Raw genomic sequence first — 48,693 nt, forward strand, 5'->3', positions numbered from 1 at the left:
TAGGAGACCCTACACATTTGATTCGTCGAAACTTTGTTCAGTTTTCAAAGATCTACATCAAGCTAATTGCAAGCCTTACGGTTCCAATCGGCTCTTCAACTATAACATTTATTAAATGCTATGTCAACTATTTTTTTGTTTGCGTCGCTGAATCAATCAACAACATTTATTAATATACGCCCGTATCCAGTATACGTCAAGCATATTTTTTTATTTTTTTTTTCAAATAATTGTACCTTAAAAAGGACATTTGTAAAAAGCGAATAATCATTTAAAATAGTAATCATTTATCATTAATTAACCACAATTTTTTCTGCACATCGCCTGTCCATACCTTTATGTTCGGATAATCCCCCTGGTATGCTTATTCAAAAATATTTCTGTCTTCAAATAAATTAAATTTAAGGCAGCTAATTATCTATCCAATGAAACATAAAAAGGACTGAGTCAAAAGATAATTTTTGACTCAGTCCTTTTCTAACTTCGTGTTGTTACGAATTAACGTACCCCAAAACGGTGTTCACTATGTGCCAGTTTTCTCGTGACTTTAGTCAACTACTTTGGCTAAGAAATAGCGTTTTTTGCCCCTGCGCGCAATGACAAATCTACCTTCGAATGCCTTTGCTGGGTCAACTTCAAAATTTAAATCACGGATACGATCTCCATTAATATAGATAGCACCATTCGTTACATCTTCTCTTGCTTGACGTTTAGATTTTTCAATTTTCGTATTTACTAACCATTCAATAATATTCTCTTTAACTATTGATGTCTCGACTGTTGGCATATTTTTAAAACCCTGCTCAATTTCCTCAGCGTTTAAATCTTTAACCTCTCCAGAAAAAAGTGCTCTTGAAATGTGCTCTGCTTGTTCAACAGCATCTTTTCCATGTACAAACGATGTCACTTCCTCAGCCAAACGCTTTTGCGCTTCTCTTTTTTCTGGCTCATTTTTCACTTTCTCAGCAAGCCCATCAATTTCTTCATGATCTAGGAAAGTGAAATATTTCAAATACTTCACAACATCCCTATCATCTTGATTCAGCCAAAACTGATAAAATTCATATGGTGTTGTCTTTTCCGGATCTAACCAAATTGCGCCTCCTTCAGTCTTTCCGAATTTAGTTCCATCAGCCTTAAGCATTAATGGAATTGTTAATGCAAAAGCCTTAGCGTTGTTCCCCTCTATTTTGTGTATCATATCGATGCCCGCTGTGATGTTCCCCCATTGATCGCCGCCACCGATCTGAAGTTGTACATCGTTGTATTTGTAAAGATGATAAAAATCAATAGATTGTAATATCTGATACGTAAACTCGGTAAAGGAAATTCCAACTTCAAGGCGACTGGCAACAACTTCTTTATTAAGCATCGTATTAACATTGAAAAGTTTACCGTAATCTCGTAAAAAACTTAACAGATCTATCTGCGACAACCATTCATGATTATTTACGATTGTAATATTATCTCGTCCAAACAAGTGCTCCATTTGGTCAGTGAGTCTTTGTTCGTTGTGATGCACCTGTTCCATCGATTGTAATACCCGTTCCGCTTTTTTCCCAGACGGATCACCAATTGAACCAGTTCCACCACCAATCAGAATATGCGCACGGTGTCCTGCCATCTGAAATCTTTTAAGCATTATAAAGGGAATTAAGTGTCCAATATGCAAACTATCGCCTGTCGGGTCAACACCACAATAAATTCCAATCGACTTCTCTTCTGTTAACTTTTTCAACCCTTCCTCATCAGAAGTTTGATTAACTGCTCCACGCCATTTTAATTCATCAATAATATTCATGCTGTACCTCCTATTTAATAATAAAACAAAAAGTCCCTAATACTTAAAAAGTATTAGGGACGAATAATCAATTCCGCGTTACCACCCATATTGCCAAAAAATAGCCAGCTCTATTCATCGATATAGAGATGAACCATCTCAGCTCCACAGTGTAATTCGTTCATTAGTATGTCTTGATTTTCAGCACCATCAAGTCTCTTGCACATTGACTAATTCCCTACTGTTCTGTTTCAACGCTGTTTATGGAAAATAATATATGCTATTCTCATCAAAAAGTCAATAGCACTATCGCTCGCTACGCATTTTGCTTTATTTTTTCTTGGCATTCCGGACACAGTCCATAGACCTCATACTGACTGTTAAAAACCTGAAATCCCGTTTCAAGCTGTGCATTTTTTTCATTTTTCTTGTACTCATCATCAAACACATCAACGATCCTATTACAGTTCACACAAATTACATGATAATGTGGAACTTCAAAATAATCATAGCGCATATGTCCGCCGCTATCCGCCGCTATCTCAATAATCAAATTATTGTCAATCAGCAGCTGTAATGTATTATATACGGTTGCTAGGCTGACACTAAAACCATTGCCTCTTACATAATTAAAAATCATCTCAATCGACGGATGATCATGCGATGTCATCAAATAAGACAGTATTACTTGTCTTTGAGGTGTGTTTTTTATCTTATACTCTTTCAACTTATCAGCAGCAGCCAATAGTGTTTTCTGCTCTTGTACCATCACTTACAATCCTCCTATATACTTCACACCGTAATTGATAATCATTCTCGATATAGTATTATACTCTAAAAAATTCAAAACTGTCTATAATAAAAACTCAATTTCATTTAAATGTAATAAAATTTAAAGAATACCAAATGATAATTTTTAAAATTTATGTTCATAAACAATGGTACTATGCCCATTGTTAGATAGAACTCGCATTTGATCTGGAATTTTATCACGCAAAATACCGACATGGCTAATAATACCAAACAATCTATTAGCCCCTTCAATTGTCTGCAAAGCTTCCAATGCGGTTTCCAAAGCTTCTTCATCTAGCGAGCCAAAACCTTCATCAATAAAAAGTGCTTCAATATTTGAACCGCCATTCACATTCTGCAACACCTCTCCCAATGCTAGAGATAGTGCTAAAGCTGCTATAAAACTTTCTCCACCTGATAAAGTATGCACGCTTCTAACTTTGCCGGTATTATCATCGAAAACATTAATTTCAAGTCCTGTATCGGTAGCGTATGCCCCGTTGTTCTTATCTAATTTAAACGCATATCGGCCTTGAGACAGCCTTGCTAGATGACCATTTGCGATTAATAACACCTTAGACAGATAGCTTTTCAAAACATAACGCTCAAGACTTAATTTTAATCTTCCTTTTCCATTCATAACTTCCGCCAATTGGTTCCATGAAGCTAATTTTTTTAATTTCTTTTGCTGACTGTTCCACATGGAAGATACCTGCTCAAAGATGTTTTTATCACTTTGGTAGGTTTGTTTATACTTCGCAACTGTATCAACGAGCGTATCTCTCTTTTCCTTTTCGATTAATAATTTCTTTTTTAATTCTTCAAGTTTAGGATCTTTTAAATTTTTTGTTCGTTCAGTCAGTTGCTCTGTTTTTGTTTTTATAGTTAACAGCTTTTCTTCATAATCCTTTATTCCATCCCGATAATTTACTGCTTTGCTTAATTCTCTTAAACTTTTTTCAATAAAATCACTATCAACTGCAAAATCACAGTTTTGAACTGAAAATTGTACTTTGCTAGACAATTGATTTTTTACTTTTTCTTCATCTCTGAACTGCTGCTGGTAATTTTGAATATTTGTCTCTAAAGCAGTAACAGATAGCGCAGCCTGTTCAACTTCTTCTTGTAGCTCTCTAACTCTGACATCATATTCTGTTACTTCTGTCTGCTGTTTTTCCATACTACTTTGCAAATCTGCTAAAGTTTTAAAATTTGTTGGTAACTGTTCAATCAAACGTTTAATTGTTGTTTTGACTTTGGCATGTGCAACAGTGATTTCATGAATGTTATCCTTAGTCTGCTCTACTATTTTTTGTAATTTTTGATTTTTATTTTGCAAAATTTTGATTTCTCGGGTTGCCTCACCGATTTCAACTTGCTCAACTTCAAGTTTTTGCTTTCTATGCAGTATTTTGTCTCTCTTCTTTTCAAGAAGGTCCGCGAGATCAATAAGAATTTCACCTTTGAATGAACCCACTACTATTTTAGTAACCTTTTCATATTGTTTTCGGTATTTGTTTTTTTCTATACCAGATTGATCCTTTTTAGCCTGATATTCTCCCTTGTATGAGTGATAAATATCAGCTGCCTTTTTTGCATTTTCTTGTGCTTCTTTTACTTTTGATTCCGTAATATCCCTTACCAACTCGACTTTTGCAGGTGCAGGATGTGTCATTGATCCACATACAGGACACGGAGTACCTGCTTTTAAATGTTGACTCAACCGCTGAATCTGCGTTAAAGCAAAATCATTATCTAATTGAGAATAAAGTTTCTGTGCATCTTGATACTCTTGGTAAGCTTTTTCCAAGTTTTTTTCAAATTTAAGCAGTTCTGAATTCTTCTGAATCATTTCTGTATGCATTTTACTCAATGCTGCTAACTGGTCTTGTTCTTCAGCTAGCTTTGCTGTCTCTTGCTGGAGCAGCAATGTCTCTTCATTTAGAACATCCTTTTTTTCTACCTTTTTTTCTTTTTTAGCAAGAGTTTCTTCTATAGATATGCACTTTTTTTGCGAAGTTTCCAATTTCTCTTTTTCTTCACTCAATTTACTTGCTAACTCAGTACATTTTGCTCGCCAAACCTCTGCCCTTTTAAAGAGCTCTGCTTGTCCTTTTCCTTCCATCACAGAAACACGCAGCTTATTCATTTTTTCTGATTTCCGCTGTAATAAAATTTGCTCGCTTTTTTTCTCAATACTTCTGCTTTTACTCTGTTGCAATGCTTTCTTTTTGTCACTTATCATTTTTTCTAAATCTGTGCTTTTCTTTCGTGAATACTCCAAGCTAGAGAACAAATCTTTATTTTTCTCTACCCATTCTAATTTCAGTAATTTTCCCCTTAAAATATTGATGCTTTTTTCTCGGCCTTTGAGGCTCTCGTATTGTTCTTTTAATTCTGTTATTTTAATTAGGTCTTCGTGCAACTGACATTTTTCACGATAATCTGAAGCCATTTTTTCGACGGTTTCACTTTGGTTTATTACATCTTCAGAACCTTTTTGAACCGCGCTCGCTTCATCACTGACACGTTCGTTCAGATCTTTAAGCCATTGGACCACATTCCCATCATTATCAAGTCCTTGAATTTGAGACTGCAACACTTTAATAGTTTGATTCTGTTCTTCATTTGCCTGGATAATCTGTCTCGCACGCTTTTGAATATCCTCTGACCACCGGTGGTAGAAGAATGTTCCAAACAATTCGCGCAATAATCCTTCTTTGTCATTGCTATTTGCAGTAAGAAAGCGTCTAAACTTTCCTTGTGGCAATAAAATAATTTGTGTGAATTGTTCTGCTGTTAGGTGTAAAAGATCTTTCAAAAATACATTGACGACGGACATTTTAGTCAATACTTTCTCTTTTCCATCATTATCTTTAAAAGTTAGTTCAATCTTAGCATTACTTTCATGCATTCCTTTTCCACGTTTCTTTGCTAAAATCTGCTTAGGCTGCCGCACAATACTGTATGTTTTCCCGTGATGTTCAAATTCAAACTCAACACTAGTTGCTTCTGTCGCCTTAGCAAAATCTGAACGCATTTGTTCCGGTTGCCGATCCATCCCAGAAGTTTTACCAAATAACGCAAAACACATCGCATCAAAAAGCGTAGTCTTTCCACTGCCCGTCTTTCCGCTAATTAAGAATAACGGTGTTTCTTCAAATGATTCAAAATCAATTGTTTGCTCCTCATACGGCCCAAAATTCTCCAATTTTAATTTCAATGGTTTCATAAGTCTGCCTCCTTTTCAAGAGTGCCCAGACTTTCTGCAGCCCATTTCTTTTGTTCAGAAGAAAGTTCCTCATCGGTTATTTCATGAAAAAAGTTAGTTAGCAACTCCATAGGGTCCAAATTCAGATTAACATCTTCCTTTTCTGCATCGTTATCCTCTCTACCATATGCACGTTCTAAACTTATAATTCGTGGATAATAGTTCCGTAAGCTGTTCATGACATCAGGAATAATCGCTTTATCCGTTAACTTGATTGCCACATAGGTTTCACGTGGAATTTGCTTAGCCGTTTTCGGCGAGATCAGTTCCTGATACGAATTCGTCAGTACAACAACATCCCGCAGTGGAATCAATGGAATGAATGTACACTTAAAGGGATCCGTATCAACTATCCAGACCCCCTTTTTCAAATTTGCTTCCGAAGCAGAAAACTTGAGCAGCGAACCGCTATATTTTATTTTCTCTTCTTTCAGTGCATCCTTATTATGTAGATGACCCAATGCCACATAATCAAAATCACATAATAATTCTGCCGGCACAGCGTTCAAGCCCCCTACTTCTATTTTTGTCTCAGAATCCGTTTTTGAACTCCCCGCAACAAAAAAATGTGCTACTAAAATGTGCTTTTTTAATGGATTAAATTTCATTTTCATTTCTTTGATTATTCGTTTCAATGCAGTATTCACTTCAACTAATGTCGGATCTTCAAATAAATTACGAGCTTGGTAAGGTTGGAAGTAAGGCAATAAAAAAAACTGTGTATCTTCAAACTCAATTGGCTGCAAAGCTTCTACTAAATTCGTACTTAAATAGTACTGAGTTGCTTTAAACCATTCATGCCCTGTGTTCAGTCTTGTTGCTGAATCATGATTTCCACTAATAGCTAAAATTGGTTTTTTTAACTTTAAATTCAATTCAATAATCATCTGATTCAATTGTTCAACCGCCAGTTCACTTGGCAAAGATCGATCATAAAGATCACCAGCTATTACCACTGCGTCGACTTTTTGTTGCAAAGCAATTTTTTTTACTTGTTCAAAAGCATCGATCTGCTCTTCAGCTAGATCAAAACCGTGCAGTTTCTTTCCAATATGCCAGTCGGCTGTATGTAAAAATCTCATTTATAATCCCCCACATCTTATCAAACATTCGTTCGTGCACAATTATACCACGACACTTTTGTTCTCAAAAAAGCAAGTGTCAGTAAAAAAACATTCTGACACTTGCTTTTTCTAAGCTCATTCACAAGTTAAACTATTCTAAAACTTTCTTGATTTGTCTAACCATTGATAATTCTTCATTAGTCGGCACTAACATTATTGTCGTTTTCGAATCAGTACTTGAAATAATCCCTTCGTTGCCTGCCTCATTTAACTGCGGATCGATTTTTAAACCAAGTGCTGCTAATTTAGCAACTATCTCACTACGTAATTTAGCATTATTTTCTCCAATTCCCCCCGCAAAGACCAAAACATCTAAACCACCAAGTTCAGCAAAGTAACTTCCAACGTACTTAACTATTCTATTAACAAAAATATCAACAGTTAATTTAACACGAGGATTATCCTGATGAGCAGCGTAATCGCGCATATCAGGTGAAATTCCAGAAAGTCCAAGAAGTCCTGATTCAGTATTGAATATTTTTAACGTCTGTTCAACAGTTAAATCAAGTTTCTTCATTAGATACGGAATTATCGAAGGGTCAACATCGCCGGCTCTAGTCCCCATAGTTAATCCAGTCAAAGGAGTAAAACCCATCGATGTATCAAATGCTTTCCCATCTTTCTCAGCAGCAACAGATGCCCCGCTGCCTAAGTGCAATGTTACCATTTTAAAAGAAGACAGTGGTTTCTTTAACAATGCAGCTGCACGTTTTGAAATATAATCATGACTTATACCGTGCTCACCGTATCTTCTAATACCCCATTTTTTTGTGTACTCATATGGAATGCTGTAAATGGCATTCATTTCTGGAAGAGATGTGAAAAATTGACTATCAAAAACTGCATATTGTGGAATCGTAGGTAATGTTTTTTCCATAATTTCAATATATTCGATTTCCGTCGGATTATGCAACGGCGCAAAATCACTTAGTTCTTTCAGTTGATGCAGCTTGTCTTTTGTTATTTTTACAGCGTGTTTAAAGATTTGTCCGCCTGCTACCACACGATGCCCGATACCATCTATTTCAGATAGATGTGCGATAATTTTGAGATTCTTGAGTTTCTCAAAAATCATCGCAGCTGCACGTTCGTAAGAAAGATCATCAATAGTTTCCGAATATTTTTTTGCCCCATATGCAACTTCAAAGATTGAGCCTGGCATATTTATCCGTTCAACAAGACCCTTTGCAATTATTTCTTCATTAGAAGATTCAAACAATTTCCACTTCACAGAAGAACTTCCTGCGTTCACCAACAGTATTTTACCCAATTGACGCACCTCCACTTTCTTTCGCCTTAAATTATATAATATTTCATTCTCTCTTTCAGCAGTCACACTTAAAAAAATTATTTTCCACTCCTCTCATCAGCATTTTGCAAAAAGCATACTAGGAACCGATAAATTTTGATTACTAACGAAAAACTGCGTAAATAATTCGCAGCCAGGTAAGAATGAGTGAATTTTGAGACCTATTAGTGAGAAAACTACAGATTAAAACTAAAATCTACGTTGTATGTTCTTTATATTTCTCTCTAAAAAATTAATTTCATTGTTTTTTTCAAAAATTACGCCATTAATTGTTTCAAAGCAGGCCTTTTTTTGTCATATTTGTCGATATTTACCCTTAAATTTGCTATGTCAAATGTTTTTTTGTACTTTTTTTCTTTTTTTTCGAAAAAAAAAGAACTTTTTTTGCGCTCAAAACACTTTTTTTGTCATATTTATATTTCAAATCAAAAAATTGCCTTGTAGTTGTTATGTCAAGGATTACCTCTATCTCCAATTATTAAATACTTAGTAAGAATATTACGAAATATTACAAATATGAAAAAATATTACGAAAAAGCAAGAAATAGTAATTTGACTGCTACTTTGTTGTTATATTCACCAGTTATACTAATCACTGTTGAATCGATCAAACGTGGTCGAAAGAATTTGTGGTAAATACCACATTGGCAAAAATCACAGGAGTGAATATATAAATATGGATATTAAGAAAATTTTATTGTCAGCTGCAACTGTAACAGGAATTTTAACAGCTGGCACCATCGCTGCAAACGCTGATACAGTTACCGTCAAAGCTGGGGATACAGTTTCTCATATCGCATCAGAAAATAACACGACGGTTTCTGCAATTGAAAAAGCAAACACATTGTCAAACGTTGACTTAATCTTTGTTGGTCAACAACTTGAAGTTGGGGGAAGTTCAAACAGTGCTACACAGACAACTTCTACACAAACTACTTCAAATACTGTAACACCACAAGCACCTGCTGCTAACTCGCAACAGGCTCAAAGCAGTCAAACACAAGCTTCTTCTGCTAGCTCACAACAAACACAAAACAGTCAGGCACAAGCTTCTTCTGCTAGTTCACAACAAACACAAAGCAGTCAAGCACAAGCTTCTTCTGCTAGTTCACAGCAAACACAAAGCAGCCAAGCACAAGCTTCCTCTGCTAGTTCACAACAAGCACAGAGTACACAGCAAACAAGTACGACAACTTCTAGTTCTTCAGAAGAAGCTGCTAAAGCTTGGATTGCTAACCGCGAATCAGGTGGTAGTTACTCAGCAACAAATGGTCAATATTATGGTAAATACCAATTATCAAAATCTTATTTGAATGGTGATTATTCAGCAGCTAACCAAGAAGCCGTAGCTGATCAATATGTTCAAAGCCGTTACGGTTCATGGGCAAATGCTCAAAAACATTCACAAGAAACAGGTTGGTACTAAAATAGGTTTCAACTAAATCAGTTTATTTAAAAAAGCTCCAAGTCGGATAAATATTCGGCTTGGAGCTTTTTTACTTACGCATAAAAAGAAATGACCCAAAATAGAGAAAATTTGAGTGTAACTAATTCATAATAGTTCTAGGTTTAAAACATGATTTACTGTAACTCTATTTAATCGCAAAAATCTCTACAATTACCAACAATTTTCTTAATCCATAAAAAGGCCTGCGGCAAAAAAAGTTGTCACAGGCCTCATTGATTTTAATTTGTAATATCTACTTACTTATCAGTATTAATATAAACCGCTTGTTTCCCCATTTGATTATATGCTTCTTCAAAATCACTCCAACTAACGGCCTGATTTTTCTTACCATATGGATTATTAATATAAATCAGATTATTTTTTCTATCAAATCCCGTAATTACTACACTATGTTCAGAAAATGTTATTTTAATTTTGCCTTGTGGTGTGTCCCAATCTTGAAAATCGTCAACTGCTGCAAAAGATGCAGTTGTAATCGTCCAAACGGGATGCCCTTCTTCCAGTTCTTCAATAACTTTATTAAAACTTTGACCACTAATATCTGTAACATTATCAGAATATTTCTTTGCAAGATCGGTAATCGGCCCGTGGTAAACTCCTAGTCCTGGATCTGATCCTGTAACATCTCCCACAAAGCCTATATTTGGATTGCCATGCTGTCCATTATCATAATTCATCGGGACAGTTTTTATTTTTTCTCCCAGCTCATTTTTCGTAACATTAATGCCATAGTAATTCAGTAACATGGCTAAGGAAGTAACTTCACACCCATTGTACAAAGTAGGATCATCTAATTGATTAAGCAATGGGACATTCATTTTAACATGATTAACCTTTTTTGGTTCTTTGGTTTTATTTGTTTTATTTGACAAACTCCCATCCATAAAACGATCAATTTCATTTACGAACGGTACTTTTTGCAGATTTCCTGTAAATGTCAATCCACCAATGTATGTTCCGGCACCAACCAATACAATAATCACTAAAACAGGACCAAGCATCCCCTTTTGGTGCTTTTTCAATTTTCTAATCCTTCCTTTCAATTAATAGCATACCCTATTAATATGATTTAATGCTCTTCACAATGATAACTATTTTCAATGCTAACAAGTAATATATTAGCACAAAAAAATATTTTATTCATACACCAAGATCAAAAAATTTTACCATCTAAACTTCTTTTTTTAAATGAATAATAAATTATCCATCATCACAAAAAACGATTAATAGCAAAAATCATCTTTTGCTATCAATCGTCTTAACTTACCGCTCTTTATCATATTAATTTAATTATATCTCGCAAATTAAAATCAAGTTTATTTTGATATTTTTAAGGAAGCTAAATATTTTTGACTCTTCTCTTCATCAAATTCTTTTTCTGATTTTCCAATGATTACAGCTGCTAAAGAATTTCCTGCAACATTAACAACCGTTCGACCCATATCTACCAACCGATCAATTCCTGCAATGAATGTCAATCCCTGCATAGGTACACCAATGGAAGACACCGTTGCTAATAAGACCACAAACGATGCTCCAGGAACGCCTGCCATGCCCTTTGAAGTAATCATTAAAACTACAGCTAAAGTTATCTGCTGACCGATAGATAAATGAATTCCGTATGCTTGTGCTAAGAAGAGCGCTGCCAGCGACTGGTAAATTGCAGATCCATCCAAGTTAAACGTATAGCCTGTTGGCACAACAAAAGAAACTATTCCTTGACTAACACCAAAATTATTCATTTTATCAATGATTTTAGGTAAGACTGCTTCGGAGCTCGCTGTTGAGAAGGCCAAAACCATCTCGTCCTTGATAACATGAAGTAAATGCCAAATATTCAATTTAAATAATTTAGCCACCAGACCCATAATAACTACTATAAAAATAGCCATCGTTGCGTATGCGAGCAAAATAAAATATCCTAGAGGAGCTAAAGCATTAATCCCCATTTGAGCAACCGTCGCACCAATTAATGCACACACACCAATTGGTGCAGATTTCATAACCCAATTTGTAACTTTAAACATTACCTCTGAAACTGCTCGAAAAAAATCGAGAATGATAGTACCCTTTTCTCCGATCGCAGCAGTTCCCAAACCAAAAAATACTGAGAAAAAAATAATTGGAAGCATGTCACCTGAACTTAGTGCTTTGAAAATATTTGTCGGGATTATTCCCATAAAAATAGACCAAACACCGCTATTTTTGGCTGTTTTAGCAGTTTCAACGTACTGACTGATACTTTGTCCGTGTAATTGATGCACATTTATGTAATCGCCCGGGTGAAATATGTTGCCTATAATTAATCCAAGTATAATTGCGATAGTTGTCATAAGCTCAAAATAAATTAAAGTTTTACCGCCAACACGTCCTAATTTCTTGATGTCTCCCATGTTTGCAATTCCCACTACCAAACAAGAAACAACGATTGGCAAAACTATCATTTGGATCAAACTAATAAACATCGTTCCAATATTTTGCATGGCTGTAGTTGCAGTTTGATTATCATAGAAAACAACTCCTAGTATAATACCTAAAATTAATCCGATTAAAATCTGCCAACCTAAATTTAGACGCCAAATCTTATAGTGTTTCATCTTCTTCTCCCTTAATCATATTCTAATTGAACAACAAGTGTCAGAACCTATTACTCTAATATTGCAGTATATAATTTTTCGCAACAAGATAATACTATCAAAAAAACTACGTTTATAAAATGTAAAAAAATAATATTTAATTTTTATAACAAACTAATAAATCTCATTCTTCCTAATTAATTAGCTTAAAGGTCTATAACAAACTGCTGGACTTTTAGAACATATCCCTTGTAATATACGCTTTTAAATTAGGCTTAAAGAAAATATACTAATAGTCATTAAATCCTGGACATTAACAGCAGATTATGAAAATATTTGGTTTTAGCAAGAATAATCCTTAAGAAGTATTAATTCGTATAATATAGGATAAAAAAAGAAGCTAGGCCAGAATAACTTTTGCTACGGCTCTCAGCTTCTTTATTTCTTATGAAATTAACTTTAAATAAACTAGATCTTACTCAAACACCATCTGATTAGTATAAAGTTCATAGTAAAATCCTTTTTCTTTTAATAGTTGTTGGTGATTTCCTTCTTCTATAATGTTCCCATCTTTGAGAACAACAATATCATCTGCCTTAATAATTGTTTTTAACCGATGTGCAATAACAAAACTAGTTCTTCCAGCAATAACATTATCCATCGCTTTTTGGATCTTTTCTTCTGTTACCATATCAACATTGGAGGTTGCTTCATCCAAGATCAAAAACGGAGGATTAGTCAAAATCGTTCGTGCAATACTGATAAGTTGTTTTTGTCCCGTTGAAAATAATGAATCAGCATCGCTTATCTTTGTTTCATAGCCTTCAGGTAATGAATTGATAAACTCATGGATATGTGCTTGTTTAGCTGCAGATACCATTTCTTCATGTGAAGCATCAGGTTTTCCAAATTTAATATTCTCAGCAATCGTTCCTGTGAATAAAACCGAATCCTGCAGCACAATTCCTACATTCTTTCTCAATGATCTGAGATTTAACTCATTTATATCATTATCATCAAATATAATTTTACCATCAGTAATGTCGTAAAATCGATTCAACAAATTCATAACCGTCGTTTTTCCTGAACCTGTCGGGCCAACAAGTGCGACCATTCTGCCTTTCTCAACCCGAATGTCCAATCCATGGAGAATTTCTTTATTCTCATCATATCCAAAATGGACATTTTTCAGTTCCACACCTTTTTTTATTCCATCTAATTCTTGTTCAGCAGCATTAATTTTTTCTTCTGGTTGAGAATGCACATTTGACAATCTCTTAGCACCCGTCAGCGCTAATTGCAGCATTGAAAACATTGAGGTAATTTGTGTAATTGGCTGAAAATACTGCTGTGAATACTGAACAAACATTACAATTAATCCAAGACCAACAGCTTTTTCAATATTGTCATTCACTACCATCCACGATCCGAAGGCAATTACAATCGCAAGATTCAAAAGTGACAACCCCTGCATAAGTGGAAACAATAATCCTGAATACAACTGACCTTTGAAAGTTGCTTTACGAACTTTTTCATTTTTTTCTTTAAACCCTGTCAACGATTGTTTTTGCAAACCATTCGTTATAATTATTTTTTCACCATTGATTTGTTCATTGATATAACCATTCAGCTTTCCAATCTCTTCTTGCTGCATATCAATGTTATATCTAGCTTTCCTCACAATAAATAAAGCCACAATAATAACCAGTGGGGTTGATGCAACAGTTGCCAGTGCCATTTTCACATTTAAAGAAAACATAATCCAAATCGTGCCTACATAAAGTGCTGCTTGAGATATAAGTTCAAAAATAGCTTGATTCATCGCATTAAAGATATTATCCAAATCAGATGTAAACAACGATAGAATTTTTCCATCCTGATGCTGATCAAAATACCGGACTGTCATCCTCTGTAGTTTACCAAATAACCCAATCCGCATTTGGTTAGTAGAAAGAGCATTGATCCGTGACGTCCAGAGACTCGAAATTAACATTGTTACCACGTTCATACAATTAAAGAATAGTAGTGCCCACAATGCATTATAAAAATAACCTAAAGACGCTTGCGAACGAGTGGCTGGATTTAAATACTTAGTTAAATATTTGCTCAATTCAGTAATCGCGTCACCCATGTAGGTTGGTGCTTTAACCTGAAACCATGTTGAAATGATTGTTAGAACAATGACCAAGAGCAATCCCTTCCAATATTTTTTTAAATTGACTGCAAAATATTTTAAAGATTTCTTCATGTCGCTCATCTGTCACTCACCTCGCTTATTGTTATCTGCTGAAACTTGTGCATCATATATTTCTTCATAAATTGGAGAAGTTTGTAATAATTCTTTGTGGTTTCCTACCGCAACCAATCTTCCCTTGTCCAAAACCAATATTTTATCCGCTTGAAGAACAGACGCAATTTTTTCAGCAATTATAAAAACTGTTGTTTTTTTCAAATCTCGTTCTAAGGCTTCTTGAACTTTTTTCTCAGATTTTGCATCTAAAGCTGATGTTGAATCATCCAGTATCAAAATCTGCGGTTTTCCGATAAGTCCACGCGCTATTGATAGTCGCTGCTTTTGCCCACCTGACAGATTGGCGGATCGTTCTTCAATTTTATGTTCGAATCCATCTTCATAATGATCGATGAATTCTGCCGCCTGTGAAATCTCAGAAGCCCAGCGTAATTCTTTCTCCGAAGCATCTTTTTTACCTTGTCTGAGATTTTCAGCAATCGTTCCTGAAAAAAGAATTGCACGCTGTAAAACATAACTGACCGCTTTACGCAAAGAAGACTCGTTTACCATCCTCAGATCACTTCCTCCAACATAAACCGTACCTTCGGTAGGATCGTACAATCGCGGTATTAATTGTGCCATAGTTGTCTTCCCTGACCCAGTAGCACCAACAATTCCAACCGTCTCACCCGGTTTTACTTTAAAACTAATGTCGTGTAAGGAAAGGTCATCGGAATTTGGATAAGAAAAAGAAACATTTCTAAATTCGACACTACCATCCAATTTTTCCTTTGGGGCACCCGTTTTATAATCAACATCCGGCTGTGTTTCCAAAACTTCCTTGATTCTTCCTAAAGATATTAATCCACGAGATGCCATCATCATCGTCATTGCCCCGATAATAATAGCAAACATCAGCTGCATCAGATATGAAATAAATGAAGCTATCGCTGCTAAATCACTCGGATGATCTGTCACTCCTATTCCAACAAAATAAATAGCTAGCAGAATCATAAGATTTGAAATGAGTGTGAATGCCGGGATCATAAGTGAAAACAAATACCCTATGCTAAGATGCAGGCCTTGAATACTATCAGACGATGCAGTAAATTTATTTATTTCATTTTTTTCTTGATTAAATGACTTTACAACTCTGATTCCCTGCATTGATTCCTGAGCAATTGTATTCAACCGATCCATCCATTTCTGGAATTTCGAGAAGAAACGACCCATTTTTGAAAAAACGAGTCCTGAAAGTCCTAAAATACAAATAACCATCAAAACTTCAATCCACCAAAGACGCGGAATTGTCATAATGCCAAGGATAAAAGCTCCCACAAACAAAATTGGAATGCGAAAAAGTTGCATAAAAATGGTCATTATTAAGTTCAGCACTTGATTCATGTCGTTTATTAATCTAACAACCAGACTTCCAGACGAAAATTTTTCAATATTTCCAAATGAAAAAGTTTGAATTTTATTGTACAGATCTGCTCGCAAATCTGTGGTAACAGACTGGGCGATCTTTGCAGAAAAATATGTACTGATAATTCCTGCAATAATGCCTATAACTGCCAGTACAATCAGCTGTATCCCATAGTTTCTGACAGCAGCTGTATCATCTGAAATTATTGCTTTCATGATGTTTTGCAGAAGTCTTGGCTGCCATAATGAACTCACTGCCAATACAATAACAGCCCCAACAGCCCCAACTATTGAACTAAAGTTGTTTTTTAAATACGGTTTTAGTATTCCCATAATCAGACTACCTTCCGAAACGCTATCCATGTGTGTATTACTTAGATTTACACACTGCGTTTTTACTTATCCACACCTGCACGAACATTCATAATAATCGAATGATCGCTGTTTTTTCCATTTAAGTTAAAAAAGGTTATCCTAAACTTCCATAAGGTTAAGCAAGACATTATAAAAACAGCCACTGCCTCTTTTAAAGACAATTAGCTGCCTATATTCTTAAAACTATCCTTACTTGCCAACGATACTCTCGTTAGAAAGCGGAACAAACATTCGGTATATATCCTATCTTATAGAATTTTCTTTATTTATTCAATTAATTTGTTGCGCATCTTATCTTAAAGTCTAATTATGCTCGCTCTGAGTAATCAATTAGTAGATGGGTGCACTTTAGTAAACATAATTTATAATATTTAATATAAAAAATAAAATAAGCTAGCAAATTTTTCAAAAAACAACTCATAATTTATTTTTTTATTTAGAAACCATTGTAATTTGGAATATAACACTCTAGAATAATATTCATGTGCTTTATAATTTTTTCACAATTAAAAAGGAGGAACATTTTTTATGGATTCATCATTAGTTATTTCTTGGTGGGCGGCTTTATCTGGCTTAGCAATTGCTATTATATTAATACTTAGAAGACTTAATCCTGTCTATTCCCTTATCTTGGGTGCTATTATCGGATCGCTGCTTGGTGGAGCCAATCTCGTCCAAACATTAGACATTTTGATAAAAGGCTCGCAAAGTGTTATGGGGACAGTTCTTCGTGTTTTGGCAGCCGGAATGCTCGCCGGTGTCATGATGGAATCAGGAGCTGCTGACACATTAGCTAGAGCTATCGTTACAAAATTAGGTGATCGTTTTGCTATTTTATCACTTGCTTTAGCAACCATGGTGATTACTGCTGTTGGCGTTTTCATCCCTGTTGCAGTTTTAATAGTTGCCCCCATTGCCCTTGAAGTTGGTAAGAAAATGCACATTTCAAAACTAGCACTATTGGTCGCATTATCAGGTGGCGGAAAAGCTGGAAACATTATTTCACCGAACCCCAATACAATTGCAGCTGCAAAAGGTTTTAATCTGGAACTAAGTCAGGTCATGATTGCTGACTTTATTCCCGCTCTGTTTGCGCTATTGGCAACGGTCATTATCGCTAGTTTGCTTAAACATAAGGGAGCTGCCATACTTGACGCCGACTTAGAAAATTTGACTTCTGTTCCAACGGACAAGAAATTTCCTTCTCTGAAATCGTCTTTGGTGACACCTGTCCTTGCAATTGTACTCCTTCTTCTAAATCCAATTGGTTCTATTTTTCATATTACATTTTTAACTAAACTGAACCTTGATGCGATGTATGTTTTACCTATTGCAGCAATTGCTGGGGCTCTAGCAATGAAACAAGGAAAACAAATAAAGAGTTATGCTAAGTCAGGTATTGATCGCATGACAGATGTTGTCTTGATCTTGATTGGAGCAGGTACGATCGGAGCAACAATTACCTCATCAAATCTCCCAGCTAAGATAATTGATCTTATCAATATGGGACACATTTCTGGAATTCTGCTAGCACCAATATCTGGTGTCTTGATGGCAGCAGCGTCTGCCTCAACATCAACTGGCGTTATTTTAGCAACAGGTTCTTTCTCTAAAGCCATTCTTGGCTTTGGTGTTACTCCTTTAGCAGCTGCAGCTATGATTCACACCGGCGGAATCGTTATCGATCAATTACCACATGGCAACTATTTCCACGTCACTGCGAATGCAATGCATATGAATATTAAAGAACGTTCACGCGCTATACTATATGAAGCAATCGTTGGGGCTTCGGCTATGATTGCCGCTACTATTATGTATGGTTTCTTACACTTATAATTATGTAAAATACAGGAGGTATAGTTATGAAATTTGTAATCGCACCCGATTCATTCAAGGGGAGTCTAACTGCAAAAGAAGTCGCAGATTCAATTGCTCAGGGTATAACCAAAGTCTTTCCAGGAGCCGAATGCACACTGGTCCCTATGGCGGATGGCGGTGAAGGAACAGTCCAGTCTTTAGTCGATGCCACAAAAGGCAAGCTATTAACAAAAAAAGTCGTTGGCCCTCTCAAAAATAAGGTTACAGCCAAATACGGTCTTCTGGGTAATGGAAAAACTGCCGTCATTGAGATGGCTGAAGCCAGCGGTATAGGTTATATCGATGAAGAAACTCAGAATCCTTTAAAAACAACCACCTATGGAACAGGTGAACTTATCATCGATGCTTTAGATAAGGGAGTCTCAAAAATCATCCTAGGTATTGGCGGAAGTGCCACAAATGATGGTGGAGCAGGAATGGCACAGGCCATCGGTGTTAAGCTCTTAGACAGTAATGATAATGAGCTTTCTTTTGGGGGCGGTGAACTTGGAAAATTGCACCATATCGATATCAGTCATGTAGATAAGCGTCTAAAACACACAGAGATCTTAATTGCATCTGATGTCGTTAACCCCTTGATTGGTTCCAACGGTGCATCGGCTGTTTTTGGTCCACAAAAAGGCGCGACACCTGATATGGTGCAAATTTTAGATTCAAATCTAGAACACTACGCTGCTATTATAAAAAAAGAACTTGGAAAAAATCTGGCAGATTTTCCGGGAGCTGGTGCAGCCGGTGGACTTGGTGCGGGATTATTGGCTTTTACTAACTCTAAGATGTCCAAAGGAATCGATATCGTTGTCGAATACAGCCAGCTAAAAGAAAAAGCTCGAAATGCTGATTTTGTTTTTACTGGCGAGGGTGGGATTGATTTTCAAACTAAATTTGGAAAAACTCCCTATGGCGTCGCACTTGCAACTAAGGAAGTTACTCCGGATGCACCAGTGATCGCACTCGCAGGAAATATCGGGAAAAGAGTTAATGATCTCTATCAAAAAGATGGCATTGATGCAATTTTCGCTACTGTTTCCGGTGCCAAATCCTTGAAACAAGCTTTCGCTGATGGTAGCAAAGATATCGAACAAACTGCTGAAAATATTGCACGTTTAATTGCAGCTATGCCTAAACATTAATTCGCCGTAATATCATTTTACACTGATATTAATTTGCATACACAGTCAATTTATAAATTAGTTACTAACTGATACTGATTCATTAAAATAGGGGTCATGGTTTAAGCTGAGATATATCTCAGCTTTTGCCATAACCCCTATTATTTCATTAAGATACGAATTTAATACTTTCTGGAAATCGACCAGCTTTAGTTATTTTTTCGATATTTGTGTAATTTTTCATCTGTTGTTAACAAATGTTTTTTAGGAGCATAGCTAAGCTTGATGTAATTGCTAATCATTTCTGCTCCTGCAGCAACACAAGCTTTTTGGATAGCCGGTATCAACGCTATCAATTCATCTAAATTACCTTCAATCGTTGTTTCAAATGAACCGACTTCATAAGATAATCCGCTTGTGTCAATCTCAGCGATTGCTGCATCAACAATTTTTAATAATTTTGCAGTATCTTTCTCCTGCGGCAGAACCTGAATTGCCATTGCTGCATTACTCATGCGTTATTTCCTCCTGTATTTTCAAGATTATCTGCTGCTCACAACTTTGTTCCCAGTACTCAGCAAATTAAACTATTTTCATTATACATCTAACACACACACCCGCATGCAGCAATGTTTGTTTTTTTATTATCAATTTAAACTTGTTCCAAAGCTTGTTCTAAGTCTGCAATCAAATCGTCCGCATTCTCAATCCCCACAGATATTCTAATTAAATCAGGTGTAATTCCTGTTTCCTTAAGCTCCTCCTCATTTAACTGCGCATGTGTTGTTGATGCTGGATGAATAATTAACGATTTAGCATCCCCAACATTAGCCAATAGTGAGAATAATTTTAAATGCTCAATTAAACCTTTGCCTGCCTCTTCGCCGCCGACTAAACCTAACGTAAAGATAGAACCAACTCCGTTCGGAAAATCACGTTCAGCCAACTTATGATATGGGCTTTTTTCCAACTCTGGATACTTTATCCATGCAACTTTAGGATGATCATTTAGAAAAGCAATAATTTTTCTCGTATTGGCAACATGACGTTCTACACGCAAGGAAAGGCTCTCTAGACCTTGCAACAATAGAAATGAATTAAATGGGCTGATAGCTGCACCTGTATCGCGGAGACTTTCAGCACGTACTTTTGTCGTAAAGGCTCCCCCCTCAAGGTCAGCGAAAACTAATCCACTGTATTGCTTATTAGGAGTCGTAAAGCCTGGGTACCGCCCGCTCTTCTTATAATCAAATTTTCCATTTTCAACAATCACACCACCCATGGTCGTCCCATGCCCACCGATAAACTTTGTTGCGGATTCAATCACAATATCTGCACCATGTTCAAGCGGTCGATAGAGATATGGTGAAGCAAAAGTATTATCAACAAGGACAAGCAGCCCGTTATCATGTGCTATCTTAGCAACTGCTTCTAGATCTACCAAATTTATGTCTGGGTTGCCAATCGTTTCTAAATAAACAGCCTTGGTGTTTTCATTTATAGCGTCTGCAAAATTAGTTGGATCATCAGAATGAACAAAGTGAGTTTTTATCCCTAATTTAGGCAGAGTAACATTAAACAGATTATAGGTTCCTCCATACAATGTGCTGGCAGCAACTATTTCATCTCCCTGTCCAGCAATATTAGTAATTGCTGCAGTAACAGCGGCTGCACCTGTTGCAAGTGTTACACCACTTGTCCCGTGCTCCAATGCGGCAACACGTGCGTCCACAACTGCAGTCGTTGGATTAGTCAAGCGGCTGTAAATGTTGCCGGGTTCTTTGAGACCAAAACGATCTGCAGCTTGCTTGGCATCTTTGAAAACATATGATGTTGTTTGATAAATAGGGACCGCTCTGGCACCTGTTTCATCAACTGACTGGCCTGCATGTACCTGTAATGTTTCAAAATTTAGTTCTGTCTTGCTCATTTAAAACCCCTCCTTGATTAACTAACAAACAAATACCAACAACATTCTAGAATTAATGAGAAAAAAAGTCCCTGCAATATTCTTCAATATTGCAGGGACGTCATAACGCGGTACCACCCAACTTCACTAAGTCATTGCTGATCTCAGTCTCAACGACACAAATAATGTCTGGGACTATATCGCATCCTAGCGAATCATTGGCTTACACCGCCGATTGTGACTCCGAGCTCATCTTCAACTTATCCTATTCGCTCATTTGCACCTACCAGAGCTCTCTTAAAGAATAGAAATCCATTTACTCTTCTCATCAACATCTAATTTACTATTTATTGTATCCTAACATTGTTTTTTTTTAGTGTCAATTTATTTTTTGATACTAACCAAGAATATCTATCAATTAACCGCTTAATTCGTTTATTCCTAGAATAAAATGCAAACCTTTGCTAGAATTAAAGGTGTACCCATTAATTAACAAAAGGAGTTATTAATGAAAAAAAAACTAATTCATAAAACATATATTCGCACTTTTATTCTTATAATTGCCTTAGAAATAATTGTGATCTCCATCAACTTCTTTTATGCACCGATTAACATTGCTGCGGGCGGTGCAACTGGGATTGCTATTTTACTTGACGCAGCTTTTGGTTTTAACCGAGCATTGTCCGTTTTAATTATTAACGTCGTCATGATTATCTTTGCAGCAATTTTTCTCGATAAACAGGTTGTCCGAAACATAACACTCGGAAGTTTCCTTTTGCCCGTCTTAATGTATATCACACCTAGTTTTAAAATTGTTTCTGATTCCTTACTGGCAGTTATAATCGGCGGTGCAACCTTTGCCGTTGGGATCGCTACTTTATATCGCATCGGCGCCTCAAGTGGTGGTACAACAGTCCCACCGATGATCTTAAAAAAACATTTTCACATTAATGCTCCGCTATCACTTTTAGCTATTGACCTTCTTGTAACATTTTTTAATGTTTTTGTTGCAGGTCTCAATGCCTTTTTTCTTGCAGCATTCTCCTTAGTGATTACTTCGTTTATTATGCGTTATATTGAAGCTGGCCTTGATCATAAATATCAGCTTCATATTATGAGTCAAACAAAACTGGACGAAATTCAGGAAATGATTCTGAAAGAGGATCATAGTCTGACTGTTTTTGATGTCCATGGGGGCTATAGTGCTAATCAAAAAGCAATTTTAATGGTAGTTGTGGATGATCAAAGCTACGGTCCACTCGTCAGAAGAGTCCATATCATTGATCCTGATGCCTTTATCATCACTTCAAATGTTGCAAATGTTCACGGTGGCAGATTCGGTATTTGATTTTTGTCAACATTCACACATAAGCAGATTTAGCTTTTCTCTAAAATAAAGTTTACTAGTGCATTGGCTACTCCATCATTATCATTACTGGTCGTTACAAATGTTGCGACTTTTTTTACTTTAGCAGGGGAATTCCCCATTGCTATCCCAATACCTGCCAACCTCAACATTGGAATGTCATTGAATTGATCACCGATAGCCAGAATTTCCTTTGTATCTATTTGATAATATGCTGCCAATTCCTTAAGCGCAGTCTCTTTTGAGACATTTGTTGCAACTATCTCTAAGTAGTTCTCCTTTGACAGATAAAATGCTATTTCTTCAAATTTAACTTTTTTTAAATAATTATATAATTCCTGAATTTCTTTCGTTTTACCTATCAAAAGTAATTTATGAATCTCCGTTTTTTCATCTTCATACAAACTTTCAAATCTGATTTTAGTCGGTTTTAATTTGGTAATATCACTTTCGAGCTGTATCCAAGTATCATGTTTTTCGATAAACCAAGTATTTTTTGCGTAAATATTAACTGAAATCTGTGAGAATTGCTTTTTGACTATCTCAACTATTCTTCTGACAGCATCATTTTTCATCGGATGACTTTTAAGCTGGCATCCTATGTTATCTTCGTTCATTTTTAAAATAAAAGCCCCATTGTAACTTACAAGCGGGTTAGATTGTATTCTCAACGCTTTAGCGATTGGATACATGCCTTGCGGGGAACGTGCTGAAGCTAAAACAAAAGGAATATTTTGAGTATTGATAAGGCTTACCACCCTTTTCAATTTTGCAGTTATAGTTTGCCTCGTGGTTAAAATTGTCCCATCAACATCGCTGACCACTAATTTCACACTATTTACCATGACCCATCACCCTTCCTCCCAACGCTTATTCAACTACCATAAAAAGCTAAGAGTAATTTTTCCTATTACAAATTACTCTTAGCTTTTTCAATAATCAACTTTAATTTAACCTAAGAACCCGAGCCATTTTCCTAAAATACCTAATCCGAAGATTGCAAAAATTATTAACAGTGGATTAACACCTTTTTTCAGCAACCATGAAACGAAAAGTGTCAATATCAATGCTAGCATACCAGGCATAACCGAATCCAATATGTCTTGCACGGTTTGTGTTTTACCATTGATTTTTGTTGCTACAATCGGAATATTGATCGTTGTCCACTTTGAAACCAGAGCCCCCATAACAAACAATCCAACGATCGAGGCACCTTCCGTTAACTTCTTAATACGACCGCCAGCCATATCCTGTATAATTTCGCTTCCCTTAGTGTACCCATACCGCAGGAAATACCATTTACATGTAAGACGAATTGCATTGATTAGTACAAAGAACAGGAGCGGTCCAATAATACTACCTGTCATTGCAATACCTGCCCCTAAAGCCGCAAGTACTGGACGAGATGTTCCCCAAAACAGTGGATCGCCCACTCCCGCTAAAGGCCCCATTAATCCAATTTTCATGGCCGCAATCGCCGTTTCATCAACTTTTCCAGTGTTGGCTTTTTCCTCTTCCATGGCGGCTGTCACCCCAAATATAGGTGCTGTTAGCCATGGATGAGTGTTAAACCATTCCATATGACGAGCAAGAGCTTCGTTTCGTTCCTTGCCTGGTTTATATAATCTTTTTATTGCTGGAATCATTACAAAACAGAATCCCATATTTTGTGCACGTTCAAAGTTGAAAGAACCTAACAAAAACAATGAACGGAAAAACATACTATTAAGATCTTTGTTAGTCAGTGCAACTTTCTTTTGTCCAGTTTGTATTGTTTGCATTTTAAAATCCCCCTAATCATCCAAATCATCATCTAGATCATCATCAGCAGAACTATTGCTTTGTTGACTAGATCCCGCACTGGCAACTGCAGCTTGAGAGTTGTTATTTTTGCCACTATATTCAAGTTGAAGATATAATAATGCAAGAATCAATCCGAGGCCCCCAAAACCTACTAAGTTAAACTTAGTGAATGCTGCGAATAAAAACCCGAGATAGAAGAATGGTTTCAATTCAGGAACATCCATCATGTTAATAACCATTGCATAACCAACTACAACGATGATGCCCCCACCGATTTGCAAACCACCTGTAATCACAGTTGGAATTGACTTAAGGACTCCTTCAACTGCTGAAGTGCTGAGCGCTAAAACAATTCCCGTTGGAATCATAACACGCAGTGCCTGCAGGCCCAAAGCAATGACATGCATCCACTCAATTGCACGGTAATTTCCCTTTTGAGCAAAATCATCGCCCTTATGAACAAAGAAAACAACGATCGTTCTTACAAAAATTGTCAACGCCTGTCCAGCTGCTGCCAGCGGAACAGCAATTGCAATTCCTTCACCAATACTTGTATGTGTATTAATTACTAATAATGTTGAAATGACGGATGCTAAGGCTGTATCTGGTGCCATTGCTAATCCAACATTCATCCAGCCCAAGGCCATCATTTCGAGTGTCCCGCCTAAAATAATACCTGTTTTAACATCTCCTAGAATAAGTCCAATTAATGTACAAGCAACCAAGGGACGATGAGTTTGAGCCTCATCAAGAACAGAACCCATTCCTGCAATCCCAGCAACAAGTAATATTAAAATAATCTGTATGATATTCACAATAATTCCTCCTTCAGAAAGTTAGATTTTTTGTTTCAAAATTTTTGCGAAATCTTGACTAGAATCTCCTGGCAGCTGCCGCAATTCCAGCTTGACTCCCATAGCACTCAATTTTTTAAATGCTTCCACATCTTCTGGCGCAACACTGACCGATTCGGTGATTTGTGTTTTCTTTGGATCAAACCTCATTCCACCAACATTGACGGTCTTTATATCAACTCCGCTTTCAATTGCTTCAACTATCTCAGCTGGATTTCCAAAAAGAAGCATTGCCGTTGTTTCAGCATATTTTGGATTTTGGAAAACCCGCCCCATTTTTTCCGGTGTAATTGCACTTGCTTTTACATTTGAAGGAGCAACAGATAAAACTAATGTTTTCCGCATAGGATCCTCTGCCACTTCGTCACTAACAACAATAATTCTTTCAGCTGGAAGTAACTTGATCCACTTAGTTAACACTTGTCCATGAATGTATCTGTCATCAATTCGAGCTACTGTAATTTTCATAATAAATCATCCTCCTCATTATCTTCTTGGTTTGCTAATTGCTGAGTCTGTTCTGAGAAAATTTTGAAACTCTCTGGAACAGACTCCTTTAAGTGATCAACAAGTTCCTTCAAAGAACTTGTTTCTGCCATTCCGAGAGCCTCAAGAACCATCGGCAGATTTACACCTGTAACAATGTCGATATTCTCATCTCCATAAGCCAGCTGAATGGCAGCATTGTATGGGCTTCCTCCGAAAAGATCTACCAAGAAAAGGATTCCCTCTTCGGTCGGATAATTTTTCAATGCACTTTCATAATGTTTCTTTATATCCTCCAATCCTTCTCCCTTTTTAAAGGGAACTGCAATAACATTATCGTTTTCACCAAAGATCATATTGACAGCACTTACAATCCCTGTTGAAATCTCTCCATGCCCTGAAATAATAAGTTTTACCATAATCAATCCTCCTTCAAAATCATTTACACTTTATACATAGCAAAAACCATGCCAAGATTTAAAGCCCTTACAAAATTCTGATTTAATAGCATTTTAACTAAAACAAGTCGAACCTGTTCCAAAAAAACTAGAACAGGTTCGACTTGTTTTAATACAACTATCTATCTTTTAATACAGGTTTTTAATAATTTAAAACAGTTTCAGTTATAAAATATAGCTCATCCTCCGGGAGTTTGATTTTAAGCGGTCTTATACTTAAAGCAAGGGTCTCCTTTACCACTGGTAAAGTGTCTTTTACTTCACAGCTTGGTACTTCAGTGTATTTGGCCGTGTTTTTTCTTAAAACACGTTCAAGAGCGAAAGCCGTATGAACGATACATTTTATCTGTCGACTATTGGAAAAATCTTCCTGCATTTTACTCTGCAACTTATTCATCCAGTCAACAAGCATCTGATATACCAAAAACGGATTAAGATAAACCAAGTGCGTGTGTAAAACATCTTCACACATGTTCGACACAACTATATTCTTGTCAATTGTCGATTCTGGAAATTTAACACTAGGATCCATCAGTGCAATCAATTGTTTCTCACCATTTCCGGCGATCAAGTCCTCCAATGAAATATATGGAATTGCCACACTAGGCTGCTTGGTCCCAACTGCTGCAATTATCTCATATTCACTAGTAATTTTTGGAATCTCCTCAGCCATTTTCAAAGCTGAAATAGTAATGATTTTTATTTGTTCCGAAGTTGTTTTAGAAACAATCTCACTGATGATCTGCTTTAACTTTCTTGCCGTCCCGCTGCCAGACATACAAATTGAAACAATAGCTTTCTTCTGTCCAGTCGTGTCTGGCGTAAGTTGACCTATCATTTGTGCCATATCCTGCTTAATCGAAACATAAATTGTACCAAGATCCATATCTAAATAATTTACTTTCCGCAATGCATCCAAAACAAGTGATGTCGTAACATTAGGTAGTGTCCTTAACGGAACACCTGTCATTTTCTCTAATCTGTGGTTGAACATCGCCAATGATCCCATATCGACCAGCAGTAATACACCCTTGCCTTGATTAAGCTTTTTTGTTAATTCAGCAAGACTGTCCAAAATTTCTGTTGGTGAAACGGTCAAAGGCATATTCAATGCTGCAATGTTAGCATCTCCTAAAAGATCTGTTGCAACTTTAACCATCGAAGAAGCAGTGGAATTACCATGGGCCGCCACTAAAATTCCAACTTTTTTACCTTCGGACATTGATTTAATTGAAGTTAGGAGCATCGTCAAATAAATAACTTCCATATCCGGCATTTTAACGGCAAAGGTCCTGCTAATCTCCTTTTGAAAAGTCTGTGCCACCCGATATTCCTGTTCATGTGCATGTTTTATTTTGTTGACTTCGTTCTTCATTAAAAGATCTGTTTTATTACCACGTTTAAAAAAAGCGTCGATATGCATACTTAAATAATAAATAAAACGTCGATCAAAACGACAATGCAATTGCTCTTCTGCAATTTGTTTCAAGTGTTCAACAAACTGAGGAATACGTCTATCCACAAACTTGGATAAATTATCGTCACTAACATTTTGTTTGAAAAAGTTCTTGATATGCAAGTGCATATCAACCATAATATATTGCTGAATGTCGCTTTCTGGTACTCCTTCTGCAGCTAGTGCTTTAACTTTGTTTTCAATTAATTCATAAATATTATCTTTTTCATCGGGTTGAAGCGTTTTGTCCACATAGAAAACTGTATTGGTATCCAAATATTCAGATATGTTAGCTTTTCTGCGTGCCTTGGCCGAATTTGAAAGCCATACTTGACGCAATCCCTCTGGCAGATCACGCAATTGCACACTAACTTCATCTTTCGAATCAATGTTGTTTAAGAAAGCCTGCGCGCAAGTCAGCTGCACCTGTGACTTTAATTGCCCGACATTACCATAATTGATCTCTGTCAATAAAGCAATAAAAACATCGATTCTAACACTCAAATTTTTTTTAATTCGCTCGACTTCTCTCTGAAAAAGAAACTTTGCCAGTTCCACCCGTTCGCTTAATGGTCGTTCCTCAAGCGCTGGAATTGAAATTGTCATCGGAATTCTTCTCAAAAAAGTCTTCAACATTGAAGAATCAGGATCTTCTGTTGTCGCACAAATAATCAAAACATTTGCACGCCGCCGTTTCTGATTCTCACCTAATCTATTAAAAGTCCCATTATCAATAAAATAAAATAACATCTCCTGACCTTCTGGCGGAAGGCGATGAACTTCATCTAGCAGCAAAACTCCACTATCTGCCTGCTCGACTAAGCCTTTTTCATCTTCCGTTGCGCCTGTATAAGCTCCCTTGGCGTGTCCAAAAAGTGTCGACATCAATAATTGCGGATTATTATAATAGTCTGCACAATTGAAAGAAATTAACGGTGCGTCCTCTTTTAAAATTTTTTTATACCTTGCATACTCATATATTTTATTCGCAAAGTAAGTTTTTCCAGCACCTGTTTGACCTAACAACATCATATGTAGACCATGCGGCGGATACATGATTGCTGCCTCAGCCTGAGAAGTTGCTTTTCTTAAACTGCCTTTATACCCAATCATTTTTAGCAAGGGATTTTGGGGTTGGTCACTTTTAGTTTTTGATAAATTATCGACACTAGAAGCCTTTTCCCCCTCTTTTTCACGCTTAGTTGCCACCTGTTTTGAATGAGTTTGAAGTAATTGCTGCAAACTTGAGGTCTCAAAATAATCAAAAGTATGAATAGACAGTTTTTCTTCTACTATTTTCACCGGAAGATAATGAACCGGAAAAGTTTTAATTTTTAAAACTTTCCCCATTCTTACCATTCTATTTAGTTCAAGTGAAACGTTCGAACGCGATAATCCCAGTGACTGTGCCAGTTCAGTTGCTGAATTTCCCTGCTGTTCTAATATTTTATCTTTGTCTGCTTTCTCCCAAATACTCAAAAGATGATTATATACTTTTTCGATCCGTTTCAACCTTTGTCCTCCTTTTTACTTAACCATCTCCAACGTAGTTCGAATTCTTTTGAGATTCTTGATGTGCCATGGTGTTCGATTTAACTTGGGCAAATTCATTTTTAAAATAATTTTATTTCCATCCTTCATTTTCTCATTAGTTTCAATAATCAACTGTGTTGACATCATTTTATCTTTTAAATACATTTTTTGAATTTGGTTTTTATTCAGGGAAAAGCCCTTAGAAAAAGTGTCAAAATTACTCTGGTACTGTGCTGCAAAGAAAAAATCACGACTCACGTAAATACAATTCATCTTCGGAGCTGATTTAACAGTATTTATCGAAAGCAAAACTTTTTTTTCATCATAAAAAATTCCTGGAAACTCACTTAACATGTAATTTTTGAATTTGTTTCTATCAATAAAAATCGACATCACGTACTCCCCCTTTAATATTTTTTATCAGCTTTTGAAACCCATATATCTTTTTTTGCTGATTCGAACAAAACTATAACTAATATGTACTTTATCACAATTAACCGCTTTATTAAAAAAACTGCCAAAAATCTCTCTTGTTTGGGATCATTTCATAAGATTGATTTTCTTTACTCGGTAAAATAAAAAGGCCAGACACTTTTGCCATTTATCTTTGAAATTCATTTCAAAGATAAACACTAATGTCTGTACCTTCAACCACAAATATTCTGTTTTACATAACTCACTGCTATACGGGCTTATTTTTCTTCTTTTTAGAATCCTTAATAACTTTTAGTGCTGTTTTTCGAGTTTTGATATTAGGACTCTTCAAGTACCTATACGCACTGCTTAGATCCATTTCTTTAGCCATTCATCATTCCTCCTTTACCAGCTTGACTTGCGCACACCTGGTATTTGCCCCTTATGAGCCAATTCGCGAAAACGTAAACGCGACATTCCAAATTTGCGCATATAGGCGTGCGGACGTCCGTCAAACTTGTCACGATTATGCATCCGTGTTGGCGAGGCATTACGTGGAAGGAGACTCAAAGCTTGATAATCATGGGCATTCTTCAACTCTAACCTCTTTTGCTTATACTTCATAACAGTTAATTCAATCTTTTTTGCTTTTTCAATTTTTGATTTTTTTGCCATTATTTTACCTCTGTAAACCAAATTTTTTTCTTCAATTTAGGCGAATATTTAAGTAGCTTCAATTTTTCTGGTGTATTACGTGTATTCTTGGAAGTTAAATATAATCGTTCTTTTGTCTGCATATTACCTAACACAATATTTTTACGCATAACTCTCTCCTCTAGTTTACTTTCTTTCCCTTATAAAATCCTTTGGATGAAACATGATGCCCTACAATATATTCACCTAATTCTGGATTCCAATAAACAGCGGGACCTTTGATTTTATGTTGTGAACGCCGCTTATTCTTACGGCTTTTCGATGTTTTTCGTGCTGGAACTGCCACAGTATCTCCTCCTAAAAAGTAATAATTACCATTTATATAGTAAGTTATTTTAGCCTAGATGTAAAGAGTAATAATAACTATTTACACATAAAGAATATAATTTCCCACAATTTCAGGCTACGCATCTAAATTTTTTACACCTCTTAAATTTTTTGAATTCGAGTTTGATTACGGTGAACCTTTTTGAAAAACACCCACCATGAACATTTAAAATAAAATTCAAATAAAAGTAAAAAACTTCTTAACAATCATGAAAACACAGTAATTAGCAATACAAAAATAACAATTTTTATATTCATTAAAAAAACAGAATACCAAAAATCAAAAAAGATTTTTGGTATTCTGCTTTATGTTGCAGAGGACTTAGGTTATAGCCTCTGCTCTTTATAGTATAAAATATTTAAATTGGGTAAAAATTAATTGCAACACATTTATGATTTAATACTTTGCTATCTAATCACTAGGTTATCGTTTAGTAACTAAAATAATACCTTGTAAATTGATGCCGCAACAGTTGCGCCTAAGACAGGTGCAACGATCGGAACCCAGCTGTAATTAAATTGTGAACTGCCTTTATACTTAAATGGTAAAACAGCATGCAGCAATCTTGGACCAATATCACGTGCCGGATTCAATGCTGGTCCTGTAGGACCACCAAATGAGATAACCAAACACATTACTAAGAAACCTAATCCAATGAAGTCAGCACGTGAATCAACTTTATCTGCAGTTATACTTAAAGCGCCAAAAGCCAAAAGAAATGTCCCTATAAATTCATTTACAAAACCATTAAACTTGCTATTAACAGCATCAATTGTTGAAAAAGTTCCTAAAATAGCTTCTGGATTTGTTGTTTTTTCATAATATGGTTTATACGCGATAACTATCATTAATTGACCAAAAATAGCTCCTAAAAGCTGCGCAACAAGATATGGTACTACTTCTCCCCAAGGGAAACTTCCTGTTACAGCAAGGGCAATTGTGAAAGCAGGGTTTATTTGTGCTCCTGAAACAGTCGCAAACATTAAAGCAGGAATCATAACACCTATTCCGTATCCAAAACCAATCAAGACCCAGCCGCCGTGAAAACCTTTCGTTCCTTTTAATTCAACATTAGCAACAGACCCATTGCCAAGCGCAACCATTATCGCTGTTCCAAAGAATTCTGCAAAGCAGCGTGTTAATAATGAATAATCCATTTTTTCCTATCCCACCAATACTTTCTTCTTAGTATTTTCTGAAAGAACTTCATTCATTCTTCCACTTTCAAAACCGCTCAAATCAAGTGTCACAAATTCATATCCCAATTTCAAAAGCTTACTATTAATTTCTTTTCTTGAAAGCATGAAGTCAGCAAAAACAGTATCTGGCACTTCAACACGAGCAACTGTTCCATGAACTCTAACACGAACGGTCGAGAAACCTAATCCACGCAAATAAGCTTCTGCAGCCATAACTTTTTCAATTTTTTCGCTAGTTAATTTTGTGTAATAAGGGAAACGAGAAGAGACAGAACATGAGGCAACCTTATTCCAGTTGTTTAATTCTAATTTCTTTGCTATCTCACGAACATCAGTTTTGTAAATATCTGCAGCTTGTAATACAGATACAGCTTTTTCTTCATCTCTAGCTCTTAACCCAGGACGAAAGTCATTGTTATCATCCATGATCATCCCATCTAAAACAGCATCTGCATTGAAATCAGCTGCTAATTTATTAAGCGCCTTATAGAAAATCTTTTTCATGTGATACCATGATTCTGGCGTATTATTACTGATACTTTCATTAGCTAAATAATCCAATTCAATCCCTTGTACATTAACATCCAATTCTTGTGCTAAAGACATAGCTTTGCTATATTCTTCATCAGAAAAAAGTTCTGAGTTTGCAACAACTGCCAAAACATTTTCTTTACCTAACGTATCGACAGCTTCCTTTAACACAACAGTGGAATCAATTCCGCCTGAAAAACCTACAATTACTTTATGGTAGTCGTTCAAGATACTTTGTAATTTTTCTTCTTTTTCCATAAATGTTGTCATTATGTTATACTCCCTTATTTTCAATTTCTTGTAAAACAGCTAATTTTATTTCTTCAAAACTTTTCCCAGTTTTCTGTGAACACTTTTCGATATCATCGTACTCAACGGAAGATTTGTTTAACCCGCAATAGCTCAATCTTTTTATTCCGAATTTGCCATACGAAGTTTGTACTTGTTCGATTCTTCTCTCCATAATCTCTCGGTGCATAGATTTCATGCGCAAGCCAATTGCTGGAGTATCGCTAAACAAAAACTTAACAAATGTCTCTTGTTGTTCTGCTACAGTCAACAAACAAAGTTTGTAAGCCGGCCGACCTTTTTTCATTATGATAGGTTCTGCCCAAGCATCCTTAGCTCCTAGCTCAAGCGCCCTTTTAATCGTTATTGATAATTGCTGACCCGTGGCATCATCCAAATTTGTTTCCATAAGTAAAACACGATCATTTGTTTCATCGACCTGCTGCTGACTGAGTTTTGAATTATACAAACTGGCACGCAGAGCATTCAGGCTTCCTGTTTCTCTTTTTCCAAAACCGTACCCTGTTCTTTCAAGTACGCCATTAGTTATAGATGTATTGAACTCATTCCCCATGCATTTAATGATCGCCATACCAGTTGGAGTTATCAATTCTGTGTGCACATCAAATCTTTTTTGAATTGGAATCGCAGTATTTAATTGCATTTCCATGACAGCAGGAACGGGAACAGGCACAATACCATGTGCAATCTTAATCGTCCCCACACCATCGGACAAATTATTAACAACCAGCTTATCAAGCTGTAGCATATCAAATGCAATGGCTGCTCCAACGATATCAACAATTGAATCTAACGCGCCAACTTCATGAAAATGAACATCTTCCAATTTTTTTCCATGAACCTTCGCTTCAGCAAGAGCAATCTGTTCAAACATCTTAACAGCTTTTTCTTTAACTGCAGTCTTTAAATTACTTTGCAATATCAATTGCTTAATCATCATGAAATTACGACCATGGTGGTGATGGTGCTGATGCTCATCAAACCCCTGATCTTTAGGTAAATTTCCATCTAAAACAACATCAAAATTTGTCCCTGTAATACTTGAACGCGCAGTCCGTTCAACCACTATCTGATATCCCGGAACTTTCAATTTATTCAGCTGTTCTTCAAATTCAGATTGCGATAACCCTAAATCAAACATCGCTCCTAAAAACATGTCACCGCTGATACCAGAAAAAGCATCTAAAACTAAAGTTTTCATATGTGTTCCTCACTTATCAACCGATTGATCATGCTGGCATTATAAGCTGCCCCAAAACCATTATCAATATTCACAACACTGATTCCCGACGAACAACTGTTCAACATTGTAAGTAATGGAGTCATACCACCTAAGTTGCTACCATATCCAATACTGGTTGGTACTGCTATAACTGGATGATCTACTAACCCACCAACAACACTGGTCAGTGCACCCTCCATCCCAGCAATTACAATCACCACGTTAGCTTGTCTGATAACATCAAGTTTAGCAAATAAACGATGAATTCCTGCAACACCGACATCATAGATTCGTGTAACTTGATTTCCAAAAATTTCAGCAGTTACGGCCGCTTCCTCAGCTACTTTTATATCAGATGTTCCCGCAGTAACAATAGCAATATTCCCAACTTCTACTCTCTCTTTATCTTTGAGAGTCAGTGTTTGTGAAACAGCATCGTACTTTAGAAATGGTAGTTCTTTCAGCACTTCGTCAGCTTTACTTTGTTCAACTCTCGTCGCTAAAATCGACTTTTGACTATCTTTCATTGCTTTTACGATCCCTACGATTTGCTTGGCTGACTTACCTGAACCATAAATAACTTCTGGATACCCAGTTCGTTGTGCACGTGTTGTATCAATTTTGGCGTAATCTAATTCTTCAAAACTGTCATTACCCAATTTTCCAGCTGCCGCTGCCGGTGTTAAAGCCTGATCCGCAACATCTTTCAAAACTTTCAGTAATTGTCCTTGATCCATATCAGTTGTCCATTACAACTACACCAAGTCCATCTGGAATGACTGTTATCTTGGCATCTTTTCCTTCACGTTCAAATGCCATCTCCAAAGCTTGATCGATCGATGTAGCTAATTTCATATGCATGTTTGTTACCAGTTTAGGGTCGACCAGATCAGAAACCATAATGACATAATGATTTGTCAAAATTCTAGCAAGAATTTGAGAAGTCCATTGATCTGGCACAGTTTTCAAACGTGGCGTATTAACTGCAGCATCCAAAAATTCTTTTGGATCTTTAACATCTGCCAAGTTATGGTAAAAACCTTCTCCACCATGTCCATCACGACAGCCCGCAACCATTATAATCGTGCCATTTTGTTTATTCGTTGCTTCTGCTGCAGTCATACCTTTAACTGCTTGATAAATATTTTGATCAAGTGGAAAACCACCATTAGTTGAAATTGCAATATCGCTTTTAATTGCTTTTACACCTGCAAGATCGCCCACGAAATCTGTTCCTTTTTTATGTGCTTTCTCTAAGTCTCCTGCAAACGAACCAATAATATGTTTATCTTCATCTAAAACCACATTCAAAATAAATTTCAAACCCGCTGTCTTTGCAGCATAAACCATATCTTGATGTATTAAATTATGGTGCAGATTGCCTGTTCTAGAATGTACATCATTAATAAATTCACCTGAATGGTTTGCCATAATTGTTTTATAGGAGGAAATACCTGGTAAAACAGATTTGCGTCCACCAGAAAAGCCTGCAAAAAAGTGTGATTCAATAAAGCCTTCTGAAATCAGAAGATCTGCTTCTTCAGCAACTTTATTGATAATTAGATCCCCTCCTGAAGGAAGTTTGCCAATTTTTACCATATCCTCATCTTTTTGAGACATATGCATTACAATCTCTTCATGCTCCACTATTTCTTCACCATATTTATTTACCAGTTCTTCATGTGTGGATGGACGATGAAAACCAGTTGCAACTAATATTCTAATCCTTGCTTCCGGAGCTGCACTGCGCAAACGACGCAGTAAGATTGGCGTTATAATATGCGAAGGTACTGGTCTAGTATGATCTGAACTAATAATTACAATATTTTTTTTCCCTTGTGCGAGACTTTCGAGTGTTGAACTGCCGATCGGATTGTCTAATGATTTTTCAACCAGTTCTTTCTCCGAGAACTCAGACTTATATGTTGCTGCTTTTGATACGAGTGACCCAGCAAAATTTTTATCTTCAATTTTAGCTGTTACGTGACCTCGATCATATGGAAGATTGATTTCTACCACAAACATTCATCCTCTTTCATTTAATTTTGCTAACAGCAAGTATCATAGCCCCTTAGTTTTATGTTTTCATTGACAATCATTCATACTAAAGTCCATAATCAATAAATAGTATCTTAATGCGTTATCATTTGTCAACGCAAACTAACAATAAGAGAGGAATATATAACTACGAAGTAATATAGCTATTACTAAAAAAGAGAAAGAGAGGTTATTTTTTTGCCGAATAAAGATATAAATTACTTAGTAAGTTTTCTAAAGAATAAACAAATTTCCACTATTACCAAGAGTTACCACACCTATCTGACCTTTCACGGTCTGAAAGCCGCAAGTGTTTTCATCCTGAAAGAAGGCATCATCAAAACCTCTGTTATCTTACAGGATGGCCGTGAATTCAACATTTCTTACATCAACCAACCAGATGTGATTTCGTTGCTTCATGATGAGGCACTTCAATATGATGAACAACCCTTTAACGTGAGAATTGAATCCAGTGAAGCAACTTTTTATCAAATAAATCGAGTTAAATTTTGGAAGTATGTAAATTCAAATTTTCGGCTGCAGAATTATGTCAAGCAGTACTACCGTCATCGTCTTTCCGAAAGTTCATCGCGTTTACAACGACTGACAATGAATGGAAAGTTGGGAGCTCTAGCTAGTTTTTTACGCGATATGGCATTTAAATTCGGTCAACCCTTGCCTAATAGTTCAAAAATCATAATTGACTTCAATGTTACAAATGAGGATATAGCGGGTTTTTGCGGTATTGCCAACCATACTAGCGTAAGCCGCATGATGCGAAAGCTAAAAGAAGAAAAAGTTATCGAGTTTGGAAACAGTACAAAAAACAATCGTCGCATCATTATTAGTAATGTTCAAAAATTAGATGATTATATTGCATATTAAAAATGCTTTGAGACTTAACCGTTACTGAATATGGCTAAATCTCAAAGTATTTTTATTATCGTTATTCAATTCATTTCTTTATTCTGCTTTAAAACTATTTTATTTTAGAAACTGTTTCTTTAAGTAATTTTGTTTGATACTCCGCTGCAAATTTCTGAGTCAACTGACTTTGCCTACTCTTATCGGTCATCAAACTTGGATCTTGTGTAATCGCCGCCTTCATTTTACTTTCAACATAGACCGTTGCCTGTTCTTTAGCCTTAACTTGAAAGCTCTTGCTGGACATTTGCTTCTTTAATTCCTTTGCTTGTCCCGTTGACAGGACAAACCAATCTTTTGAAACATAGAAATGATTTGTGCTTTTAACTAACTTGTTGTTATTATCTGCGATGCCAAACCAAAACTTATATGCATTAGATTTATACTGCCAACGAACTTTAGTTGTCTTTAAAAGTGCACCATTACTCCTAACGCGAGTGAGTTTACTGTGAGTATACTCATTTGCTTTAGTGTGACTGACTTTTTTAGCCCTTTCACTTTTGGCATAAATATAAACATTCTCTTTGCCTGCACTTCCAATTGGTTGAAAAAGCACCATTTTCGTTTTACCTGTAGTGTCTGCGGAATAAATTTTTTGCGAAGTTGTCGTTGTTACCTTATGCATTCCAAGGTGCCCATAGTAATTACCGACAATTCCCAAAATTGATCCTAATAATATAACACCTGCAACAAATGTACATAGCAATCTGGGGAGTACTTTTTCAATATAAATAAAGCTTGTAAAAATGGCGATCGCACCAAAAATTAACGTAATAATGATCATTGAACTTCTCCCCCTTTATTATTCTTCAGAGTTTTCTTTGCTAGCTTGCTTTTATCTTTCAAAAAGAAAGCCAAACCGAACCCGACAACACTGAATCCTACTGCGATCCAAAAGGCCGCATGGTATCCTGTCATTGTCGCATTGATTGCCCTAACTTTATATTCCAAAGGTTCTGAGTGCAGCAAATGCTTACCAGGCATCTGTCCTTTAGTCGTATTTGATAAAACCGAAACAAGGATCGCAGTTCCAATTGAACTTGCGACTTGCCGAACCGTGTTATTAACAGCTGTCCCATGTGATATAAGCTGAATCGGTAAAGCATTCATCCCAGCCGTAGTTGCCGGCATCATAACCATTGAAATTCCAAACATTCTAAGAGCATACAATAAAACAATATATAATGTTGGAGTTTGTTTAGTAATTAAAACGAATGGTAAAGTCCCTATTGTTAAAAGGAATAGACCTAGAATCGCCAATCTACGTGCTCCGAGACGATCAAAAGTTTTCCCTGTAATGGGACTCATGACTGCCATCATAAGTGCTCCTGGTAAAAGTAGCAAGCCTGAATGGAAAGCGCTCATCCCATGAATCATCTGCAGATACATCGGAATTATCATTTCCACCCCAACCATTGCGACCATTACTACTGAGCTTAGGATCGTTGCAATTGTAAATTCAACTGATGAAAAAACTCGTAACTCAAGAAAGGGCTTTTCTATTTTTAACTGACGCCAGATAAAGAATGCGATAAAAATCACACCAATTGTTAATGCTGAAAGAACGAGTGTCGACGTCCAACCATTATCCCCTACCGATGAAAACCCATATAAAAGTGAACCGAAACCTACCGTTGAAAGTGTTAATGAAATCCAATCCAGACTAGATTTACTCGTTTTTAATACCGGCTTCATGAAGAAGAATGCCATTAAAATCACAATAGCAACGATTGGAATAATCATTCCAAACAGATCACGCCAGTGCCACGTGTCAATCACAAAACCTGAAAGAGTTGGCCCAATAGCCGGAGCTACACCTATGACTACTCCTGCCATTCCCATAGCAACTCCACGTTTATTTGCCGGAAAAACAGAAAGCATAATATTTTGCAGAAGTGGCATCGAGATTCCAACACCAACCGCCTGTATTAATCGTCCGGCAAGTAGGAAAGCAAAAGTTGGGGCTGTCCATGCAGTTATTGTTCCAATTTCAAAGATGCTCATCGCCACAATATATAACCATTTCGTATTAAAACGTGTTGACAACCAAGCCGAAACAGGGATCATTACTCCGTTGACCATCAGGAAACCAGTCGTTAGCCACTGAACAGTGGATGTTGAAACATCGAATGCTTTCATTAAGGTTGGTAGAGCTGTTGCTAAAATAGTTTGGTTCAAAACCGTACAAAAAGTACCGACTAATAAAATAGCCACTAACAAAAAAAGATTGTAACCTTTATTTTTATTATTTTTTACATCAGACATTTTATTCCTTCTTCCATTACTAATACTCATTTATCAAAATAGCACTTTGAATTATAACTTTTTATAACACCTATGTAAAGTTAGTTTACAATATTATTATTATTATTTATAATGTTGTTAAACATATTTAGTAAAGGAGGCTATTATGAAAAATCAAATGCAGCCAGCAGATATAATCGATTTTCATGATTTTGTAAGAACAATATTAGAAGACAGCAAATTTTATTTAGGCATTCCCGAACTTTCTTCTATCACTGAAGTTCCCCAAAATAAATTACGCTACTGGAGCCAGAAGGGGTATATTCATGCTTGCGGGGAAAATAAAAAAAATCAATTTAGTTTTGATGCTGTTTTTCAAATATACACCATAAAATTTTTTCAGAACAAAGGATTTACTTTATCTGTTGCGGCCCAAAAAGCGACTTATTACTCGCAAACTTTTAAAGAAATCAAAAAGGGAATGCATTCACGTTTAAAGCAAATTAAAAAGACACCCGAAAAGACTATTATCGATCTAGGGCTTTTTGATCCAGACCCTAGCAAAAATCTAAACCTCTGTGTCGAAGGAAAAAAAGCATATTTTGAATTAAATTGATAAACATCCTTTATACCAATAAAATACGTTTGCTTAAGCCAAAACAGCGATTCCTCCAAAAAAGCGGAGTAAAATCGCTGTTATTTGCTCGTGTAAACAACATCTCACTGGTCGTTAACTAAAAGTATGCTTAAACATCCACTGATCATGAGTGCAATATTACAAAACCTAGTAGAACTTGTACTGCAACCATATGGTGTAGAAATTTTGGGGAATTTCTACAATTTATCTAATTATCTAAGATACAAAACATTGCCAATAACCTCATGATATTTGACTCCCCTTTTACATAAAACTGGAGCAGAAGTTGAATTTTGACTTAATTTCCTTATTAGTTCCGCGTAGCAACTTAAATACAATTTAAATCTAAGCAACAGTAGTAAAATAAACCATTTTTATGCTTTTCTCTTTTCTGACCACAATGCAATCGGTGAACAAATCAATACAAAAACTGCTGCAAAAATATATGTCTTGCTAAATGCCTGTGTTATTTTGTCATCTTTTTCATGCTTAATATGACGTAATGCCGTTTTTAATTCTTCACTCTGTGCAATAAGTGCTATAGACTGCGTTATTTTGCCTTGACCATCAGATATTTTAGACATTGCTTTTGCAACACGTTGATGGCCTTGCGTTATTATTTCAGTCTTGTTGCCAGCAACAGCAGGACTGCTTTGCGATAACTTATTCAGAACATCGTTTTTTTCAGTAACTTTTTTAGATGACTCACTAAGGCTCTGGCTTCCAGCATACAATTTCTCTAAATATTTATTTTCTGTTAGTTTAGGCAGCTGTTTTTTTTTGCTCAGCAGCTTGTGTAAGCTTGAGTTTTATTTCACGCATTTGCTTTTTGCTAGTAGTATTGCTTTCCTGTTTCTTTTGTTGGAAAGCCTTTCTGGTCTGTTTTCTCGCTGTACGCTTAACATCAGGGGCAAGTGTTCTGTGGCTAATTGTTTGAAGTGCATCTATTTTTATATTTTGTCTAGCAGTATCTATGTGTGCATTTAATAACGTTACAAGAATTGCAATCCCCAAACACATTCCTAGCTGTCTGCCAGTATTAACTATTCCCGATCCTAACCCGCTTTTATTTTTAGGTAGCGGATTAATAGATGACACAATTGATTGATTAGCGAATCCAAAACCAAATCCATGAAAGATTAGAAAAACAACCATAAGGATTTTGGGTGTATCTGGTTTAATCAATGCTAGCAATAATAAGCTGAGACCAATTATCAACATTCCTGCAAAATTTACAGTTGATGCACCTGTTTTAGCTGCCAGCTTAGTACCTAAGGGCATTGCAACTGCCACTAGACCGGTGCGATAACCAACGCAGCATTCAAGGCGGAATAGTTTAATACGTTCTGCAAGAAGTAATTCATTATCAGTGATGGACAGATAAAGGGGCTGGAAAAATGAATGGAAAACAAAGAATGGCCGAGCAGTCGCGCCTTTGGTTATGGGAAGCTCTCGTAAGATTATTACAACAGCAAAGTTATCAAGACATTACGATTTCAGCAATCGCCAACGAAGCTCAATTGGCCAGACGTACTTTTTACCGTTCTTTTAAAAGTAAAGATGATCTGGTTGACTATTATTGTCGCAGTGCTATCAACCGTTATCTGAAAAAATTGAAAGCAATTGACACAACGGATGCTTCTTTTGAAATTGTCTTAAAAACTTTTTTTGATTTTTGGTGGTCTGAAAAAGCAATCCTGCGTTTGTTAATAAAAAACAATTTATTCAATCGCTTATTGACCACTTGGACGCCACAATTGTCAAAAATTTATGCTAGGTTTCAGGTTCCTTGGCATATCCATGGCTCCTCCACTGAAATAAGTTATATTATGACTTTTTCAACCGGTGGTTTTTGGAATGTTCTAAATCACTGGCTGATTAAGGAACATCCTGAACGACCGGAAGAGGTCACACAAACCTTGCTGAAAGCCCTAAACAAGCTTTCACAAATTTAATGAATAAATCCAAATAAAGCCTGAAACAAAACTAACATTTTTGTTCCAAGCCTCTTGAATCTATTCTATTGATTATTTCAATACTAATGTTTTCACAATATTTATACATTTTTTTATACAAAACAACATATATTCATTAATTTAGTGTAGCATTTTAAACGTATTTTCTTCTTCAAACAATTGCCCTATCCGTAGTAATGTACTTTCATCACCCTTACGACCGATAAATTGAATACCCAATGGTAACCCGTTTTTTGACACAAAAGTCGGTAAACTGATTGCTGGCTGTCCTGTCATGTTTGCCTGCTGCGTAAATGGCGTCAATTTCAAACTTCTTTCAAAAAACTCAGCAATCAAATTCAAACGTTCAGTCCTCCCTAATTCAGTCACATGTTGCATCTTTTCAATACTTGCAGGTGTAATTAGTTCTTCATTGATTTTAGGTGCTGTATAAGCTGTCGTTGGTGTCAAATACACATCATAATTCTCATACAGGTGATCCATTATTGCACTGGCTTCATCCCATAAACTTAACGTTTTGCTATAATCTTTCGCACTTAGAAGCAACCCGGCTTGATAAATAACCCATGTCGTAAGTTCCATATCTGCAGCTGTTACCCGACGATTTATTTGCTGCTCAATTTTTTCAAACATGCTAGCAGTTTCTCCAGAATTAACAATATAGTAACTTCGCATCAATTCCGATCCATTTAATGGATTTTTAATCTCCTCGGTTTGAATTCCTTGACTATTCAAAAAATCGACTGCCTCTAAAACAGCTGTTTTTGCATCATTACTTACTTCTGATCCGACAGGCGACTCGATGCTGTACGCTACTCTTAGTTTTTGTTTAAAAGGTTGCTCAGCTTTCACTAAAAATCCTGGTTTGATTAGAGGAGTTTGAAAAGGTGCTGCCGGTTGAACAATTTGCAAAGCATCCAATAAGGCGGCTGTGTCACGTATCGACTTCGTCAATGCAAAGTTAATTGCTGCCCCCTGCCACCCACGCCAAGATGCAGGCCCAACTGGAACACGTCCTCGAGTAGGTTTCAAACCGATCAATCCTGAAAAAGAAGCAGGTATCCTTATTGACCCACCACCATCGTTTCCGGCAGCTATTGGTACAATTCCGGCAGCTACCGCACTTGCTGATCCACCTGACGATCCACCAGGTGAATATTGTAAGTTCCACGGATTGTGTGCTGCCCCGTACAAAACCGGATCAGTAATATTCTTAAAACCAAATTCTGGAACATTGGTTTGACCGATAACAATAAATCCGGCTTCTTTGAGACATTTAACGAAATTGTCTGTTTTTTGTGCGTAATTGTCTTTTAGAAGCCGTGACCCGTTGGTGTCTGGTTCTCCTGCAAGACTTTGCCCGAGTCCCTTCAATAATAATGGAACACCCGCAAATGGCTGCCCTCTGTCAACAAAATTTTGTGCTTCCTCTAATGCACGCTCATCCCGCCTTTTGATCACTGCATTGAGCTTACCGTTCAACTGATCAATCTTTTGATAACTTTCTTTAATGAGTTCTACCCGATCAACCTTACCGTTTCGAATTGCTTCAGACATATCTAATGCGTCCATACTCATTTAATCAGTCCCTTCACTTTTAACGGAAACGTTTTCTAAATACAGTTTTAATTTTAAACTGACAGCAAAGCATTATGCAAATTTTTAAAAATCAATGTAAAATAAAAGTCACTGGCAAAATTTAGATATCCTAATGAAATCCTAGCCATTTAATTTATTTTCTTTATCTTAAACAAAAACGAAACTAGAGCTTTTATTCACTCTGGTTTCGTTTTTGTGATATTTTGCTGTTTAATTATAACTAAAGAGAACACTACTCGTTATTGCATCTTTAACTATTATTAAACCAATCGTTTTATATCGATATTGGTATTAATGATAGCAAATAGTACATAACCAACAATTTGTGAAACAGCCTGTCCTGCTATCAAATAAACATACGTAATCAGAAATGGAGCCTTAGAAATATAGAATAGTTCAAGTGCAACAAAAACCATCCCAAAAGACACACATAGTCCGACGACCATAGCTCGAATAACCAAACTTTTTATTCTCCTATTTATTAGGATAGCAAGTGCCAGCCCGAGGCCTGTAACTCCCCAGCCAACCAAAACGTCTAATAGACCAAGTGGGCTCAATAAGAGATTAGCAATTGTCACACCTAAAACCATTCCCCAAAAATACTTTTTATCATACGCAATTAGTTGGTAAAGAGCGGTGGCAATTCTGACCTGAATAACCCCAAAAGAAAAACTAGCAAAAAGCATCGTTAATAAAACGTAAACAGCTGCCAAAACACCATTTATGGTTATTAATCTAATATTCTTATTTTTCATTTTTTGAATTCCTTTTCCACATTTTAAATATCAATTATTCCAGTTAGGACTTTTTTCATATTTAATTGGATCCCTTAGCCCATTTTGTTTAAAAGCATTAATTCTGTCTCGACAAGTTCCACATTTTCCACAAGCGTACTTGTGTCCCTCATAGCATGAACGCGTTAATTCAAAGGGGACTCCTAACTTATGACCAAGGCTCACAACTCCTGCTTTGGTCAGCTCTATCAACGGTGCCGCCATCGTTACTTTTCCCGCTGTTCCAGCAACAACTGCATCTCGCATTGCCTCAAAAAAAACAGGTGAGCAGTCTGGATAAGCATTCCCCGCAGCATCATCGGCGTGAGCTCCATATGCAACCTCATCCAGATGACTGCTATATGCAAGTGCAGCTGCTTGTGACAGCATTAATCCATTTCTGAAAGGAACATAAGTATCAACAACCTTCGCACCTTTTTCCTGCATAATCTCAGCATAACTTTTTTCTTCGATAGCTCCATTACCCTTAAGTAACGTAGAATCTGAACCGGTAAATATTTTATGATCAACAGCCGCTTCTACCAACTTGGCTCCAAAAAAACGTGCGACTTGACGTGCATTAACAATCTCTAAGTCATGTTTTTGACCATATGTGAAAGCTAGTGCGATAACATGCTCAATGCCATATTTTTTAATAGCAAGTGCCAAACAGGTGGCTGAATCCATTCCACCAGATAATAAAACTACTTGTCCCATCATAACCCTCCTATCGAATAGCCCGACCGTAACTTTGAACATTGCCTAAAAAATGCAGTTTTCGTTGAAACGCTAAATTGCTTAATTCTTCAGTTTCAAAAGCTGGGTTAACACGATTTACGAAAGGATAAATTGAGATCCCCCCACGAGGCGTAAAGAGACCCAAAACTTCAATATATTTTGGATTCATCAATTTATATAAATCATCGAGAATAATATTCATGCAGTCTTCATGAAAGTCTCCATGGTTTCTGAAACTAAAAAGATATAATTTCAAGCTCTTACTTTCAACCATTTTTTCTGTGGGGATATATGAGATAAAGACGTTAGCAAAGTCCGGCTGTCCTGTTTTAGGACACAGACTCGTAAACTCATAACCATCAAAGGTTACTAAGTAGTCATTTTGGGGATGTTTATTAACAAATGTTTCGAGGACTGACGGATCGTAATCATCGGAATAATGAGTTTCATTACTTCCCAACTCTGTTACGCCCGCAAGTTCATTTGAGGTACGTGAATGATGTGTTTTTTTCATGTGTAGATCTCCCTTTGTTTTTTTTTTGGAGGTTTTCAAGGATGTACCATACTCCAGCTTGTTGACTAAGTTCAACTTTATCAATGGTACACTAAAATTTGTAATTTTGAAAACTAAATTTCAATATACTACAAAAAATATGCGAATAGCTGTTAATCTTAAGTATCAATAGTAAATTAAGAGAATAATTTGGAGTTGCCCATGGGTCATGTAATTTCACGACCAACACGAAATTACAAACATGGCATGTGTTTGTTTCTTCGCTATGAGCAATAATTTGAAGTTAGGCGAAAACTTGACTTGTGGGAAGTTTATATGGACTCATTAAAGGGCTGGATCAAAAGTTAATTTTTGATCCAGCCCTGTTCACATCCTCACCTGAAAATTTTCACGTTAGCCCCGCACGCGGAAACCATAGTTCAGCTGTTTTTATTTTTTGCTGCCCTCAAACGAACAAAATACTTTCTAATTTCCTCAACTAAGATCAACGGTAGTGGAATAGCTGCTAAGAAAATCCATTCGGTCAACCCAATAGCTGTTGTATTAAACAACTCCTGCAAAACCGGAACATACATCAGTGATGACAATAAAGCAATTTCCACTACAATTCCTCGAATAATATGACGGTTACTAAATAAGCCTATTGTAAAAACAGAGGTCTTCTCTGTTCGGCAATTAATTGCAGCAGCTATCTGACAAAATACAATTGCCGCTAAAGTCATTGTAGTTGCCTGCACATAAACTTCACCATTTTCTGAAAGATTTGTAATAGTATATCCGTGCATATAATTTACAAACAAATATGCAAATGTTGAAATCAGTGCCGCAGCAGCTCCATACCAAGCAAAAGCTTTCCAAATAACTGAACGCGCAAGTAGATGACTATTCCGTGCACGTGGTGGTTGTTCCATCACACCAGGTTCACTTTTCTCAGCGCCTAATCCCAAAGCCGGCAGCATATCCGTCCCTAAATCAACAGTCAAAATTTGCATAACGGTCAATGGCAGTGGGATCATTCCGCGTGATAACAAAAATAAAACAGAAGGAATTGCTTCAGGAACATTTGAATTTAAGATATATAGTAAAAACTTTTGAATGTTGCTGTAAACTGTGCGCCCTTCTTCAACAGCTGCGACAATTGAAGCAAAGTTATCATCAGTCAATATCATATCAGCTGCATCCTTAGCAACATCGGTGCCTGTCACTCCCATTGCAATACCTATATCAGCTTGCTTCAGAGCAGGTGCATCATTAACACCGTCACCAGTTGAGGCCACAATTTCACCGTTAGCTTGGCATGCCTTAACAATTCGATATTTATGCTCAGGTGCAACACGTGCAAAAACAATTTCTTGTTTGACCGCATCGCGCAGAGCTTGATCATCCATTTTTTCAAGTTCATTGCCGGTTATCACACGTGCATCTTCGCTGATCATTCCGATTTTAAGTGCCACGCTCTTGGCTGTCAATGCACTGTCACCGGTTACCATAATGACACGGATCTTTGCATCATGACATTTTTTTATTGCCGCATAGATTTCCGGGCGGGGTGGATCGGCCATGACCGTTAAACCAACAAATACCAGTCTATTTTCAATATTGTTTTGATCGGCAATCTCCATTTCATTTTCATTCAGTTCACGGTATGCCAACGCTAATGAGCGAAGCCCCATTGAAGCATAATGCCTGTTCGCATCCTCTATTGATTTGCGATCATCATTATTTAAAGTACGAACTTCACCATTAATCCTAATTTTACCCGAACGTTGCATAATACTGCTCAAAGCACCCTTCACATATGCAATATTTTTCCCATTAACTGAATGGATTGTCGTCATTAACTTTCTACCTGAGTCAAAAGGCAATTCTTTGAGACGCGGTTGTTCCTTAACAAGCTGAGGAATTTCAAGTTCAGCTTTTTCAGCAACTATTATATGAGCCGCTTCTGTAGGTGTTCCGATAACTTTCGTTTTCTTTTCTGTAGTTTTTTCTATTTTTGAATCGTTATTCAATGCTGAAATTGTTAACAGCAACTTCAGATCTGGATATTTTTCAATATCTACCTTCTGCTGCTTAATTTGAACCTGACCGTTGTTACTGTAGCCCTCACCAGTAACTTCAAAATTATTATCTGGGAGCCACAAATGATTGACTGTCATCTGATTTTGCGTTAAAGTGCCCGTCTTATCTGAAGCAATAACACTTGTCTCTCCTAATGTCTCAACACTGCTCAATTCTTTAACAAGTGCATGCTTTTTCGACATTCGCTGTACACCTTGTGCTAATGACAATGTAACTGTCGGCAGCAATCCTTCTGGTATAAAAGCTACGATCATCCCCAAGGCAAAAACAAATGATTTAGTCCACGGATAATGAACAAAAAAAACGGCCGCGATAAGGAAAACTACTCCAATTATGATCGCAATAACCGAGATCTGTTTAGTCAAACGATTTAACTCTAATTGCAAAGGTGATTTTAACTTTCCCTGTTTTTGTGTCAAATTGGTTATCTTACCGAATTCCGTCTCCATCCCTGTATTAAATGCCACTGCTGTTGCTGTTCCTCTTGCTACAGTCGTCCCAGCGTAAATAATATTATTCTGACCAAATTTTCCTTCCGTTTTCGCATAGTTTTGATCCTTAGTTGCTGTCTCAGATTCTCCAGTTAAAGCCGATTCGTCAATCTCTAAGGATTCAGCCGATAAAACTCTTGCATCAGCAGGGATACTGTTCCCTGCCTGAATAACAAAAACATCCCCGGGAACAAGATCTTGTGCATTTATCCGCCGATTATTATTGTTTCTAATTACAGTTGTATAAGTTGGAAGCATTTTTTCCAAAGAATTAGTTGCTTTTTGTGCTGCATACTCCTGCCAAAAACTGAAAAGACCATTAATAATGTTTACTAACCAGATTGCAACGCCAAGTTCCGGCATTCCAGCTAAAAGTGCGATTGTTCCGCTAACCCACAGTAAAAGAGCCATTAAACTAACAAAATTTTTCACAAAAACCTGCAATTGTGATCTCTTCTTTGACTGCTGAATTTCGTTAGCTCCAAAATCTGCCAGACGTCTCCTGGCTTCCGTATCGTCTAAGCCTTGCATCGAAGACTCCAACAATTTAAATAACTCTTTTTTACTGCTGGAAGCAACATCATTTGTCCCTATCCTCTTCTTAATCATTTTTTCATCACTCTCGCTTGTAAAAAACTTATTATCTTCACCGCCATAATACTCTTTTTCTAGCTATTATCCTAATTTTTTTAAGCGCTTGAATTTACACTTTAAGTGCAACACTAATTAAATAAAGAATGGCCCATGGCCAAA

Annotated in this window: 43 protein-coding genes and 1 other annotated feature; of the genes, 7 read left to right on the forward strand and 36 right to left on the reverse strand. The window is 36.5% G+C overall.

Annotation, left to right across the window (positions count from 1 at the left end; genetic code table 11):
• Positions 1 to 547: 547 nt before the first annotated feature.
• From tyrS to FD20_RS08455, 5 genes are all read right to left on the reverse strand, one after another.
• Positions 548 to 1,801, reverse strand: a complete 1,254-nt coding sequence (tyrS, locus tag FD20_RS08435; protein WP_057737660.1) for a tyrosine--tRNA ligase — start codon at positions 1,799 to 1,801, stop codon at positions 548 to 550.
• Between the two features lie 52 nt (positions 1,802 to 1,853).
• Positions 1,854 to 2,044: a binding site (T-box leader), on the reverse strand.
• Positions 2,045 to 2,096: 52 nt separating this feature from the next.
• Positions 2,097 to 2,549, reverse strand: a complete 453-nt coding sequence (locus FD20_RS08440) for a Fur family transcriptional regulator (protein WP_057737662.1) — start codon at positions 2,547 to 2,549, stop codon at positions 2,097 to 2,099.
• A 147-nt stretch (positions 2,550 to 2,696) separates the two neighbouring features.
• On the reverse strand, positions 2,697 to 5,804 hold the full coding sequence (locus FD20_RS08445) for an AAA family ATPase (protein WP_057737664.1): 3,108 nt from the start codon (positions 5,802 to 5,804) through the stop codon (positions 2,697 to 2,699).
• A complete protein-coding gene (locus FD20_RS08450; RefSeq protein WP_057737666.1) occupies positions 5,801 to 6,925 on the reverse strand; it encodes an exonuclease SbcCD subunit D in 1,125 nt (374 codons plus the stop codon). Before FD20_RS08450 ends, FD20_RS08445 begins: the two co-directional genes overlap by 4 nt.
• Before the next feature lie 133 nt (positions 6,926 to 7,058).
• Positions 7,059 to 8,237, reverse strand: coding sequence for an acetate/propionate family kinase (locus FD20_RS08455; protein WP_057737668.1), 1,179 nt, complete (start codon positions 8,235 to 8,237; stop codon positions 7,059 to 7,061).
• 715 nt (positions 8,238 to 8,952) lie between these two features.
• Between FD20_RS08455 and apf the strand changes: the two genes are divergently transcribed.
• The gene (gene apf / locus FD20_RS08460) at positions 8,953 to 9,702 is read left to right on the forward strand and encodes an aggregation-promoting factor (RefSeq protein ID WP_057737670.1); all 750 of its coding nucleotides are present in this window, start codon (positions 8,953 to 8,955) and stop codon (positions 9,700 to 9,702) included.
• A gap of 278 nt (positions 9,703 to 9,980) precedes the next feature.
• Here apf and FD20_RS08465 read toward each other — a convergent pair whose 3' ends face one another.
• The 4 genes from FD20_RS08465 to FD20_RS08480 all read right to left on the reverse strand — a co-directional run bounded on the left by FD20_RS08465 (position 9,981) and on the right by FD20_RS08480 (position 16,311).
• Positions 9,981 to 10,745: a C39 family peptidase gene (locus FD20_RS08465; RefSeq protein WP_057737738.1), complete on the reverse strand. Its 765-nt coding sequence runs from the start codon at positions 10,743 to 10,745 to the stop codon at positions 9,981 to 9,983.
• 315 nt (positions 10,746 to 11,060) lie between these two features.
• Positions 11,061 to 12,341 carry a dicarboxylate/amino acid:cation symporter gene (locus tag FD20_RS08470; protein WP_057737672.1) on the reverse strand — a complete coding sequence of 427 codons (1,281 nt, stop codon included), beginning with the start codon at positions 12,339 to 12,341 and terminating at the stop codon, positions 11,061 to 11,063.
• 454 nt (positions 12,342 to 12,795) lie between these two features.
• Entirely contained in the window at positions 12,796 to 14,577 is a 1,782-nt protein-coding gene (locus FD20_RS08475) for an ABC transporter ATP-binding protein (protein ID WP_057737674.1), read from the reverse strand.
• Positions 14,578 to 14,580: 3 nt separating this feature from the next.
• Entirely contained in the window at positions 14,581 to 16,311 is a 1,731-nt protein-coding gene (locus tag FD20_RS08480; RefSeq protein ID WP_057737676.1) for an ABC transporter ATP-binding protein, read from the reverse strand.
• A 570-nt stretch (positions 16,312 to 16,881) separates the two neighbouring features.
• On the opposite strand from FD20_RS08480, the gene FD20_RS08485 reads away from it, so the two are divergent.
• Together FD20_RS08485 and FD20_RS08490 are read left to right on the forward strand one after the other, a co-directional pair.
• Positions 16,882 to 18,189, forward strand: a complete 1,308-nt coding sequence (locus FD20_RS08485) for a GntP family permease (protein WP_057737677.1) — start codon at positions 16,882 to 16,884, stop codon at positions 18,187 to 18,189.
• Positions 18,190 to 18,215: 26 nt separating this feature from the next.
• Positions 18,216 to 19,364 (forward strand): glycerate kinase family protein, encoded by a 1,149-nt coding sequence (locus FD20_RS08490; protein WP_057737680.1) that lies wholly within the window; start codon positions 18,216 to 18,218, stop codon positions 19,362 to 19,364.
• 188 nt (positions 19,365 to 19,552) lie between these two features.
• On the opposite strand, the gene FD20_RS08495 is transcribed toward FD20_RS08490, so the two are convergent.
• Together FD20_RS08495 and FD20_RS08500 are read right to left on the reverse strand one after the other, a co-directional pair.
• Positions 19,553 to 19,858, reverse strand: coding sequence for a thiamine-binding protein (locus FD20_RS08495; protein WP_057737682.1), 306 nt, complete (start codon positions 19,856 to 19,858; stop codon positions 19,553 to 19,555).
• Between the two features lie 137 nt (positions 19,859 to 19,995).
• Positions 19,996 to 21,273, reverse strand: a complete 1,278-nt coding sequence (locus FD20_RS08500; RefSeq protein ID WP_057737684.1) for an O-acetylhomoserine aminocarboxypropyltransferase/cysteine synthase family protein — start codon at positions 21,271 to 21,273, stop codon at positions 19,996 to 19,998.
• A 487-nt stretch (positions 21,274 to 21,760) separates the two neighbouring features.
• Here FD20_RS08500 and FD20_RS08505 point away from each other — a divergent pair, with 487 nt between their 5' ends.
• Complete coding sequence (locus FD20_RS08505) at positions 21,761 to 22,600, forward strand: YitT family protein (RefSeq protein WP_057737686.1); 840 nt, start codon at positions 21,761 to 21,763, stop codon at positions 22,598 to 22,600.
• A gap of 29 nt (positions 22,601 to 22,629) precedes the next feature.
• On the opposite strand, the gene FD20_RS08510 is transcribed toward FD20_RS08505, so the two are convergent.
• From FD20_RS08510 to larA, 16 genes are all read right to left on the reverse strand, one after another.
• On the reverse strand, positions 22,630 to 23,463 hold the full coding sequence (locus FD20_RS08510) for a Cof-type HAD-IIB family hydrolase (RefSeq protein WP_057737688.1): 834 nt from the start codon (positions 23,461 to 23,463) through the stop codon (positions 22,630 to 22,632).
• Positions 23,464 to 23,568: 105 nt separating this feature from the next.
• Entirely contained in the window at positions 23,569 to 24,399 is an 831-nt protein-coding gene (locus tag FD20_RS08515) for a PTS system mannose/fructose/sorbose family transporter subunit IID (protein ID WP_057737690.1), read from the reverse strand.
• Between the two features lie 12 nt (positions 24,400 to 24,411).
• Positions 24,412 to 25,236 carry a PTS mannose/fructose/sorbose transporter subunit IIC gene (locus tag FD20_RS08520; protein WP_057737692.1) on the reverse strand — a complete coding sequence of 275 codons (825 nt, stop codon included), beginning with the start codon at positions 25,234 to 25,236 and terminating at the stop codon, positions 24,412 to 24,414.
• 21 nt (positions 25,237 to 25,257) lie between these two features.
• Positions 25,258 to 25,743, reverse strand: a complete 486-nt coding sequence (locus FD20_RS08525; protein WP_057737694.1) for a PTS sugar transporter subunit IIB — start codon at positions 25,741 to 25,743, stop codon at positions 25,258 to 25,260.
• Positions 25,740 to 26,180, reverse strand: a complete 441-nt coding sequence (locus FD20_RS08530; protein WP_057737696.1) for a PTS sugar transporter subunit IIA — start codon at positions 26,178 to 26,180, stop codon at positions 25,740 to 25,742. The genes FD20_RS08525 and FD20_RS08530 overlap by 4 nt, the downstream gene beginning before the upstream one ends.
• A gap of 181 nt (positions 26,181 to 26,361) precedes the next feature.
• Positions 26,362 to 29,187 (reverse strand): sigma-54-dependent transcriptional regulator, encoded by a 2,826-nt coding sequence (locus FD20_RS08535; RefSeq protein ID WP_057737698.1) that lies wholly within the window; start codon positions 29,185 to 29,187, stop codon positions 26,362 to 26,364.
• 15 nt (positions 29,188 to 29,202) lie between these two features.
• The gene (locus FD20_RS08540) at positions 29,203 to 29,601 is read right to left on the reverse strand and encodes a hypothetical protein (protein WP_057737700.1); all 399 of its coding nucleotides are present in this window, start codon (positions 29,599 to 29,601) and stop codon (positions 29,203 to 29,205) included.
• Positions 29,602 to 29,890: 289 nt separating this feature from the next.
• Positions 29,891 to 30,013 carry a putative metal homeostasis protein gene (locus FD20_RS13565; protein ID WP_162255635.1) on the reverse strand — a complete coding sequence of 41 codons (123 nt, stop codon included), beginning with the start codon at positions 30,011 to 30,013 and terminating at the stop codon, positions 29,891 to 29,893.
• Between the two features lie 14 nt (positions 30,014 to 30,027).
• Positions 30,028 to 30,297 carry a 30S ribosomal protein S14 gene (gene rpsN, locus FD20_RS08545; protein WP_057737702.1) on the reverse strand — a complete coding sequence of 90 codons (270 nt, stop codon included), beginning with the start codon at positions 30,295 to 30,297 and terminating at the stop codon, positions 30,028 to 30,030.
• Positions 30,297 to 30,446, reverse strand: a complete 150-nt coding sequence (rpmG, locus tag FD20_RS08550; protein ID WP_057737704.1) for a 50S ribosomal protein L33 — start codon at positions 30,444 to 30,446, stop codon at positions 30,297 to 30,299. The genes rpsN and rpmG overlap by 1 nt, the downstream gene beginning before the upstream one ends.
• Positions 30,447 to 30,457: 11 nt before the next feature.
• Complete coding sequence (gene rpmF, locus FD20_RS08555) at positions 30,458 to 30,622, reverse strand: 50S ribosomal protein L32 (protein WP_057737706.1); 165 nt, start codon at positions 30,620 to 30,622, stop codon at positions 30,458 to 30,460.
• A gap of 479 nt (positions 30,623 to 31,101) precedes the next feature.
• Positions 31,102 to 31,821 (reverse strand): MIP/aquaporin family protein, encoded by a 720-nt coding sequence (locus FD20_RS08560; RefSeq protein WP_057737708.1) that lies wholly within the window; start codon positions 31,819 to 31,821, stop codon positions 31,102 to 31,104.
• 6 nt (positions 31,822 to 31,827) lie between these two features.
• A complete protein-coding gene (gene larE / locus FD20_RS08565) occupies positions 31,828 to 32,664 on the reverse strand; it encodes an ATP-dependent sacrificial sulfur transferase LarE (RefSeq protein WP_057737710.1) in 837 nt (278 codons plus the stop codon).
• A gap of 4 nt (positions 32,665 to 32,668) precedes the next feature.
• Positions 32,669 to 33,904 carry a nickel pincer cofactor biosynthesis protein LarC gene (larC, locus tag FD20_RS08570; RefSeq protein WP_057737712.1) on the reverse strand — a complete coding sequence of 412 codons (1,236 nt, stop codon included), beginning with the start codon at positions 33,902 to 33,904 and terminating at the stop codon, positions 32,669 to 32,671.
• Positions 33,901 to 34,662: a nickel pincer cofactor biosynthesis protein LarB gene (gene larB, locus FD20_RS08575; RefSeq protein ID WP_057737714.1), complete on the reverse strand. Its 762-nt coding sequence runs from the start codon at positions 34,660 to 34,662 to the stop codon at positions 33,901 to 33,903. Before larB ends, larC begins: the two co-directional genes overlap by 4 nt.
• A 1-nt stretch (position 34,663) precedes the next feature.
• Complete coding sequence (gene larA, locus FD20_RS08580; RefSeq protein WP_057737740.1) at positions 34,664 to 35,944, reverse strand: nickel-dependent lactate racemase; 1,281 nt, start codon at positions 35,942 to 35,944, stop codon at positions 34,664 to 34,666.
• 216 nt (positions 35,945 to 36,160) lie between these two features.
• On the opposite strand from larA, the gene FD20_RS08585 reads away from it, so the two are divergent.
• A complete protein-coding gene (locus tag FD20_RS08585; protein WP_057737716.1) occupies positions 36,161 to 36,847 on the forward strand; it encodes a Crp/Fnr family transcriptional regulator in 687 nt (228 codons plus the stop codon).
• A 94-nt stretch (positions 36,848 to 36,941) separates the two neighbouring features.
• Here FD20_RS08585 and FD20_RS08590 read toward each other — a convergent pair whose 3' ends face one another.
• Both FD20_RS08590 and FD20_RS08595 read right to left on the reverse strand, forming a co-directional pair.
• Entirely contained in the window at positions 36,942 to 37,670 is a 729-nt protein-coding gene (locus FD20_RS08590) for a DUF4811 domain-containing protein (RefSeq protein WP_057737718.1), read from the reverse strand.
• The gene (locus FD20_RS08595) at positions 37,667 to 39,151 is read right to left on the reverse strand and encodes an MDR family MFS transporter (RefSeq protein ID WP_057737720.1); all 1,485 of its coding nucleotides are present in this window, start codon (positions 39,149 to 39,151) and stop codon (positions 37,667 to 37,669) included. The genes FD20_RS08590 and FD20_RS08595 overlap by 4 nt, the downstream gene beginning before the upstream one ends.
• 145 nt (positions 39,152 to 39,296) lie before the next feature.
• Here FD20_RS08595 and FD20_RS08600 point away from each other — a divergent pair, with 145 nt between their 5' ends.
• Entirely contained in the window at positions 39,297 to 39,746 is a 450-nt protein-coding gene (locus tag FD20_RS08600; RefSeq protein WP_057737722.1) for a MerR family transcriptional regulator, read from the forward strand.
• 395 nt (positions 39,747 to 40,141) lie between these two features.
• On the opposite strand, the gene FD20_RS08605 is transcribed toward FD20_RS08600, so the two are convergent.
• Together FD20_RS08605 and FD20_RS08610 are read right to left on the reverse strand one after the other, a co-directional pair.
• A complete protein-coding gene (locus tag FD20_RS08605; RefSeq protein ID WP_057737724.1) occupies positions 40,142 to 40,501 on the reverse strand; it encodes a hypothetical protein in 360 nt (119 codons plus the stop codon).
• Between the two features lie 28 nt (positions 40,502 to 40,529).
• On the reverse strand, positions 40,530 to 41,060 hold the full coding sequence (locus FD20_RS08610; protein WP_162255636.1) for an MFS transporter: 531 nt from the start codon (positions 41,058 to 41,060) through the stop codon (positions 40,530 to 40,532).
• A gap of 104 nt (positions 41,061 to 41,164) precedes the next feature.
• Between FD20_RS08610 and FD20_RS08615 the strand changes: the two genes are divergently transcribed.
• A complete protein-coding gene (locus FD20_RS08615; protein WP_057737727.1) occupies positions 41,165 to 41,722 on the forward strand; it encodes a TetR/AcrR family transcriptional regulator in 558 nt (185 codons plus the stop codon).
• A gap of 141 nt (positions 41,723 to 41,863) precedes the next feature.
• Here FD20_RS08615 and FD20_RS08620 read toward each other — a convergent pair whose 3' ends face one another.
• The 5 genes from FD20_RS08620 to FD20_RS08640 all read right to left on the reverse strand — a co-directional run bounded on the left by FD20_RS08620 (position 41,864) and on the right by FD20_RS08640 (position 48,549).
• Positions 41,864 to 43,321: an amidase gene (locus tag FD20_RS08620; protein WP_057737729.1), complete on the reverse strand. Its 1,458-nt coding sequence runs from the start codon at positions 43,319 to 43,321 to the stop codon at positions 41,864 to 41,866.
• A 281-nt stretch (positions 43,322 to 43,602) separates the two neighbouring features.
• Positions 43,603 to 44,097 (reverse strand): QueT transporter family protein, encoded by a 495-nt coding sequence (locus FD20_RS08625; RefSeq protein WP_057737731.1) that lies wholly within the window; start codon positions 44,095 to 44,097, stop codon positions 43,603 to 43,605.
• Between the two features lie 30 nt (positions 44,098 to 44,127).
• Complete coding sequence (gene queC, locus FD20_RS08630) at positions 44,128 to 44,832, reverse strand: 7-cyano-7-deazaguanine synthase QueC (RefSeq protein ID WP_057737732.1); 705 nt, start codon at positions 44,830 to 44,832, stop codon at positions 44,128 to 44,130.
• 10 nt (positions 44,833 to 44,842) lie between these two features.
• On the reverse strand, positions 44,843 to 45,367 hold the full coding sequence (gene queF, locus FD20_RS08635; protein WP_057737734.1) for a preQ(1) synthase: 525 nt from the start codon (positions 45,365 to 45,367) through the stop codon (positions 44,843 to 44,845).
• Positions 45,368 to 45,786: 419 nt separating this feature from the next.
• Positions 45,787 to 48,549, reverse strand: coding sequence for a cation-translocating P-type ATPase (locus FD20_RS08640; RefSeq protein WP_057737736.1), 2,763 nt, complete (start codon positions 48,547 to 48,549; stop codon positions 45,787 to 45,789).
• Positions 48,550 to 48,693 lie beyond the last annotated feature (144 nt).

Origin of the sequence: Liquorilactobacillus uvarum DSM 19971 (genome assembly GCF_001434935.1) — a bacterium.
Lineage (GTDB): Bacteria > Bacillota > Bacilli > Lactobacillales > Lactobacillaceae > Liquorilactobacillus > Liquorilactobacillus uvarum.

What these genes read in the sequence shown, in the direction of transcription:
- tyrS (WP_057737660.1), bottom strand. Translation starts at nt 1,801, where the DNA reads ATGAATATTATTGATGAATTAAAATGGCGTGGAGCAGTTAATCAAACT.
- FD20_RS08440 (WP_057737662.1), bottom strand. Translation starts at nt 2,549, where the DNA reads ATGGTACAAGAGCAGAAAACACTATTGGCTGCTGCTGATAAGTTGAAA.
- FD20_RS08445 (WP_057737664.1), bottom strand. Translation starts at nt 5,804, where the DNA reads ATGAAACCATTGAAATTAAAATTGGAGAATTTTGGGCCGTATGAGGAG.
- FD20_RS08450 (WP_057737666.1), bottom strand. Translation starts at nt 6,925, where the DNA reads ATGAGATTTTTACATACAGCCGACTGGCATATTGGAAAGAAACTGCAC.
- apf (WP_057737670.1), top strand. Translation starts at nt 8,953, where the DNA reads ATGGATATTAAGAAAATTTTATTGTCAGCTGCAACTGTAACAGGAATT.
- FD20_RS08465 (WP_057737738.1), bottom strand. Translation starts at nt 10,745, where the DNA reads ATGCTTGGTCCTGTTTTAGTGATTATTGTATTGGTTGGTGCCGGAACA.
- FD20_RS08470 (WP_057737672.1), bottom strand. Translation starts at nt 12,341, where the DNA reads ATGAAACACTATAAGATTTGGCGTCTAAATTTAGGTTGGCAGATTTTA.
- FD20_RS08475 (WP_057737674.1), bottom strand. Translation starts at nt 14,577, where the DNA reads ATGAGCGACATGAAGAAATCTTTAAAATATTTTGCAGTCAATTTAAAA.
- FD20_RS08480 (WP_057737676.1), bottom strand. Translation starts at nt 16,311, where the DNA reads ATGGGAATACTAAAACCGTATTTAAAAAACAACTTTAGTTCAATAGTT.
- FD20_RS08485 (WP_057737677.1), top strand. Translation starts at nt 16,882, where the DNA reads ATGGATTCATCATTAGTTATTTCTTGGTGGGCGGCTTTATCTGGCTTA.
- FD20_RS08490 (WP_057737680.1), top strand. Translation starts at nt 18,216, where the DNA reads ATGAAATTTGTAATCGCACCCGATTCATTCAAGGGGAGTCTAACTGCA.
- FD20_RS08495 (WP_057737682.1), bottom strand. Translation starts at nt 19,858, where the DNA reads ATGAGTAATGCAGCAATGGCAATTCAGGTTCTGCCGCAGGAGAAAGAT.
- FD20_RS08500 (WP_057737684.1), bottom strand. Translation starts at nt 21,273, where the DNA reads ATGAGCAAGACAGAACTAAATTTTGAAACATTACAGGTACATGCAGGC.
- FD20_RS08505 (WP_057737686.1), top strand. Translation starts at nt 21,761, where the DNA reads ATGAAAAAAAAACTAATTCATAAAACATATATTCGCACTTTTATTCTT.
- FD20_RS08510 (WP_057737688.1), bottom strand. Translation starts at nt 23,463, where the DNA reads ATGGTAAATAGTGTGAAATTAGTGGTCAGCGATGTTGATGGGACAATT.
- FD20_RS08515 (WP_057737690.1), bottom strand. Translation starts at nt 24,399, where the DNA reads ATGCAAACAATACAAACTGGACAAAAGAAAGTTGCACTGACTAACAAA.
- FD20_RS08525 (WP_057737694.1), bottom strand. Translation starts at nt 25,743, where the DNA reads ATGAAAATTACAGTAGCTCGAATTGATGACAGATACATTCATGGACAA.
- FD20_RS08530 (WP_057737696.1), bottom strand. Translation starts at nt 26,180, where the DNA reads ATGGTAAAACTTATTATTTCAGGGCATGGAGAGATTTCAACAGGGATT.
- FD20_RS08540 (WP_057737700.1), bottom strand. Translation starts at nt 29,601, where the DNA reads ATGTCGATTTTTATTGATAGAAACAAATTCAAAAATTACATGTTAAGT.
- FD20_RS13565 (WP_162255635.1), bottom strand. Translation starts at nt 30,013, where the DNA reads ATGGCTAAAGAAATGGATCTAAGCAGTGCGTATAGGTACTTGAAGAGT.
- rpsN (WP_057737702.1), bottom strand. Translation starts at nt 30,297, where the DNA reads ATGGCAAAAAAATCAAAAATTGAAAAAGCAAAAAAGATTGAATTAACT.
- rpmG (WP_057737704.1), bottom strand. Translation starts at nt 30,446, where the DNA reads ATGCGTAAAAATATTGTGTTAGGTAATATGCAGACAAAAGAACGATTA.
- FD20_RS08560 (WP_057737708.1), bottom strand. Translation starts at nt 31,821, where the DNA reads ATGGATTATTCATTATTAACACGCTGCTTTGCAGAATTCTTTGGAACA.
- larE (WP_057737710.1), bottom strand. Translation starts at nt 32,664, where the DNA reads ATGACAACATTTATGGAAAAAGAAGAAAAATTACAAAGTATCTTGAAC.
- larC (WP_057737712.1), bottom strand. Translation starts at nt 33,904, where the DNA reads ATGAAAACTTTAGTTTTAGATGCTTTTTCTGGTATCAGCGGTGACATG.
- larB (WP_057737714.1), bottom strand. Translation starts at nt 34,662, where the DNA reads ATGGATCAAGGACAATTACTGAAAGTTTTGAAAGATGTTGCGGATCAG.
- FD20_RS08590 (WP_057737718.1), bottom strand. Translation starts at nt 37,670, where the DNA reads ATGATCATTATTACGTTAATTTTTGGTGCGATCGCCATTTTTACAAGC.
- FD20_RS08595 (WP_057737720.1), bottom strand. Translation starts at nt 39,151, where the DNA reads ATGTCTGATGTAAAAAATAATAAAAATAAAGGTTACAATCTTTTTTTG.
- FD20_RS08600 (WP_057737722.1), top strand. Translation starts at nt 39,297, where the DNA reads ATGAAAAATCAAATGCAGCCAGCAGATATAATCGATTTTCATGATTTT.
- FD20_RS08615 (WP_057737727.1), top strand. Translation starts at nt 41,165, where the DNA reads ATGAATGGAAAACAAAGAATGGCCGAGCAGTCGCGCCTTTGGTTATGG.
- FD20_RS08620 (WP_057737729.1), bottom strand. Translation starts at nt 43,321, where the DNA reads ATGAGTATGGACGCATTAGATATGTCTGAAGCAATTCGAAACGGTAAG.
- FD20_RS08625 (WP_057737731.1), bottom strand. Translation starts at nt 44,097, where the DNA reads ATGAAAAATAAGAATATTAGATTAATAACCATAAATGGTGTTTTGGCA.
- queC (WP_057737732.1), bottom strand. Translation starts at nt 44,832, where the DNA reads ATGGGACAAGTAGTTTTATTATCTGGTGGAATGGATTCAGCCACCTGT.
- queF (WP_057737734.1), bottom strand. Translation starts at nt 45,367, where the DNA reads ATGAAAAAAACACATCATTCACGTACCTCAAATGAACTTGCGGGCGTA.
- FD20_RS08640 (WP_057737736.1), bottom strand. Translation starts at nt 48,549, where the DNA reads ATGATTAAGAAGAGGATAGGGACAAATGATGTTGCTTCCAGCAGTAAA.